The sequence below is a fragment of the Kitasatospora sp. NPDC051702 genome (assembly GCF_040681575.1).
Classification (GTDB): Bacteria; Actinomycetota; Actinomycetes; order Streptomycetales; family Streptomycetaceae; genus Kitasatospora.
In genome coordinates this window covers 1-55,834 of record NZ_JBFAZB010000019.1, presented here as the reverse complement: position 1 = coordinate 55,834, position 55,834 = coordinate 1, and the positions used below count along the sequence as shown (strand labels likewise).

General features: G+C 74.0%; 51 protein-coding genes (1 of these 51 cut by a window edge). 30 read left to right on the top strand and 21 right to left on the bottom strand.

Annotation, left to right across the window (positions count from 1 at the left end):
* Together AB0N04_RS18055 and AB0N04_RS18050 are read right to left on the bottom strand one after the other, a co-directional pair.
* Positions 1 to 314 carry the 5' portion of an NAD(P)-binding domain-containing protein gene (locus tag AB0N04_RS18055; RefSeq protein ID WP_360209880.1) on the bottom strand. It extends 1,066 nt beyond the left edge of the window, so the window shows 314 of its 1,380 coding nt (coding positions 1-314); the start codon lies at positions 312 to 314; the stop codon falls past the left edge of the window.
* A 52-nt stretch (positions 315 to 366) separates the two neighbouring features.
* Positions 367 to 570 (bottom strand): hypothetical protein, encoded by a 204-nt coding sequence (locus AB0N04_RS18050; RefSeq protein ID WP_266273901.1) that lies wholly within the window; start codon positions 568 to 570, stop codon positions 367 to 369.
* Between the two features lie 126 nt (positions 571 to 696).
* On the opposite strand from AB0N04_RS18050, the gene AB0N04_RS18045 reads away from it, so the two are divergent.
* The 4 genes from AB0N04_RS18045 to arsA all read left to right on the top strand — a co-directional run bounded on the left by AB0N04_RS18045 (position 697) and on the right by arsA (position 3,935).
* On the top strand, positions 697 to 1,059 hold the full coding sequence (locus AB0N04_RS18045) for a metalloregulator ArsR/SmtB family transcription factor (RefSeq protein WP_360209878.1): 363 nt from the start codon (positions 697 to 699) through the stop codon (positions 1,057 to 1,059).
* Positions 1,060 to 1,120: 61 nt separating this feature from the next.
* Positions 1,121 to 1,462, top strand: coding sequence for a metalloregulator ArsR/SmtB family transcription factor (locus AB0N04_RS18040; protein ID WP_360209876.1), 342 nt, complete (start codon positions 1,121 to 1,123; stop codon positions 1,460 to 1,462).
* 16 nt (positions 1,463 to 1,478) lie between these two features.
* Positions 1,479 to 1,952, top strand: coding sequence for an N-acetyltransferase family protein (locus tag AB0N04_RS18035; protein WP_360209985.1), 474 nt, complete (start codon positions 1,479 to 1,481; stop codon positions 1,950 to 1,952).
* 117 nt (positions 1,953 to 2,069) lie between these two features.
* Complete coding sequence (gene arsA, locus AB0N04_RS18030; protein ID WP_360209874.1) at positions 2,070 to 3,935, top strand: arsenical pump-driving ATPase; 1,866 nt, start codon at positions 2,070 to 2,072, stop codon at positions 3,933 to 3,935.
* Positions 3,936 to 4,049: 114 nt separating this feature from the next.
* On the opposite strand, the gene AB0N04_RS18025 is transcribed toward arsA, so the two are convergent.
* The 3 genes from AB0N04_RS18025 to AB0N04_RS18015 are packed head-to-tail and all read right to left on the bottom strand — an operon-like array spanning position 4,050 to position 6,222.
* Positions 4,050 to 5,102 (bottom strand): ArsO family NAD(P)H-dependent flavin-containing monooxygenase, encoded by a 1,053-nt coding sequence (locus tag AB0N04_RS18025; RefSeq protein WP_360209872.1) that lies wholly within the window; start codon positions 5,100 to 5,102, stop codon positions 4,050 to 4,052.
* The gene (locus tag AB0N04_RS18020) at positions 5,099 to 5,857 is read right to left on the bottom strand and encodes an MIP/aquaporin family protein (RefSeq protein ID WP_360209870.1); all 759 of its coding nucleotides are present in this window, start codon (positions 5,855 to 5,857) and stop codon (positions 5,099 to 5,101) included. Before AB0N04_RS18020 ends, AB0N04_RS18025 begins: the two co-directional genes overlap by 4 nt.
* Before the next feature lie 53 nt (positions 5,858 to 5,910).
* Complete coding sequence (locus tag AB0N04_RS18015; RefSeq protein ID WP_360209868.1) at positions 5,911 to 6,222, bottom strand: metalloregulator ArsR/SmtB family transcription factor; 312 nt, start codon at positions 6,220 to 6,222, stop codon at positions 5,911 to 5,913.
* A 147-nt stretch (positions 6,223 to 6,369) separates the two neighbouring features.
* Between AB0N04_RS18015 and AB0N04_RS18010 the strand changes: the two genes are divergently transcribed.
* The 5 genes from AB0N04_RS18010 (at position 6,370) to AB0N04_RS17990 (ending at position 9,394) form a co-directional block, all read left to right on the top strand.
* Positions 6,370 to 7,011, top strand: coding sequence for a three-helix bundle dimerization domain-containing protein (locus AB0N04_RS18010; protein WP_360209866.1), 642 nt, complete (start codon positions 6,370 to 6,372; stop codon positions 7,009 to 7,011).
* A 48-nt stretch (positions 7,012 to 7,059) separates the two neighbouring features.
* Positions 7,060 to 7,485, top strand: a complete 426-nt coding sequence (locus tag AB0N04_RS18005; RefSeq protein ID WP_360209864.1) for an arsenate reductase ArsC — start codon at positions 7,060 to 7,062, stop codon at positions 7,483 to 7,485.
* 8 nt (positions 7,486 to 7,493) lie between these two features.
* Complete coding sequence (gene trxB, locus AB0N04_RS18000; protein ID WP_360209862.1) at positions 7,494 to 8,501, top strand: thioredoxin-disulfide reductase; 1,008 nt, start codon at positions 7,494 to 7,496, stop codon at positions 8,499 to 8,501.
* 77 nt (positions 8,502 to 8,578) lie between these two features.
* Positions 8,579 to 8,905 carry a thioredoxin gene (trxA, locus tag AB0N04_RS17995; protein ID WP_360209860.1) on the top strand — a complete coding sequence of 109 codons (327 nt, stop codon included), beginning with the start codon at positions 8,579 to 8,581 and terminating at the stop codon, positions 8,903 to 8,905.
* 198 nt (positions 8,906 to 9,103) lie between these two features.
* Positions 9,104 to 9,394, top strand: coding sequence for a metalloregulator ArsR/SmtB family transcription factor (locus AB0N04_RS17990; protein ID WP_360209983.1), 291 nt, complete (start codon positions 9,104 to 9,106; stop codon positions 9,392 to 9,394).
* Positions 9,395 to 10,022: 628 nt separating this feature from the next.
* Here the strand turns inward: AB0N04_RS17990 and AB0N04_RS17985 are convergent.
* Positions 10,023 to 10,910, bottom strand: coding sequence for an NAD(P)-binding domain-containing protein (locus AB0N04_RS17985; RefSeq protein ID WP_360209858.1), 888 nt, complete (start codon positions 10,908 to 10,910; stop codon positions 10,023 to 10,025).
* A 52-nt stretch (positions 10,911 to 10,962) separates the two neighbouring features.
* Between AB0N04_RS17985 and AB0N04_RS17980 the strand changes: the two genes are divergently transcribed.
* Positions 10,963 to 11,331 carry a helix-turn-helix domain-containing protein gene (locus AB0N04_RS17980; protein ID WP_360209856.1) on the top strand — a complete coding sequence of 123 codons (369 nt, stop codon included), beginning with the start codon at positions 10,963 to 10,965 and terminating at the stop codon, positions 11,329 to 11,331.
* A gap of 780 nt (positions 11,332 to 12,111) precedes the next feature.
* Here the strand turns inward: AB0N04_RS17980 and AB0N04_RS17975 are convergent.
* Positions 12,112 to 13,353, bottom strand: coding sequence for an Ig-like domain-containing protein (locus AB0N04_RS17975; protein ID WP_360209854.1), 1,242 nt, complete (start codon positions 13,351 to 13,353; stop codon positions 12,112 to 12,114).
* A gap of 328 nt (positions 13,354 to 13,681) precedes the next feature.
* Between AB0N04_RS17975 and AB0N04_RS17970 the strand changes: the two genes are divergently transcribed.
* Positions 13,682 to 14,956 carry a helix-turn-helix transcriptional regulator gene (locus AB0N04_RS17970; RefSeq protein ID WP_360209852.1) on the top strand — a complete coding sequence of 425 codons (1,275 nt, stop codon included), beginning with the start codon at positions 13,682 to 13,684 and terminating at the stop codon, positions 14,954 to 14,956.
* A 24-nt stretch (positions 14,957 to 14,980) separates the two neighbouring features.
* On the opposite strand, the gene AB0N04_RS17965 is transcribed toward AB0N04_RS17970, so the two are convergent.
* Complete coding sequence (locus AB0N04_RS17965) at positions 14,981 to 15,472, bottom strand: DUF1269 domain-containing protein (RefSeq protein WP_360209850.1); 492 nt, start codon at positions 15,470 to 15,472, stop codon at positions 14,981 to 14,983.
* Positions 15,473 to 15,705: 233 nt separating this feature from the next.
* Here AB0N04_RS17965 and AB0N04_RS17960 point away from each other — a divergent pair, with 233 nt between their 5' ends.
* The 3 genes from AB0N04_RS17960 (at position 15,706) to sulP (ending at position 21,473) form a co-directional block, all read left to right on the top strand.
* A complete protein-coding gene (locus AB0N04_RS17960; protein ID WP_360209848.1) occupies positions 15,706 to 16,653 on the top strand; it encodes a polyphosphate kinase 2 family protein in 948 nt (315 codons plus the stop codon).
* Between the two features lie 51 nt (positions 16,654 to 16,704).
* Positions 16,705 to 19,467 (top strand): cation-transporting P-type ATPase, encoded by a 2,763-nt coding sequence (locus tag AB0N04_RS17955; protein ID WP_360209846.1) that lies wholly within the window; start codon positions 16,705 to 16,707, stop codon positions 19,465 to 19,467.
* A 122-nt stretch (positions 19,468 to 19,589) separates the two neighbouring features.
* A complete protein-coding gene (gene sulP / locus AB0N04_RS17950; RefSeq protein WP_360209844.1) occupies positions 19,590 to 21,473 on the top strand; it encodes a sulfate permease in 1,884 nt (627 codons plus the stop codon).
* 7 nt (positions 21,474 to 21,480) lie between these two features.
* Here the strand turns inward: sulP and AB0N04_RS17945 are convergent, their stop codons facing one another.
* Complete coding sequence (locus AB0N04_RS17945) at positions 21,481 to 22,389, bottom strand: MBL fold metallo-hydrolase (protein WP_360209842.1); 909 nt, start codon at positions 22,387 to 22,389, stop codon at positions 21,481 to 21,483.
* 70 nt (positions 22,390 to 22,459) lie between these two features.
* Positions 22,460 to 23,773 carry an MFS transporter gene (locus tag AB0N04_RS17940; protein WP_360209840.1) on the bottom strand — a complete coding sequence of 438 codons (1,314 nt, stop codon included), beginning with the start codon at positions 23,771 to 23,773 and terminating at the stop codon, positions 22,460 to 22,462.
* Between the two features lie 206 nt (positions 23,774 to 23,979).
* On the opposite strand from AB0N04_RS17940, the gene AB0N04_RS17935 reads away from it, so the two are divergent.
* Positions 23,980 to 24,546 carry a TetR/AcrR family transcriptional regulator gene (locus AB0N04_RS17935; protein ID WP_360209838.1) on the top strand — a complete coding sequence of 189 codons (567 nt, stop codon included), beginning with the start codon at positions 23,980 to 23,982 and terminating at the stop codon, positions 24,544 to 24,546.
* Here the strand turns inward: AB0N04_RS17935 and AB0N04_RS17930 are convergent.
* From AB0N04_RS17930 to AB0N04_RS17920, 3 genes are all read right to left on the bottom strand, one after another.
* Positions 24,543 to 25,295, bottom strand: a complete 753-nt coding sequence (locus AB0N04_RS17930; protein ID WP_360209836.1) for a hypothetical protein — start codon at positions 25,293 to 25,295, stop codon at positions 24,543 to 24,545. The two genes, AB0N04_RS17935 and AB0N04_RS17930, sit on opposite strands and share 4 nt — an antisense overlap.
* Positions 25,292 to 26,581 carry a 2-isopropylmalate synthase gene (locus AB0N04_RS17925; RefSeq protein ID WP_360209834.1) on the bottom strand — a complete coding sequence of 430 codons (1,290 nt, stop codon included), beginning with the start codon at positions 26,579 to 26,581 and terminating at the stop codon, positions 25,292 to 25,294. Before AB0N04_RS17925 ends, AB0N04_RS17930 begins: the two co-directional genes overlap by 4 nt.
* Positions 26,582 to 26,794: 213 nt before the next feature.
* On the bottom strand, positions 26,795 to 27,985 hold the full coding sequence (locus tag AB0N04_RS17920; protein WP_360209832.1) for an agmatine deiminase family protein: 1,191 nt from the start codon (positions 27,983 to 27,985) through the stop codon (positions 26,795 to 26,797).
* 239 nt (positions 27,986 to 28,224) lie between these two features.
* On the opposite strand from AB0N04_RS17920, the gene tatA reads away from it, so the two are divergent.
* Complete coding sequence (tatA, locus tag AB0N04_RS17915; RefSeq protein ID WP_360209830.1) at positions 28,225 to 28,533, top strand: Sec-independent protein translocase subunit TatA; 309 nt, start codon at positions 28,225 to 28,227, stop codon at positions 28,531 to 28,533.
* A 195-nt stretch (positions 28,534 to 28,728) separates the two neighbouring features.
* Here the strand turns inward: tatA and AB0N04_RS17910 are convergent, their stop codons facing one another.
* Positions 28,729 to 30,492, bottom strand: a complete 1,764-nt coding sequence (locus AB0N04_RS17910; RefSeq protein WP_360209828.1) for a protein kinase — start codon at positions 30,490 to 30,492, stop codon at positions 28,729 to 28,731.
* Positions 30,493 to 30,662: 170 nt separating this feature from the next.
* A complete protein-coding gene (locus tag AB0N04_RS17905) occupies positions 30,663 to 31,235 on the bottom strand; it encodes a TetR/AcrR family transcriptional regulator (RefSeq protein ID WP_360209826.1) in 573 nt (190 codons plus the stop codon).
* A gap of 261 nt (positions 31,236 to 31,496) precedes the next feature.
* On the opposite strand from AB0N04_RS17905, the gene AB0N04_RS17900 reads away from it, so the two are divergent.
* The 8 genes from AB0N04_RS17900 to AB0N04_RS17865 all read left to right on the top strand — a co-directional run bounded on the left by AB0N04_RS17900 (position 31,497) and on the right by AB0N04_RS17865 (position 40,567).
* Positions 31,497 to 32,714: an agmatine deiminase family protein gene (locus AB0N04_RS17900; RefSeq protein ID WP_360209824.1), complete on the top strand. Its 1,218-nt coding sequence runs from the start codon at positions 31,497 to 31,499 to the stop codon at positions 32,712 to 32,714.
* A 154-nt stretch (positions 32,715 to 32,868) separates the two neighbouring features.
* Entirely contained in the window at positions 32,869 to 33,873 is a 1,005-nt protein-coding gene (locus AB0N04_RS17895; RefSeq protein WP_360209822.1) for an agmatine deiminase family protein, read from the top strand.
* Between the two features lie 34 nt (positions 33,874 to 33,907).
* Positions 33,908 to 35,575 carry an ABC transporter substrate-binding protein gene (locus AB0N04_RS17890; protein WP_360209820.1) on the top strand — a complete coding sequence of 556 codons (1,668 nt, stop codon included), beginning with the start codon at positions 33,908 to 33,910 and terminating at the stop codon, positions 35,573 to 35,575.
* On the top strand, positions 35,572 to 36,531 hold the full coding sequence (locus AB0N04_RS17885) for an ABC transporter permease (protein WP_360209818.1): 960 nt from the start codon (positions 35,572 to 35,574) through the stop codon (positions 36,529 to 36,531). The genes AB0N04_RS17890 and AB0N04_RS17885 overlap by 4 nt, the downstream gene beginning before the upstream one ends.
* Positions 36,528 to 37,382, top strand: coding sequence for an ABC transporter permease (locus AB0N04_RS17880; protein WP_360209816.1), 855 nt, complete (start codon positions 36,528 to 36,530; stop codon positions 37,380 to 37,382). Before AB0N04_RS17885 ends, AB0N04_RS17880 begins: the two co-directional genes overlap by 4 nt.
* Positions 37,379 to 38,356 carry an ABC transporter ATP-binding protein gene (locus tag AB0N04_RS17875; RefSeq protein WP_360209814.1) on the top strand — a complete coding sequence of 326 codons (978 nt, stop codon included), beginning with the start codon at positions 37,379 to 37,381 and terminating at the stop codon, positions 38,354 to 38,356. The genes AB0N04_RS17880 and AB0N04_RS17875 overlap by 4 nt, the downstream gene beginning before the upstream one ends.
* Positions 38,349 to 39,185, top strand: a complete 837-nt coding sequence (locus AB0N04_RS17870; protein ID WP_360209812.1) for an ABC transporter ATP-binding protein — start codon at positions 38,349 to 38,351, stop codon at positions 39,183 to 39,185. Before AB0N04_RS17875 ends, AB0N04_RS17870 begins: the two co-directional genes overlap by 8 nt.
* 200 nt (positions 39,186 to 39,385) lie before the next feature.
* Entirely contained in the window at positions 39,386 to 40,567 is a 1,182-nt protein-coding gene (locus AB0N04_RS17865; protein WP_360209810.1) for an agmatine deiminase family protein, read from the top strand.
* A gap of 38 nt (positions 40,568 to 40,605) precedes the next feature.
* On the opposite strand, the gene AB0N04_RS17860 is transcribed toward AB0N04_RS17865, so the two are convergent.
* Positions 40,606 to 41,244, bottom strand: a complete 639-nt coding sequence (locus tag AB0N04_RS17860) for a TetR/AcrR family transcriptional regulator (protein ID WP_360209808.1) — start codon at positions 41,242 to 41,244, stop codon at positions 40,606 to 40,608.
* Between the two features lie 241 nt (positions 41,245 to 41,485).
* Between AB0N04_RS17860 and AB0N04_RS17855 the strand changes: the two genes are divergently transcribed.
* The gene (locus AB0N04_RS17855; protein WP_360209806.1) at positions 41,486 to 42,667 is read left to right on the top strand and encodes an agmatine deiminase family protein; all 1,182 of its coding nucleotides are present in this window, start codon (positions 41,486 to 41,488) and stop codon (positions 42,665 to 42,667) included.
* A gap of 86 nt (positions 42,668 to 42,753) precedes the next feature.
* On the opposite strand, the gene AB0N04_RS17850 is transcribed toward AB0N04_RS17855, so the two are convergent.
* From AB0N04_RS17850 to AB0N04_RS17840, 3 genes are all read right to left on the bottom strand, one after another.
* The gene (locus AB0N04_RS17850) at positions 42,754 to 43,908 is read right to left on the bottom strand and encodes an agmatine deiminase family protein (protein ID WP_360209804.1); all 1,155 of its coding nucleotides are present in this window, start codon (positions 43,906 to 43,908) and stop codon (positions 42,754 to 42,756) included.
* A 126-nt stretch (positions 43,909 to 44,034) separates the two neighbouring features.
* On the bottom strand, positions 44,035 to 45,072 hold the full coding sequence (locus AB0N04_RS17845) for an agmatine deiminase family protein (protein ID WP_360209802.1): 1,038 nt from the start codon (positions 45,070 to 45,072) through the stop codon (positions 44,035 to 44,037).
* A gap of 252 nt (positions 45,073 to 45,324) precedes the next feature.
* Positions 45,325 to 45,903, bottom strand: coding sequence for a TetR/AcrR family transcriptional regulator (locus AB0N04_RS17840; RefSeq protein WP_360209800.1), 579 nt, complete (start codon positions 45,901 to 45,903; stop codon positions 45,325 to 45,327).
* A 341-nt stretch (positions 45,904 to 46,244) separates the two neighbouring features.
* Here AB0N04_RS17840 and cseB point away from each other — a divergent pair, with 341 nt between their 5' ends.
* The 4 genes from cseB (at position 46,245) to AB0N04_RS17820 (ending at position 51,900) form a co-directional block, all read left to right on the top strand.
* Positions 46,245 to 46,937, top strand: a complete 693-nt coding sequence (gene cseB / locus AB0N04_RS17835; RefSeq protein WP_360209798.1) for a two-component system response regulator CseB — start codon at positions 46,245 to 46,247, stop codon at positions 46,935 to 46,937.
* A 3-nt stretch (positions 46,938 to 46,940) separates the two neighbouring features.
* Positions 46,941 to 48,260, top strand: coding sequence for a HAMP domain-containing sensor histidine kinase (locus AB0N04_RS17830; RefSeq protein ID WP_360209796.1), 1,320 nt, complete (start codon positions 46,941 to 46,943; stop codon positions 48,258 to 48,260).
* Positions 48,261 to 48,476: 216 nt separating this feature from the next.
* On the top strand, positions 48,477 to 49,229 hold the full coding sequence (locus tag AB0N04_RS17825) for an ABC transporter ATP-binding protein (RefSeq protein ID WP_360209981.1): 753 nt from the start codon (positions 48,477 to 48,479) through the stop codon (positions 49,227 to 49,229).
* A 67-nt stretch (positions 49,230 to 49,296) separates the two neighbouring features.
* On the top strand, positions 49,297 to 51,900 hold the full coding sequence (locus AB0N04_RS17820; protein ID WP_360209794.1) for an FtsX-like permease family protein: 2,604 nt from the start codon (positions 49,297 to 49,299) through the stop codon (positions 51,898 to 51,900).
* A gap of 262 nt (positions 51,901 to 52,162) precedes the next feature.
* Here the strand turns inward: AB0N04_RS17820 and AB0N04_RS17815 are convergent, their stop codons facing one another.
* Entirely contained in the window at positions 52,163 to 52,366 is a 204-nt protein-coding gene (locus AB0N04_RS17815; protein WP_360209792.1) for a hypothetical protein, read from the bottom strand.
* A gap of 106 nt (positions 52,367 to 52,472) precedes the next feature.
* On the opposite strand from AB0N04_RS17815, the gene AB0N04_RS17810 reads away from it, so the two are divergent.
* The gene (locus AB0N04_RS17810) at positions 52,473 to 53,015 is read left to right on the top strand and encodes a helix-turn-helix domain-containing protein (protein WP_360209790.1); all 543 of its coding nucleotides are present in this window, start codon (positions 52,473 to 52,475) and stop codon (positions 53,013 to 53,015) included.
* Positions 53,016 to 53,044: 29 nt separating this feature from the next.
* Here the strand turns inward: AB0N04_RS17810 and helR are convergent, their stop codons facing one another.
* Complete coding sequence (gene helR, locus AB0N04_RS17805) at positions 53,045 to 55,210, bottom strand: RNA polymerase recycling motor ATPase HelR (RefSeq protein ID WP_360209788.1); 2,166 nt, start codon at positions 55,208 to 55,210, stop codon at positions 53,045 to 53,047.
* Positions 55,211 to 55,834: the final 624 nt, after the last annotated feature.

The window sequence follows — 55,834 nt, the reverse complement described above, 5'->3', positions numbered from 1 at the left end:
TCGCCGAGGACGTCGGCGAGGGGCTGCAGGTAGAGCTCGGCCCAGTCGCCGCCGGACGGGTAGGCCGCGCCGTCGGGCCGGACCCAGCCGGTGGGGGCGAGCAGCTTCTCGGCGGCCGGGTCGACGACCTCGGCCCAGGGCGAGAACAGCCGGACGTGGGCCCACTCGCGCACCGCGGTGCCGGCAGTGGGGCCGGCCTCCAGAACCAGGGGATCGATGTCCTGCTCGATCAGGTGGGCGGCGGCGGCCAGTCCGATCGGGCCGGCGCCGACCACGACGACGGGCAGCCGGCCGGCAGGGGTGTTCTCGCTCATCTCAGGGTCTCCGGAACGGTGATGGGGCAGGTGGGAGGTGGGTCGAGGGTGGTCAGCAGCAGCCGGCACCAGCGGCGACGGCCTCGTGCTTGGCGGCCGGGTCGCAGCAGGTGTCGGCGGCGGTGGCGTCCTCGACGGTCCCGCAACAGGGAGCCGTTGCGGCGGGCGCCTCAACGGCGCGCTCGGTGGCGGTCGGGCCGCAGCAACCGGCGGACTGAGTGGCGGAGTCCGGGGCGGGGGTGGCGTTGTCACTCATGGTGATCTCCTCGGCGAGGACACGTGCTGGTCGGCGGACCGGGAAGACCATCCCGCTTCGCTGATTCGACGTTTGTCGATGTGCTTCGAGCTTGCCGCTCGCATCGACGGATGTCAACATAGACATATGTCGAATCTGGAATTGGTGGAGCTGCCGGTCATCGAGCCGGAGGCCGTGCCGTGCTGCCCGCCGGTGACGTCGGCAGCACTGTCGGAGGCGGACTCGGTGAAGATGGCGGCGATGTTCAAGGCGCTCGCCGACCCGGTCCGGCTGCGGCTGTTCTCCCGGGTCGCCTCGCACGAGGGCGGCGAGGCGTGCGTCTGCGACATCCAGGACGTCGGCGTCTCCCAGCCCACCGTCTCCCACCACCTCAAGAAGCTGCGCGAGGCCGGCCTGCTCACCAGCGAGCGGCGCGGCACCTGGGTCTACTACCGGGTCGCGCCCGAGGTCCTCGGCGCCATGGCCGGCTTGCTGTCGGCGGCCCGCTGAAGCCCCTTGGAGTGCGCCAGGGCTTCCGGTCCCGCCTTTCATCGACTATCGTCGATTATCGATGAATGAGACCTATTCCACCAGCCCCGGGGTCGAGGCGGAGGCCGCCGAGCGGTATGCGGCGTGGTTCAAGGCATTGGCCGACCCGACCCGCATCCGGCTGCTGAACCTGCTGGCCGCTGAAGGCCGACCGATGAGCGTCGGCGAGATCGTCGAGCTGGCGAGCGTCGGCCAGTCGACCGTCTCGCACCACCTGAAGATCCTCGCCGCGGTGCGATTCGTCCTGCCCGAACGGCAGGGCACCTCCACCCGGTACGAGGTCAACCGGGCCTGCCTGACGGTCTTCCCGGCCGCCGTGCGGGCGATCCTCGGCGAGGACGAGGAGCGGGCCGGTGGCTGCTGAACCCGTGATCGCCCCTATGACGCCCGAGCACGCCGCGCAGGTCCTGGCGATCTACCGGGCGGGGATCGACGAGGGCAACGCCACCTTCGAGACCACCGCGCCGACGTGGGAGTCGTTCGACGCCGCTAGGCTGCCAGGACATCGGTACGTCGCCCTCGACGAGGCCGGCCGGGTTCTGGGCTGGGTGGCGGCGAGCCGGGTGTCCGACCGGTGCGCGTACGCGGGCGTCGTGGAGCACTCCGTCTACGTCCATCCCGACGCCCGGGGCCGGGGCGTCGCCAGCCGGTTGCTCGGAGCGCTGATCGTCTCGACCGAGACGACAGGGATCTGGACGATCCAGTCCGGTGTCTTCCCGGAGAACACCGCCAGCCTCGCCGTCCACGCCAAGGCGGGCTTTCGGATCATCGGCACCCGTGAGCGCATCGGCCGCCACCGTGGGGTCTGGCGGGACACCGTCCTGATCGAGCGGCGGAGCTCTGCCGTCGTGTGACGACCCGCCGACCGCCGAGACACTGGTGACAGGAGTCCGCGCGACCTATCCAAGCCGGGCCGGACCTCGGCGCAGGTCCGGGCGGCGGGCCGGGCCGCGCGGGTGCAGGCTGGACGCATGGACGGACTCCGTGACCGGCAGATGCCGGGCGCCGTCCCTGCCGCTCGGGCGCATCGGCTGCCGGCCCTGGACTGGGGTTCGTGGCGGACGCCGTTCGTGTTGTTCACCGGCAAGGGCGGAGTGGGTAAGACGACGGTGGCCGGTGCGGTGGCCGTCGCACTGGCGGACGCCGGACGGCGGGTGCTCGTGGTCGGAACCGACCCGGCATCGAACCTCGCGGAGCTCTTCGGCACGACCGTGGGAGCTCAGCGCCGGACTGTTGAGGGAGTTCCTGGCCTGGAGGTGCTCGACCTCGATCCGGACGCGGCGGCCGACGCGTACCGCGAGCGTGTGATCGCCCCCTACCGGGGGACGGTCCCGGAGGAGGAGCTGCGGGGCATCGAGGAGCAGTTGGCGGGCGAGTGCACTGTCGAGGTCGCCGCTTTCGACCGCTTCACCCAGCTGATCGTCCATCCCGAGCAGGTGGGCGCCTACGACCACGTCGTCTTCGACACCGCGCCGACCGGTCACACGCTGCGGCTGCTGAGCCTGCCCGCGGCGTGGTCCCGCTACCTCGACAGCGGTGCTGAGGGCGCCAGCTGCCTGGGCCCGCAGTCGGGGTTGGAGAGCCAGCGCGCTCAGTACGCCGAGGCCGTGCAGCAGTTGGGCGATCCCGCGCGGACGACAGTGGTGCTGGTGAGCCGACCGGACGCGTCCGCGCTGCGCGAGGCGGGCCGGGCCGGGACCGAGCTGGCCGAGCAGGGCATCCGCAACCAGCGCCTGGTCGTCAACGGCCTGTTCACCGACCCGCTCGCCGGTGACGCGGTCGCCGAGGCGTTCGCGGCGCGCCAGGCGGAGGCCCTGGACGCCATGCCGCCGTCGCTGCGTGGGATGCCCGCCGCGGCGGTGCCGCTCGTCGCACTGGAGCTGACCGGCATCGGCGCACTGCGGGAACTGGCCGCGAACAGGCCCCGCGCCGTGCCCGGGGCCGACACCCCGCCGGGGGACGCCGAGCCGCAACGAGGCCAGGGCGAGGAGGAGCCCGCGCTGCCCGGCCTGGACGCACTCGTCGACGAGCTCGCGGCCGGCCCGCCCGGAGCAGTCCTCGTGATGGGCAAGGGCGGAGTGGGCAAGACGACCATCGCCGCCGCAATCGCCGAGGGCCTCGCCGACCGGGGCCACGAGGTGCACCTGTCCACGACCGACCCCGCCGGCCGCTTCACCGACGTCCTGGAAGGCGACGCCCCCGACCACCTCACGGTCGACCGCATCGACCCCCGCGCCGAACTCGCCCGCTACACCGCCGGACGCCTGCACGCGGCCGCCCACCTCGACGCGCAGCGCCGCGCACTGCTGGCAGAGGACCTGCGATCGCCGTGCACCCAGGAGCTGGCGGTCTTCCGCGCGTTCGCCGGGCTGCTCACCGAGGCCCGCCGGCGGTTCGTGGTCGTCGACACCGCCCCCAGCGGCCACACCCTGCGACTGCTCGACCTCACGGGCTCCTACCACCGACAGGCCATGGCCGACGCCGACCGCATCGCCGGGCGGATCACCACACCCTTGATGCGCCTCCAGGACCCGGCCTCCACCAGGGTGCTCATCGTGACGCTTCCCGAACCGACCCCGGTCTCGGAGGCCGCCGCGCTCCAGGACGACCTGCGCCGGGCCGGCATCGAGCCGTACGGCTGGGTGGTCAACGCCGCCCTGACCGGCAGCGGTACCCGTGATCCGCTGCTGCGGGCCCGAGCTGCCCTCGAACGCCCCCATCTGCGCCGCGTCCGCGACGAGTTGGCAGCCCGGACCTGGCTGGTGCCCTGGCGCAGTTTGGACGTTCGTCGAGGACAGTCGGATGCCGCCGCCGTGGTGGCCCGACCTGCACCATGACCGGCCCCGCTACCCGTTGTGGGGCGTCCGAGTCCGCCGGGCGGGGACGTGTTCGAAGGCAGGTCTGCACCGGGGTGACAGGTTGCGTCTCTCCGTCGCAGTACCGGGCAGCGGTCAGTGCAGGAGATCGGCGATCTCGGTGACGGCCTGCCGGGCGGTGCGGCCCACGCCGATGAGGGTCGCGGAGGCGGGTCCGGTCCAGTCGCCGTAGCCGATCAGGTGGATGCGCGGGTCGGCGGTCGCCCGGGTGCCGATGGTGTCGATCCGGCCGCGTTCGCCGGTCCGCAGGCCGAGCGGGGCGAGGTGGGTGAGGGCGGGGCGGAAGCCGGTGCACCAGATGACCGCGTCGGCCGGCCACACGGTTCCGTCGGCGAAGCGCGGCCCTTCGGCGGTGAGGGCGTCGAACATGCGGTGATCATCGAGGAGTCCGGCTGCACGGGCCTGGCGGACGGGCGGGACGGCGACGATGTCGCCGAGGTCGCTGATGCGCGGGCCGCCGTCCTGGACGCGGCGGGTCGCGATCTCGAACAGGGCGCGGCCGTCGATCTCGTCGGGCAGGAGCCGGGCGGGGCGGCGGGTCACCCACCGGACGGCGTCGGCACGGCCGGTGAGGTCAGCGGCGATCTGTGCGCCGGAGTTGCCGCCGCCCACGACGACGACCCGCTGGCCGGTGAAGTCCTCGGCGCGGTGGTAGTCACGGGTGTGCAGCTGCCGGCCGGCGAACAGCTCTCGGCCGGAAACAGCGGGAATGAAAGGCCGTGACCAGGAGCCGGTGGCGCTGATCAGCGCCCGGGCGCGCCAGTCGCCCTCCTCGGTGCGGGCCAGTAGGCCGCCGTCACCGGCGTTCTCGACCGCCCGCAGCTGAACCGGTCGGTGGACGGGAAGCTCGTACCGCTTCTCGTACTCAGCCAAGTACGCGGCGACGTGCTCCGCGTCCGGATAGGTCTGCCCGGCCTGACCCGGCATCGGACGCCCGGGCAGCGACGAGTACGCGGCAGGAGAGAACAGCCGCAGGCTCTCCCAGTAGTGCTGCCATGCGCCACCCGGCGCGTCGGTTGCATCGAGGATCGCGAAGTCGAGTCCGGCGCGCCGCAGGTAGTAGCCGGCGGCGAGGCCAGCCTGGCCGGCCCCGACGACGAGGACCTGGACGCGCCGGACCGGGCTCACTTGGCGGTGGCCTTGGTGCGGTGGGTGAAGATCAGCACGACGAGGGCCAGGCCGGCTATACCGCCAACGAGCTGCATCCCGATGAACCCGGGCAGGGAACTCGGGGCGATGCCGGCGAAGGTGTCGGTAAACGCCCGGCCGATGGAGACCGCGGGATTGGCGAACGAGGTCGAGGACGTGAACCAGTACGCGGAGCCGATGTAGGAAGCGACCGCGACCGGTGCGAAACGCAGGTGGTCGGTCTTCGCCAGGCCGAAGATCAGCAGCACCAGTCCGGCGGTGGCCACGACCTCGCCCAGCAGCAGGTGCCCGGCCGAGCGGTCGTGGGTGGACCACTTCACCAGCTGTTCGCCGAACATCGCGTCCGCGAGGATCGCGCCGCCGATCGCCCCAGCGATCTGCGCCGGGACGTACGCGGCGACCTCCCGGCCCCCGAGACCCTGGGGATCCTTGCGGCCGGACCACCACTCGGCCAGCGTCACGACCGGGTTGAAATGCGCACCGGAGACGGGACCGAGCAGCAGGATGAGGACGCCGAGGCCGAAGACGGTGGCCAGGGAGTTGGCCAGCAGTTGCAGGCCGACATCCTTGGTGAGCTCGGTGGCCTGGATACCGGAACCGACCACGACGGCGACCAGGGCGGCGGTGCCGACCAACTCGGCCGCGACGCGGTTCAGCAGCGGAACGGCCGACGGCTCGGCAGCGAGAGGCTCGGCCTCGGTGACTTCGGGTCTCGCCTCGTCTATGGCGCTCAACAGGTACTCCTCGTGCAGGGCGGAGTGGGGCCGCCGGGATGGGGCTGGACGGTTCAGCAGGACCGCTTGCGGTTGACCGCGGCGGCTTCGCGGGCGGTGGCGGCCAGCCCGGCGAACTCCCCGGCGACGGCCTCCAGGGCCTCGGCGCGGAGCTTGTAGTACGTGAAGCGCCCGCAGGGCTCGGTGTCGACCAGCCCGGCCTCGCGCAGGATCTTCAGGTGGTTCGACAGGTTGGTCTGCCGGGCACCGGTCTCCTCGACCAGATGCGTCGTGCACAGCGCCTCCTCGGCGAGGAGCGCGATGATCTGCATCCGGAGGGGGTCGGCCAGAGCCTTCAAGACGTCACTGTCGACTGATGTCACCATGGGCTGATACGTTACCCGCGTCGGGGCCCCGAAGCGAGCCCCTTCCTCCCGGCCACCACCGGGGACACCTGCGCGTCTTCGCCTCATGACCCTCCCCCAGCCTTCGGCCGGGCGGTGCCCCCATCCCCTGAAGGGCTGGAACCCCTGATGACCGAATCCCCGCCGTCGGCGCCGGACCCGAGACTCTCGGCGGGCGCCGCCCGCCTGGCCCTGCGCTACGACGGCACCTTTGCCCCGGAGGCCGTCCGGCGGCTGCTGGACGATTCCTACCGTCTCCTCGCCGAAGGCGCCGCCGTCCGCACGCATCTGATCGTCCTCGCCGAGCGCCTCGCCGACGAGCGTCTGGACGCCCTCGCCCATGCCCAGGGCCGCTCCACCGCCCCCGTTCCCCGGGTGCTGTTCGTCTGCACCGGCAACGCTGGTCGCTCCCAGCTCGCCGCCGCCATCCTCACCCACCTCGCCCAGGGCAGGGTCCACGTAACGTCGGCCGGCACCGACCCGGCGAACGTCCTGGACCTGCACATCGCCGAGGTCCTGCGAGAGGTCGGCGTCGAACTTCCGGGCGACCTCTTCACGAAGCCGCTGACCGAGGAGGTCGTGGCCGCCGCCGACGTGGTGGTCACCATGGGCTGCGGCGACGTCTGCACCCTCCCGGCGGGCCGTCGCTACCTGGACTGGGCCGTCCCCGACCCGGACGGCGCCCCGATCGAGCGCGTGCGCGCCATCCGCGACCAGATCGGCTCCCGCGTCGAGGCCCTCCTCGCCGAACTCACCGACCAGCCGAAGTAATCCCACCCGTCCCACAGCGGGCACCGCACAACCGAAGGACACCTCACCATGACCACCGCGCCGATCGCCTCCGTGCTGTTCGTCTGCATCCACAACGCCGGCCGCTCGCAGATGGCCGCCGGCTTCCTGCGCCACCTCGCCGGAGACCGCGTCGAGGTCCGCTCCGCCGGCTCGATCCCCGGTGACCAGATCAACCCCTCCGCCGTCGCCGCGATGGCCGAGCTGGGCATCGACATCTCCGACCAGAAGCCGAAGGTCCTGACCACCGAGGCCGTCCAGGCGTCCGACTACGTGATCACCATGGGCTGCGGCGACGCCTGCCCGTACTTCCCCGGCAAGAAGTACCTGGACTGGAAGCTGGACGACCCGGCCGGTCAGGGCGTCGAGGCCGTCCGCCCGATCCGCGACGAGATCAAGGGCCTCATCGAGGGCCTCATCGCCGAGATCGACGCCAAGCAGCAGACGGAGAGCTGATCATCTTCATGACCGCGAATGCAGAGACCGGGGCCGAGGTGCGCGAGGTCGTCATCATCGGCTCCGGCCCCGCCGGATACACCGCCGCCCTCTACACCGCCCGCGCCCAGCTCAAGCCGCTGCTGTTCGGCAGCTCGATCTTCGTCGGCGGCTCGCTCACCACCACGACCGAGGTCGAGAACTTCCCCGGCTTCCCGAATGGCATCGACGGCCCCGACCTGATGACCAACATGCGGGCCCAGGCCGAGAAGTTCGGCGCCGAGATGATCGACGACGACATAGTCGAGGTTGACCTCACCGGCGACATCAAGCTCCTCACGGACTCCGAGGGCACCGTCCACCGCGCCAAGACGGTGATCGTCGCCACCGGCTCCGGCTACCGCAAGCTCGGCATCGACCGCGAGGACGAGCTCTCCGGCCGGGGAGTGTCCTGGTGCGCGACCTGCGACGGGTTCTTCTTCCGCGGCAAGGACGTCATCGTGGTCGGCGGCGGCGACACCGCGCTCGAGGAGGCCACCTTCCTCACTCGCTTCGCGAACTCGGTGACCGTCGTCCACCGCCGCGACAGCCTCCGCGCGTCGAAGGCGATGCAGAACCGGGCGTTCGTCGATCCGAAGATCACCTTCGCGTGGAACAGTGAGGTCGCCGCGATCCACGGCGACAAGCTGGTGTCCGGCGTCACCCTTCGCGACACCGTCACTGGTGAAGAGCGCGAACTCGAAGCCTCCGGCCTGTTCATCGCCATCGGCCACGACCCGCGCACCGAACTCTTCGCCGGCCAGCTCGACTTGGACGACGAGGGCTACCTCAAGGTCGACTCCCCGTCGACCCGCACCAACCTGCCCGGCGTGTTCGGTGCTGGTGACGTCGTCGACCACACCTACCGCCAGGCCATCACCGCCGCCGGCTCCGGGTGCTCGGCCGCACTCGACGCCGAACGCTACCTCGCCGCTCTCGCCGATGTCCGCAGCGACGACCTCGACGGGGACACCGCGGAGCCCATACCGGTCGGCTGACCGACCCGGCTGAAACCATCCCCTCCCCGCGGCCCGGGTGGACCACCACCCGGGCCCTCTCGGAAACTGGAGTCACCGTGGCCGGCGCCACCATCACCGTCACCGACGAGACCTTCGCCGCCGACGTCCTACAGAGCGACAAGCCCGTCCTGGTCGACTTCTGGGCCGACTGGTGCGGACCCTGCCGACAGATCGCGCCCGTCCTCGAGCAGATCGCCGCCGAGCACAGCGACAAGATCACCATCGCCAAGCTCGACGCCGACGCCAACCCCGAGACCACCATCAAGTACAGCGTCCTGTCGCTGCCCACCCTGCACCTCTTCCAGAACGGCCAGGTCGTGAAGACCATCACCGGCGCCAGGCCCAAGGCCGCCTTCCTCGCCGAACTGGCCGAGTACCTGTAAGCCGACACTGCTTCACCCGCGAGCGGTCGCCTGGCGGCCCCTCGGACGGCGCGGTGAACGACGCAAGAACTCTGCCCGGCGTCCCTCGCTCGCAGGAGACGCCGCGCAGTCGGCCTCGTAAGGTGTGCCGGTGAGCACCGCCACCCCAGCCCGAACGCCGACCCCACGGCCGGCGACTGCACAGACTGCACCCCGAGCCTGGCGGGCTCCCTCATCGACCGTACCGAGGCCGAACGGCTCGCCCGCCTGCTCAAGGCCGTCGCCGACCCCACCCGCCTCCAGATCCTCCGGCTCATCCAGAGTGCGCCCAAGGGCGAGGTGTGCGTCTGCGACCTCACCGAGTGCCTGGGCCTTCGCCAGCCGACCGTCAGTCACCACCTCAAGACCATGACCGACGCCGGCCTGCTCAACCGCGAAGGCCGAGGCACCTGGGCCTGGTACACCGTCGACCAGTCGGGACTCGAAGCGATCCACAGCATCCTCCGCTGAGTGCGACCACCCGCCCCACCAGAGCGCCACTGCGGTGGGGCGGATCCCGGAGTCCCGCCAGGGACCATGAGAGCACATGGCTTCTTGTGGGCTCCCTCCAGCGGAGCCGTCGCACGATGCCGAAGGCGAGAAGAACTGGGCCGGTCCAGAAAATCGCGACCCGCCCTGGGAATCAGTAATTGTCGGATCGTCGGAGAATGCGAATTGAATATGCCCGACCTCCTCGATCGGAGGGCGAGGAGGTGTCTGGAGTTTGCATTTCGCGGGAAGGTGAAGCCCGCCCGATTTCCTCTTCCTTTGCTGGTGTCACCGGTCTATGCTGGAGCCATGGATGACGTGAAGTCGCAGGCGAGTCGGGGTCGGAAGGCTCCGCTGGCTGGGGACCAGCTGGGGACCACACGTCCTGCGCGCGCCTGCACGACGTCCCCGTAGTGCGCTTTCCTGAACATGTATGACGTGCGTGAGCAGGCATTTCAGGGAGAATGACGTACCGAAACTAAACTGGGGGTCAAGGGGTCGCAGGTTCAAATCCTGTCGTCCCGACAGTATGTCGGAAGGCCGTTGGCTGGGAGGAATCCCAGGTCAACGGCCTTTTTGTTGATGGTCCGGCAGGGGGTCGGTGCCGGGTTCAGTGGCGGCTGAGGACCTCGGCGAGGCGGCTTACTCCGTCCTCGCCGTGGCCGAGGGCGATGGTTCGGCGGAGCAGGCCTTCGGCTGCGCGCATCACGCCGGACTCGATGCCGTGCGACTCGGCGGTGTGCACGACGTGGGCCATGGTGGAGACTCCGGAGGTGAGCGGGTTGATCGCGCCCGAGTAGCTGCCGCTGTCGAAGTCCTCGGCGAACTCGGCGAAGAGCGGGGGCAGGATCGCGCCGATCCCCTGGGCGAACGGCGCCAGCTCGCGGCCGCTGATCCCCTCCGCCTTGGCCAGCGCGAGCGCGTGCACGTACCCGGCCATCGCCGTCCAGAAGACGTCAAGCAGCGCGATGTCGAAGCCGGCCGCCCGGCCGATCTCCTCGCCGAGGTGGGTGCGGGTGCCGCCGAGTGCCGCCAGTACCGGCGCGTGCCGCTCGTAGAGGTCGGCCGGCCCGCTGAGGATGATGACCGCCTCCGGAGTGCCGATGCTCGGGGCCGGCGTCATGATGGCGCCGTCCAGGTACTCGACGCCGTGCTCCGCGGCCCAGGCGGCCGTGGACCGGGCCCGGTCCGGCGCGTCGGCGGTCAGGTTGACGAGGGCCCGGCCCTTGAGTGCGGCCTCGACCTCGTCGCGGTGCAGCACGGCGTCCGAGGCGTCGTGGTTCACCACGCAGATGACGGTCAGCTCGCTCGCGGCCACGGCCTCCTCCGCCGTGGCCGCGCTCACCGCGCCCCGGGCGACCAGCGCGGTGTCCCGGCCCGGGGTGCGGTTCCAGACCGTGGTTCGGGCACCGGCGTCCACGAAGGCACCGGCCAGGGCGCGTCCCATCGGCCCGAGGCCGAGCACGGTGACGGTGGGCCGGGTGTGGTTGGTAGGCATGATTCGTCTCCTGTAGACATGGTGGTGGACAACGACCACCCGGGGGTGAGGGATGACGCGCAGTCAGGCCGCGGACCCGAACGTGTGCGGAGTGACCGCCGTGATCGCCGTGATCGACGGCAAGTGGAAGACGTCCCTGCTCTGGCTGCTGGAGGCCGGCCCGTGGCGCCCCGCCGAACTCCGCCGACGGCTGCCGGGTCTCAGCGAGAAGGTCCTGACCCAGGCGCTGCGCGAGATGGAGTCCGACGGCCTGGTGCACCGCGAGGTGTGCGACGTCCTTCCGCTGAAGACGGTCTATTCCCTGACCGACTTCGGCCGCCGCCTCTCCGTCGCCCTCGGTCCAGTCTCCGACCTGGGGCACGAGCGCCTCGACCGCATGGCGGCGGGGCGCGCCGGGCAGGTCGGGTCAGCGATCTCCTGACTCGCTGTCATCTCCCTTCTCGCTTCTGGGCACCAGTCTCGCCGCACCGCGCGTCGGTGCCCAGTACGCACAAAAAGGTGGCTACTCGGTACGGGCCCGCCGACAGGAGAGGCGGGCCCACATCTCTCCCGATCCGGGGGCGTCGCGGCCTTCGCGGCCTTCGCCCGGACTGTGGTGCGCTGCTGTGGCCGGGGCGTCCCGACTGAGCCGCGGGTCCTGACGAACGCGGCCGGCGCCGTCACTCCGACGACCCCGGGTTCCTCCGTGTCGTTCGCCGGGGAGGAGCGCAGGGCGCACCTGGGTGGGCTCGAGCGCCTCCGGCTGCCCTGGGGTGCCGGCAGCGCGTCGACGTTTCCACGGCGCGGTCGATCCCGCCCTTCGTGTCCGCGCGCAGCGGCAGGTGGCGGGTCGTCGGGGCGATTCGCGGCCACCGGCCCGCGCGGTGTACGTCGAGCGGCTTCGACTCCAGGCGGTGGTACCAGCCCCGCTGCCGACTCCGCATTGCTGGGTGGGATGCCGCGGCAAGTCGGCCAGCCGCTCGCCTCCGGCGATCTGGGCCTCGGCGACCCGATCGTCTCGGACACATCGGAGCGCGACGGGAGGCCGGCCGAGGCGGGGCGAAGCAGCGCACCCGGGGGGTGGGGGCGAGGACGTCGACGTCCGAGCCGACGGGCGGCGCGGTGCGGGCCGGCGGCTGAGTGCCGGTCCGGGCCGTGGGTGGGGCCTTCCGGTGGCCCGCCGCCGGGTGGGGCGGCGCGGCGGCGGGGCGGGTGTCGGGGGTTACCAGGTGGTCCAGGGGAGGTTCCAGCCGCCCAGGCCGTTGTCGGGGGCGACGGGCTTCTCCTTGGTGTTCACGATCTTGACGACGTCGCCGATCAGGGAGTCGTTGAAGAGCGCCCCCGCGGGGGAGGTGTCGCTGCCGCCCTCGGTGTCCTTGAGGGCGATGCAGCCGTGGCTGGTGTTGGCCTTGCCGAACGGGTCGCCCTTGTACCAGTAGTTGCCGTGGAGGTAGGTGCCGCTCCTGGTCAGGCGCATCGCGTGCGGGACGGCGGGGATGTCGTACTCGCTGCCGAGGCCGACGGTCTGGGAGTTCATGTGGGTGACCTTCTCCTTCGACATGATCACCATGGTGCCGCCCCAGGACGGGTGCTTGTCGTCGCCGAGGGTGGCGGGCACGGTGGTGGTCCTGCCGTCCCGGACGATCGTCAGCTGGTGCGTGCTGGCGTCGGCGGTGGAGACCTGGGAGCGGCCGATGGTGAACGGCTCGTCCTTGTCCACGTCGCCGTAGACGCCGGGGGAGACCTCGACGCTCTTCAGCCGGTAGTGGATGGTGACCTTGGTGCCGGGCTTCCAGTAGTCGGCCGGGCGGAAGTCCAGCCGGTCGTCGCCGAACCAGTGGCCCTTCACCTCGGTGCCGTTGTCGGTCTCGAAGGTGATGCCGTTGGCGACGGCCTCCTTGTTGACGATCTTCGAGCTGAAGTCGACCTTGACGATCATGCCGACGCCGTAGGTGAAGCCGTCGGCGATGTTGTCGTTGGTGGAGACCTTCTTACCGGGCGTCAGCGTGGTGAAGGCGGTGGTGGTGGCGGCCACCAGGCCGTCGGCGTCCTTGGCCTGGGCGTTCACAGTGTAGGCCGTGCCGGGTGCGAGTGCGGCGGCGGGCTTCCAACCGGTGCCGTCCGGGGCGATCGCGCCCTGGACGGGCTTGCCGTCCTTGTCGGTCACGTCGACGGTGGTGAGCTTGCCGTTCGAGACGGACACCTGGAGCGCGTTCGGGGCGGCGCCCTGGGTGCCGTCCTTCGGCTCGACCGCCAGCACCGCGGCCGACGTCTTCGGCGCGGCTGCGGCCGCGGAGGCGGACGCGGCCGTGGGAGCCGGGTCGGCCGCCGTGCCGCTCTTGCCCTGGTCGTCCCCGCAGGCCGCGGTCATCAGCAGGACCCCGCCCATCGTCAGCGCCACCGCGCCGCGGTGGAGACGGTCGGTGGTGCGTATGGCGGCCCGGGCCGCCCGAACAGTGCTCACAGTTGCTCCCTCTCGGTGTTCGTCGCCAGCTTGTCCGCCGCTCCGTCCCGGCCACAACGGCCGACGGTCGATCAGGGACGCTGGGACGCCCACACCTGCTGTGACCTGGGAAGACGTAAACTTCCGGGGACGCGTCAGCGGGACGGCGGAACCGCGGGACGGCGTCCCGCGTGCTGTCAGCGGAAGCTCACGCCGAGAACTCCCGGCCGTCGGGGGCGGGGCGGGGCAGCCGTGGGACGGCGCCGAGCCCGCCGGCCGACGGCGGCCGGGTGCGGGGCACGGTCACCGCGGGCGTCACCAGCGAACAGGGCCGAAGGGAAGCGGGACGTTGAGGGAGACGGAGGAGGTCGCGCAGCTGCTGCAGGAGCTGAAGAGCCGGTCGGGGCTCAGCTACGGCGGGCTGGCGAAGCGGCTGCACCTGAGCACGTCGGCCCTGCACCGCTACTGCAACGGCGATGTCATGCCGACGGAGTTCGCGCCGCTGGACCACCTCTCGCGGGTGTGCGGGGCCACGCCGCAGGAGCGCGTCGAGCTGTACCGGCTGTGGCTCGTCGTCCGTGCGACGCGGGGGACCAGGACGACCTCCGCCCCGGGGGCGTTCCCGGGCCGGGAGGAGTCCCCGGAGACCCTGGCGGCCCGGGAGCCGGCAGAGTCCCCGGCACCGGCGGAGGCTTCGGAGCCGGAGCCGGAGCCGGAGCCGGAGCCGGCAGCGGCCCCGGAGCCCGCGGCCCCCGCGGTGCCGCCGGCCCGGCGGCGCGCCCGCCGGCGGGGCGTCCTCGCTGTGGTGACGGTCATCGCGGTGCTGCTCGCCGTGGGGGCCGTCGCCATCGGTCTGCGGAGCCGTCCGGACGGCAGCACCGACCCCGCTCGCGCCGCCGACGTGAGGCCGCTCGCGGGGCCCCCGTCGGTGGCAGCGTCCACCGCGCCGCCGTTGTCCGTCGCCAGGGCGGGGGCCGGGGCGGGGCCGTCAGGCGCGACCGGGGGGACGGACCCGAGCACCAGCGCCCCGATCACCGTCGCCGTCCACCCGTCCGGCTGGAACACCGGGTGCGACCAGTACGTGGTCGACCGCCCGCCGTCCGAGGTCCCGCGGCCGCCCGCGGTTGCCGACGTGCCGGGCTGGGTCTCCCGGGTCGGCGCGGTGCCGGGCCGCTCCCAGTCGGTCAAGCTCACCATCCAGGGCACGAGCCTGGACACCGTACTGCTGACGGGCCTCAACGTCCGGGTCACCCGTGTCGCTGCGCCCCTCGCCTGGAACGCCTACTCCATGGGCGAGGGCTGTCCCAGTGGAGTGGGCGCCAACTCCTACGCCGTCGATCTGGACGCGGCGCGCCCCGTGCCGGTCGTGGCCAAGGGCAGCGGCGGCCTGCCGGTCAGGGTGACGGAGAGCGACCCGGTGGTCATCGAGGTCACCGCCGAGACCACCGTCCACGACGTCAGCTGGTACCTGGAGCTGGAGTGGGCCAGTGCCAACCGGAAGGGGATGGTGCCCGTGGACCTCGGCCAGGGCACCCCGTTCCGCACCAGCCCGGTGAAGGGCCGGCCGCTGTACGTCCACCCGGCCGACGGGCACGCCTGGGAGCCGGCACCGCCCCCGCGGTGAGGGCGGGGGCGGGGGGTGCGGGGGCTATTCGCCCTCGGTGAAGGCCTCGCGGAGGCGGGCCTCCTGCTCGGCGGAGAGGTTGGTCTGCAGGAGGACGGCGTGCTGGCCGGCGAAGGCGGAGTGGACGCGGTCGAGGACGGCGTCGGAGGTGAGGGCGAAGAGGGCGGAGCTGCCGGGGGTCACCTCGTCGCGGAGCTTCTTGATGAAGTCCTCGTCGATGCCGAGGTGGGCGAGGTGGCCGCCGAGGGCTCCGCCGGCGGCGCCGACGGCCGCGCCGAGGAGGGGGACGAAGAAGATCATTCCCAGGAGGAAGCCCCAGAAGGCGCCGCCCACGGCGCCCATGCCGGTCATGTCGCTCAGGTGGCGGGTGCGGGGCTTGCGGGCTCCGACGGGCCAGCTGACCACGGCTCCGTCCTGGACCTTGATGAGCTCCTGGCGCTGCAGGTCCTTCAGGGTGTTGAGGGCTTCGTCGGCTCCGGTGGCGGTGGGGAACCGCCAGACCGTCAGGGTCGCCATGGTGGTCTCCGATCGGTGGGGGAGAGGGAGGGGGAGGGGAGGACAGGCCCATCGTCGGGGCCGGGCCCGGGGGCCGCCACGCGCGGGGCCCGGACGGGGGACGGCCGCGCCCCGGACGGGCGGCTCCGGATTGACGGGCGGGCCGGGGGAGCACAGCGTGGCAGGTGCTGGCGTGCTGGCGTGCTGGCGTGCTGGCGTGCCGGCGCGGTGGAGCGGAGAGGACGGTGCCGGTGATGTCGGACGGTCGGACGGCCAAACGCATCGCGAAGTTCGTCGAGCCGCTGCGGGTGGAGCCCGGGTCGCGGGTGGACCTCGCGGAGGACTTCGACCCCCGGTTCAAGGCGGGCCTGAAGAAGCGCGACGGCGCGGAGCTGCTGCGCACCGGGGTGTCGCTGCTGTCGGAGTACCAGGCGCGGCTGGCGGCCCAGGACACCTACGGGGTGCTGTTCTGCCTGCAGGCGATCGACGCCGGCGGGAAGGACGGGACGATCCGGCACGTGATGAGCGGGGTGAACCCGCAGGGCGTCCGGGTGAGCAGCTTCAAGGTGCCGTCCGCGGAGGAGCTCGACCACGACTACCTGTGGCGGTACGCGCGGCGGCTGCCCTCGCGCGGGGAGATCGGGATCTTCAACCGGTCGCACTACGAGGAGGTCCTCGTGGTGCGGGTCCATCCGGAGAACCTCGACCGGCAGAAGCTCCCGGAGGAGGCGAAGGGCCGGAAGGTCTGGCACCGCCGCTACCGGGAGATCAACGACTGGGAGCGCTACCTGACCGACAACGGGATCAGGGTGGTGAAGGTCTTCCTGAACCTGTCCGAGGAGGAGCAGCGCACCCGCTTCCTGAAGCGGATCGACCTCCCGGAGAAGAACTGGAAGTTCTCCGCGGCCGACATCCGCGAGCGCGAGCGGTGGGACGACTACCAGGAGGCGTTCTCCGACATGCTGTCGGCCACGAGCACGCCGTGGGCGCCGTGGTACGTCGTGCCGGCGGACCGCAAGTGGTTCGCGCGGATCTGTGCGGCGGCCGTGCTCGCCCACACCCTGATCGGGATCGATCCGCAGTACCCCACGGTCGACGCGCAGGCCAGGAAGGAGCTCCTGGCGGCCAGGCGGCAGCTGGAGCGGGAGGCTCCCCGGGGTGCCGCGCGCGATCCGTACACGGCGGAGCACCGGAAGGGCTGACACCGCCGGGCGCGTCCGCCCGCGCGGGCGCCCGGACCCTGAGGAGTGGAGATGGCGGAGCAGGCCGACCCGTCCGGAGCGCCAACGGGGGCGTCCCCGACGCCCTGGTACGCGCGCCCGCCGGCGGAGGTCGCCGCCGCGCTGGGGGTGGACCCGGCGACCGGGCTCACCGCGGCGCGGGCGGCCGAACTGCTCGCCGCGCACGGGCCGAACGCCCTGCCGGAGGAGAAGGCGCGGCCGGGCTGGCTGCGCTTCCTCGACCAGTACCGCAGCTACATGCAGATCATCCTGGTGGCGGCGGCGGTGGTGTCGATGGCGATCGGGGAGTGGGCCACCGCGATCCTGCTGGTCGTGCTGACCCTGTTCAACGCGGTGGTCGGGCTGCGGCAGGAGGGCAAGGCCGAGAGCGCGATGAACGCGCTGAAGTCGATGATGCGGGCGACCGCGCGGGTGCGGCGGGACGGGACGGAGGCGGAGGTCCCGGCCGAACGGCTGGTCGTGGGCGACGTGATGCTCGTCTCGGCGGGCGACGAGGTCCCGGCGGACGGGCGGATCGTCGAGGCCAGCGCGCTGCAGATCGACGAGTCGGCGCTGACCGGCGAGAGCGTCCCCGCGGTGAAGGACGCCGGCACGCTGGCGGCGGGCCCGCTCGGCCCGGGCGACCGGACCAACACGGCGTTCATGAACACCCCGGTCACGCACGGCAGCGGACTGCTCGTCATCACCGGGACCGGCGTGGACACCGAGCTGGGCAAGATCTCCGGGATGCTGTCGGCCACCGAGAAGGAGCAGTCGCCGCTGACCCGGGAGCTCAACACCCTGACGCTCTGGATCGCGGCGGCGGCCGGCCTGACCATGATCGTGATGTTCGCCCTCGGCCGCAGCCGCGACCAGGCCTGGGACGCGCTCTTCGTCAGCGCGGTCTCGCTGGCCATCGCGGCCATCCCGGAGGCGCTGCCCACCGTCAGCCAGGTGATCCTCTCCGTGGGCAGCCTCAACCTGGCCAAGCGGCACGCGATCGTGAAGGAGCTGCCGTCCGTCGAGACGCTCGGCTTCACGTCGGCGATCAACTCCGACAAGACCGGCACCCTGACGATGAACCAGATGACGGTCGTCGAGGTGCTCAGCCCCACCGACCGCTACACCGTCTCCGGGACGGGCTACCGCCTCGACGGGAGGGTCCACCACGCCGCCGGGTCCGCGGCGGGCATCGAGGACGCCATCCTGCCCTACCTGGTCGCCAACGACGCCAAGCTGGTGGGCGGCGAGGTCGTCGGGGACCCGACCGAGGGCGCCCTGCTCGTCCTCGCGCACAAGGCCGGGCTGGACATCGAGGCCAGCCGGGAGCGCTTCCCCCGGCTCGCCACCCTGCCGTTCGACCCCGGCTACAAGCTGATGGCCACCTTCAACGAGGCGGAGGACGCGGACGGCCGCCCGGTGGTGCGGTGCTTCGTCAAGGGCGCTGCGCCCGCGGTGACGGCCCGGGCCGGCACCGCCCTCGCGGACGGCCGGGTCGTGCCCTGGGACGGCGACCTCGGCGCCCGCGCCCTGGCGCAGACCGAGCGGATGGGCGGCGAGGGGCTGCGGGTGATGGCCGGGGCCGTCCGGGACCTGGACCCGGCGGACTTCGACCCGGACGGCGACCTGCTGGCGCTCGTCGTCGACCTGCGGATGACCAGTCTGGTGGGCATGGTCGACCCGCCGCGCGAGGAGTCGCGGGCCGCGGTCGCCGATGCGCAGGCCGCCCACATCCGGGTCCGGATGGTGACGGGTGACGACGTCACCACCGGGGCGGCCATCGCCCGCCAGCTCGGCATCGAGGGCGAGGCCGTGCTCGGCGCCGACTTCGCCGCGCTGCCGGAGCACGAGCGGCTGGCGCGGATCGACGACATCGGGGTGGTCGGCCGGGTCGCGCCGGAGCACAAGGTGCTGCTCGCGGCCACGCTCAAGAAGAAGGGCGACGTGGTCGCGATGACGGGCGACGGCGTCAACGACGCGCCCGCCATCAAGGCCGCCGACATCGGCATCGCCATGGGCAGCGGCACCGACGTGGCGAAGAACGCGAGCCGCATGGTCCTCGCCGACGACAACTTCGCCACCATCGTCTACGCGGTGGGGGAGGGGCGGAAGCTCTACGACAACCTCACCAAGTACATCCGGTTCGTCCTGGTGCTGCTGGTGACGTTCGTGCTGACCTTCCTCGGCGCGGCGGTCCTGAACATCGCGGCGGGCGAGCCGTTCACCCCGGCGCAGGTGCTGTGGGTGCACTTCGTGGTCAACGCCCCGTTCGGCTTCGCGCTGGGCTTCGACCGGGAGAGCCCCGGACTGATGCGGCGCACCCCGCGCCCGCGCGGCGAGTCGGTGCTGACCGGGCCCGTCGTGGTCACCGTCGGTCTCGCCGGGCTGGCCGTCACCGTCGCCCTGCTGCTGCTGATCAAGCTGGGCGAGGCGCACTACGGCAGCGTCGCGGTCGGCAACTCGATCGCGTTCACCGCCTTCGCGCTCTGCCTGATCGTCGCGGCCTACGAGTGCCGCAGTGAGCGCGGTTCGGTGCTGACGGTCGCCACCTTCGACAGCCGGCAGATGAACCTGGCGGCCCTGGCGGAGTTCGTGCTGGCGGTGCTGGTCACCCAGATGGACGCGTTCCGCCGGATCCTCGGGACCACCGACATCGACGTCCGGCAGTTCGGGTGGGCGCTGCTGGCCGCGGTCGCGCTCCTGCTGCTGTGGGAGCTGGGCAAGCTGCCGGCCCGCCTACGGGCTCCCGCCGGGGCCGGGGCCGGGCCCGGGGCGGGGGCCGAGCCCGGTCCGTGAGCGGGGGTGGCCGGTGGGCGGGCGGTGGTGGCGGGTCCGTGAGCGGTGGTGGCGGGTCCGCGGGCGGCGGCGGTCCGGGACCGCAGGGTGGTGTTCGGGGGCCTGGTGACGGAAGGAGAGCGATGGCTGCGGGCGGTCCCGGCGGAGGGTGGCGCCGGGTGGTGCCGGCCCTGCCGGGGCTCGCGGTGCTCCGCCGCTACCGGCGGGACTGGCTGCGGGGCGACCTGCTGGCCGGCGTCACGGTGGTCGCCTACCTGGTGCCGCAGGTCATGGCGTACGCGAGCGTCGCGGGCCTGCCGCCCGTCACCGGGCTGTGGGCCATCCTGCCGGCGATCGTGCTGTACGCACTGGTCGGGTCGTCCCGGCTGTTGTCGGTCGGGCCCGAGTCGACCACGGCGCTGATGACCGCCACCGTGGTCGGGCCGCTGGCCGGCGGGGACCCGGCCCGCTACGCCGTCCTGGCGGCGGGTCTCGCCGTGGTGGTCGGCGTGCTGTGCGTGCTGGCGTGGCTGGCCAGGCTCGGCTTCGTCGCCGACCTGCTCTCGCGACCGGTGCTGATCGGCTACCTCACGGGCGTGGCGCTGATCATGATCGTGGACCAGCTGTCCAAGCTGACCGGCGTCGACGTGCGCGGCGAGGGGTTCTTCCCGCAGCTGGCGTCGTTCCTGGGCGACCTCACCGAGGCCAACCTGCCGACCGTCGCCTTCAGCGCCGCCACCCTGCTCTTCCTCCTCCTGGTGGCCCGCCTCCGCCCCGGGCTGCCCGGCCCGCTGCTGGCGGTCGTGCTCGGCACGGCCGTCTCCGCGGCGTTCTCGCTCGAGGAGCACGGCCTCGCGGTGATCGGCGGCATCCCGGCGGGGCTGCCCGCCCCCCGGCTGCCGGACCTGGGCGACCTGTCCCGGCTCGCCCTGCCCGCGCTGGGCATCCTGCTGGTCGGCTACACCGACTTCATCCTGACCGCGCGCGCCTTCGACGGGCCCGACGGGGAGCGGCGGCTGGACGCCAACCAGGAACTGCTGGGCCTCGGCGCGGCCAACCTCGGCGCCGGCTTCTTCCAGGGCTTCCCGGTGAGCAGCAGCGCCAGCCGCACCGCGCTGGCCCAGTCGGCGGGAGCGCGGAGCCAGCTGTACGCGCTGACGGCCGGTGTCGGGGTGGTCGCCGTCCTGCTGTTCCTCGGCCCGCTGCTGCACGACACCCCGGACGCCGTGCTGGGCGCCCTGGTGGTCTTCGCCGCGCTCCGGATGATCGACGTCGCGGGGTTCCGGAGGCTGGCCTCCTTCCGGCGCCGCGAACTGCTGCTGGCCGTCGGCTGCACGGCGGGCGTGCTGACCCTGGACATCCTCTACGGCGTGCTGGTGGCGGTGGGGCTGTCGGTGGTCGAGCTGCTCAGCAGGGTCGCCCGGCCGCACGACGCCGTGCTCGGCCTGGTGCCGGGCGTGGCCGGGATGCACGACGTCGACGACTACCCCGCGGCGCGGACCCTCCCCGGGCTGGTGGTGTACCGCTACGACTCCCCGCTGTTCTTCGCCAACGCGGAGGACTTCCGGCGCCGCGCGCTGGCGGCCCTGGCCGAACAGCCGGGGCCGGTGCGGTGGTTCGTGCTCAACACCGAGGCGAACGTCGAGGTGGACATCACCGGACTGGACTCGGTGGACGCCCTGCGGGGCGAACTGGCCTCCCGCGGGGTGGTGTTCGCCCTGGCCCGGGTGAAGCAGGACCTGCGGGACGAGCTCGACGCGTACGGGCTGAGCGCGTCCGTCGGCGCCGACCGGATCTTCCCCACGCTGCCGACGGCGGTGGCCGCCTACCGCTCCTGGGCGCGGGGTGCCGGGACGGACGGTGCTCCGGACGGTGACGGGCCGGCCGATGGGCCGGGCGACGGGGCGGACGATGCGTGGGGTGACGGGCCGGCCGATGGGCCGGGCGACGGGGCGGACGATGCGTGGGGTGACGGGCCGGCCGATGGGCGGGGCGAGGGGGCGCCGGGTGGGCCGGCGCCCTCGTGACCGGAGGTCAGGCCGTGCGGGCGGGGACCGCGTCGAGGCGGTAGCCGTCGGCGTGGGGGACGACGTGGCCGGCGGTCGGCGGGGCGAAGTGGGTGCCGAGGACGAGGGCGCCGGTGCCGGCGAGGGAGGCCAGGAGGGCGCGGCGGGTGGCCTCGGACTGCCGGGGGTCGATGTCGACGCAGGCGCCGACGGCGGGGTGGGCGAACTGGACGGGGTGGTGGACGCAGTCCCCGGTGATCAGCGCCGTCGCGCCGCGGCTGGTCAGTTCGACCGCGACGTGGCCCGGGGTGTGGCCCGGCGTGGGGAGCAGGCGCAGGCCGGGGAGGACCTCGGTGCCGCCCTCGGCGACGTCGACCGGGTCGAGCAGTCCGGCCCGCTCGACCGGGAGCACGGAGTCCTCGAACATCTGCCGGCGGGCCTCCTCCATGGGGTGGGCGGCCCAGAACTCGCGTTCGGTGCGGCTGGTGACGTAGCGGGCGTTGGGGAAGGTGGGGACCCACTGGCCGTCGACCAGGCGGGTGTTCCAGCCGACGTGGTCGGCGTGCAGGTGGGTGAGGATCACCAGGTCGACGGTGTCGGGGGCGAAGCCGGCGGCGGTGAGGCGCTCGAGGAAGTCGGTCCGCAGGTCGTGCCAGGCCGGGTTGGCGCGCTCCTTGCCGTTGCCGATGCCGGTGTCGACGAGGACGCGCAGCCCGTCGACGACGAAGGCGAAGGTGTGGCTGTCGATGTGCAGGGTGCCGTCGGCGCCGGCGAAGTGGGGGTGCAGCCAGTCCTGGGCGGTCACCAGCTCGGGGGTGGCGTCGGGCAGCAGCCACTGTCCGGTGGCGGGCGGCAGGGGGATCTCGTCGACGCGGTGGACGGTGAGGTCGCCGACGGTCCAGGTGGGGGCGGTGGTGGTGGCGGGCGTGGTCGGCATGGTTCGTCGGTCCTTCGGTTGCTCGGGCGGTTCGGTCGGTCGGGGTTCGGTTCGGCTGGTTCGGGTCGCTTCAGCGGAGGCGGTCGGGGGCCGGTGCGGCGGCGGGGTGGGCCGGGGCGGCCCGGCGCCGGGACACGGCGAGTGCGGCAAGGGCGGCGAGGGCGAGCAGGGCGGCGGCGATGCCGTAGGCGTGCGCGGTGGCCCCGAGCCCGTACGACCGGGTGGCGGCGCCCGCGGCGATGGCGGGCAGGCTCATGGCGAGGTAGCTGAGGACGTAGTAGGCGGCCAGGGTCGCGGCGCGGTCCGGCACGTCGAGGGATCCGAGGAGGAGGCGCAGCGCCCCCTGGGAGACGGCGCCGAAGGCCGCGCCGGCGAGGGCCGCGCCGGCGTGGACGGCGGGGAGCCCGGCGCCGTGCATCCCGAGCAGGGTCAGGGCGGTGGCGGGCGGGACGGCCAGGCAGCCGCCGACCGTGGCGGTGAGGGGCGAACTGCGGCGCAGCGCCCACACGGTGAGCGCGGCGGTGGCACTGACGGTGAAGAAGACCAGGCCGCGGGCCGACTGCGGGGCGTCGGGGGCGACCAGCCGGACGAGCGCCGGGCCGAGCGAGGAGTAGAAGCCTCCCAGGGCCCACACCGCGACGACTCCGGTGCCGACGGCCAGCAGCGTGCGGCGGGCGGTGGGCGGGAGGGCGAGCCGTGGGCTCAGGGAGCGCAGGGCGCCCGGGCGGCGGCGCGCCGTCTCGGTGGTGAAGGCGACCGCGACGGCCTGGGCGGTGAAGACGGCCGCGAGCAGGGCGTAGACGGTGACGGTGGGGGCGGGCGCGAACCGGACGAGCAGGGTGGCGGCGAGGACGCCGGCGGCCATGCCGGCGACCGGGGCGATGCTGTTGGTCAGCGCGGAGCGGCCCGGGTGCCGGGGGTGTTCCAGGTCGAGGAGGGCCGCCCCCGCGGCGCCGGTGGCCGTGCCGGTGGCCAGCCCCTGGAGGACCCGGGCGGCGAGCAGGGTGCCCGCGCCGTCCGCGGAGGCCAGCAGCAGCATGGCGGCGGCCTCGACGACCAGGGCGGCTGCCAGGACGGGGCGCCGTCCGAGGTGGTCGGAGAGCGCTCCGGTGGTGAGCAGTGCTGCCAGCAGGGCCAGTGCGTAGGCGCTGAAGACCGCGGTGACGGCGAGCGGGGAGAGGCCCCACTGCTCCTGGTAGAGGGGGTAGAGCGGGGTCGGGGCGCTGGAGGCGGCCAGCAGGGTGGCCAGTGCCGAGGCGTCGAGGGCGAAGGACGCCGCACGCCGGCCGGGGCGGGTGTGGTCGGGGCGGGCACGGTCGGGGCGGCGGGGGCAGCCGGCCCGGAGGGAGGGGAGTGCGGGGGCGTGGGGCGTCGCGCTGGGCATGGGGCTCCTTCCCGCTAAAGCGACTCGTTTGCGTTAAGGACACCGTAGGGGTGGGTGGGCGGCTAACGCAATCCCTTAGCTTTTGTGGTCGCAGTGCGCGTCGAGGCCGCGGCGAGGGTGGTCCGGCCGCGTCGAGGGCGGTCCGGTTCGGCCAGGAGTGGCCCGAGTGCCCGCTAAACGCAAGGAATGTGCTTTAAGCTGGTGGCATGAGTCCTCGGCAGATGGTGCGCCCGGGCGGGCGCAGCGCCCGGGTCCAGGCGGCGGTGCACGAGGCCGTGCGCGACCTCCTCGCGGAGGTGGACCGGGACGCCCTGACCGTGCCGCTGGTCGCCCAGCGCGCCGGAGTCACCCCGTCGACGATCTACCGCCGCTGGGGCGACCTGCAGGAGCTGCTGTCGGACGTCGCGGTGGAACGGCTGCGGCCCGACACGGCGCCGGACGACCACGGCGACCTGCGCACCGACCTCACCGCCTGGGCCGAGCAGTTCCTCGACGAGATGTCGTCCCCCTCCGGCCGCGCCTACATCCGCGACGCCCTGCTCGGCGACCCGGACGGCAGCAACGCCGGTCAGTGCTCGGCCTACGCGGCCGAGCACATCGGCGTCGTCCTCGCCCGGGCGGGCGCCCGCGGTGAGGACGTCCCCGACGTGGAGACCGCCATGGACCGCGTCGTCGCCCCGATGATGTACCGCATCCTGTTCCGGCCGACCGGGCTCGACGCGGCGTACGCGCGGCGGCTGGTGGCCGAACTCCTCGGCGGGGCCAGGTCCTAGGGGCAGCCGGACGGGCGCAGCCCCGGGTAGCGGACGCGGACGTGGTCGAGGTAGTCGGCCGGGGTCGGGTGGTGGCGGTCCTGGGCGCCGTGGCGGTGCAGGTCGACGCGGCCGTCCGGGTGGAGCCGGAGGGTGGTGGTGGCCGCCCGGGGTGGCTGCCCGGAGCCGTGCCCGGAGGCGGGGCCGGAGCCGTCGCCGGGGTCGGTGAGCGAGGCGGCGCCGAGGACGGGGACGGCGGGCGGGAACATCGCGACGGCGTCGGCGGCCGTCGCCGCGGGCGGGCGCCCGGTGCGGTTGGCGCTGCTCACGTACAGCACCGGGTGGCCGGCGAGCAGCGGCAGCAGCGGGGCCCAGCGCGCACCGAAGAGCATGGTCCAGCCGTCGCGGGTGGCCGGGGAGAGCCAGCCGGGCGGGCGGGCGCCGGGGCGCAGCGGGGCCAGCAGGGTCACTCGCTCCTCGGTGAGCAGCCGGTGCGCCGCGGCGGCGAGGCCGGCGCCGAGGTCGAGGGCGGCGCCCAACGCGGCGAGCGTGTCGGGGTGGTGGGCCCAGAGGGCGACGGCCTGGCCGGCCGGGCGGTCCTTGGCCTCGTTGACGGCCTCCGGGTCGGTGCCGGCGACGACGTAGGTCAGCGGGGCCGGGTTCGGCAGCACGACGGCCGTGCCGCGTCGCAGGGCCGCGTCCGCGGCGTCGGCGTCGACGCTGCCCCGGTCCGCGGGCCCCGGGTCCGTGGCCGTCCGGCCGGCGGTCATGCGGAGGCCCCGGCCGGGGAGGTGCGGGCGTCGTCGGGGGCCTCGGAGGCGTGGACGGTGCCGGTGGCGCGCAGGCCGTCGAGGTAGGCGGCGAACGCCGTGTCCTCGACGACCGCCCGGCCGGTGCGGTAGGCCTGCCGCTTCGTCCACGCCGTCGCGGCCGCGGCCTGGTCCGGGTCGAGCTCGTGGCCGAGCCGGGCGGCGACCGCCCGGACGACCCGGGTGCTGGCCAGGTGGGTGAGCACCACCCGCGGGGCGATCCCGAGCAGCCGCTCGGGGTCGAACGGCTGGAACAGCTCGGGGTGGACGAAGGGCGTACCGGTGGAGATCGTGCCGACCCCGCTGCCCACCACGGGGGTGGTCACCGTCAGCGGGACGCCGGTCTCGTCGGCGACCAGCCGGGCGATCCGCGGCAGTGCGGTGAGGTCGGGGGCGGTCCACCAGGCGGGAGCCCCGGTGGCCAGCAGGTCGGCGGCCCGCGCCGGATCGTGGCCCAGCAGGAACAGCAGCTGCTCGGTGGCGGCCATGCCGCTGCGCTCGGCGAGGCCGAGCCAGGAGGAGGACACCACCCGGACACCGGACCGGAGTGCCTCCAGGGTGTTGGCGAGGCCGAGGCCGAGGTCGTTGTGCAGGTGGGAGGCCAGGACCACCTCCGGGCCGGCCGCGGCCTGCACGCGGGTGAACAACGCGGCTGCCTCGAAGGGGAGTTGGACGCCCACGGTGTCCGCCAGCACGATGGTGCCGGCCCCGGCGGCGGTCAGTGCGGCGGCGTGGGCGGCCATCAGGCCGTGGTCGGCGCGGGAGGCGTCCGCCAGGCAGACGTCGACGCCGACCCGCTCGTCCAGGGCGCGGGCGTCCCCGACCAGGGCCGCCGCCGACTCCAGGGCCGTGCGGGCCGGTCGGTGGGTCATGGTGCGGGCCATCGCCTCGGAGGCGGGCACCACCACCATGATCCGGGCACGGGCGGTGCCCCGGACCGAGGCGACCGCCTGCCGCACGTCGGCCGCCCGGCCGCGGCACACCGCGGCGACGCTGACCGCGCCCTCGGCCTCGACGGCCACCCGCCGCACCGCCTCGAACTCCTCGGCGCACACCGCGGGGAAGCCGGCCGCGAACACCACGTGCCGCGGGCCGTCGGCGCCGAAGATCCGCCCCTGCTCGCGGGCCAGCCGCACCCGGAACGCCGGCGACATCAGGGTCTTGGCCTGCGCGCCGTCCCGTGCCGACTCCTCCCAGAGCACCACCCGCCCCGCCCGTGCGGACTCCCGGACGACGTCCTGTTCCATCGCGACCCCCCATCGCGCCGGCCGGTAGGGCGGCCGACGCGTCGGCCCTCCACCCGTGGAGGGCGACCGGCTCCGGACTCTAGGCGGCACCCGGGTGTGCGCGGCGGAGAGTCGGCGGATTCGGCCCCGGGAGCGACGGAAACCGCCGTTCCCCTTGCCGGGCGGGGTGTTGCGGTGGCATGGGCCGGCGCCCCACCCCGCAGCGGTGCCCGGTCAGCCGGCGGGCTGGTCGTGGGTGGAGCAGTGGATGCCGCCGCCGCCCGAGGCGATGGCGTCGATCTGGAGCGGCACGATCTCGCGGCCGGGGAAGTGGTCGCGGAAGACCTCCTGGGCGTGGTCGTCGGCCCGGGGGTCGCCGAAGAGGGGCAGGTAGACGCCCTTGTTGCCGATGTAGAAGTTCATGTACGAGGAGACGAAGGCGTCGCCGCGGCCGGTGATCTTGTCCGGGTCGGGCTGGCCGATCTCGATGACCTTCAGCTTCTTGCCGGTGGCGTCGGTCGCCTCGGCCAGGACGGACCTGGCCTGGTCGGCGGAGCGGGACCAGACGTCGGCGGGGGTGCCGGGGAAGGCCCGGTCGAGGAAGACGACGCCGGGTGCGGCGAAGCGGGCCAGGCAGTCGACGTGGGCGTCGGTGATGTCCTTGCCCTTGACGCCGGCGAGCCAGATCACCTTGGTGACGCCCAGCGCCTGCTTGAGCTCGGCCTCGACCTGGTCGCGGCTCATGCCCGGGTTGCGGTTGTCGTTGACGACGGAGCTCTCCGTGACCATCAGGGTGCCCAGGCCGTCGGTCTCGAAGGAGCCGCCCTCGGCGACCAGCCTGGTCTCGACGCGCTCGATCCCGTAGGCGTCGAGCACCGCCCGGGCGAGGCGGCCGTCGTTGGTGTGCTCCTGCTTGCCGCCCCAGCCGCTGAAGTTGAAGTCGACGCCCTTGACCTTGCCGCCCTCCTCCACGAAGACCGGCACGGTGTCCCGGGCCCACAGGTCGTCGACCGGGGTGGCGTGCAGTTCGACGCCGGTTCCGCAGGCGTTGCGGGCCGAGGCCTCCTGACCGGGGCGGACGAGCAGGATCAGCGGTTCGCGTTCGGCGACGGCCCGGGCCACCTCGGCGATGTCCTTGCGGACGGACGCCAGCTGGTCGCCCCAGACGTTCCCGGAGGCGGGCCAGGCCATGAACGTCCGTTCGTGCTTCTCCCACTCGCCGCCGAGCCGGCGCCCGCGCGCCGGGGCGGGTGCCGGGGGTTCGGCCGACGGGGTGTCGGCGGGCCGGTCGGCGGTGCCGGAGGACGGTGCGGCCGGATCGGCCGGCTCGTCGAGGGCTGCGCAGGCGGTCGCGCCGAGGGCGAGCACGCCGGCTCCGGCGAGGGAGCGCAGCACCGTGCGGCGGGCGAGCGGGGAGAGGGACACGCTGTCCTCCGGTGGGGCTGGGGGGTGGTTCGGGTGCGGTGCGGTGCGCGGGCCGGGGTGGTGGCCCGGGCGACGCCCGGCGGTGCCGGACACGGGTGGTCGGCGGCACCGGACTGAACTGTCGCATTGACTGAAAAATCAGTCAAGCTTACGGTGGGCGTCACCCCAACCACCCCGAGACGACCGGCCGCCGAGCGGGCGGCCCGGTCGCGGACGACGAAAGGCCGGGTGAGGCAGCCGTGCTTCGCAATGCTCTGGAGCCCTGGCACCTCCTGGTGCTGGTGGCGGTCGTGGCGCTGCTCTTCGGCTCCCGCAAGCTGCCCGACATGGCCCGCGGACTGGGCAAGTCGATGCGCATCCTGAAGGCCGAGACGGCGGCGATGCGGGAGGAGGAGAAGCCCGCCGCCGATGCGGCGTCAGCCGGCGCTGCCCCGGCCGCTGCCGCCCCGGTCGCCGGTGCGGCGGCCGGTGGCACCGCAGCCGGTGCCGCCCCGGCCGGCGGCACGGTGGCCGGCGGTCCGGGCGAGCCGGTGCGGCGGCAGCCCTGACCGGTGCCCCCGCCGGGGGCCGACCGCGCGCGGTGGCGGCGCCCCGGGGAGAGCCGTCGTCCGCCACCCCCGGGTGGCGGGCGGCGGCTCTCGGCCGTCGCGGGCCCGGCCACCGCGGTTCGGCCACGGCGGTTCGGCCGACCGCGGGTCACGGCCGACCGCGGGTTCGGCCACCGCGCCTCGCCCGTGGCGGGCTCAGCCGTTGCGGCGGTAGCGGTCCAGGGAGACCCGGACCGGCCCGTCCGCGCCCGCGGTGGACAGCACCCGGACGATGGCGAGGTCCCGGCCGTCGGCCGAGCGGAGGCAGAAGGCCCCGCGCGGCCCGACCGCGCTGAACGGCAGCCGTGCGGACGGATGGCTGCCGAGCCCCTTGAGGCAGTCGGCCGCGGTGAGTCCGGCGTCCCGGCCGATGAAGGAGTCGGCGTTCTCCGGGTAGAGGAACTCGCTCTCGTTGCGGCTGACGTACCAGGTGGCGCTGTCGGCCGGGACCACGGTGCCGGTGGAGAGGTCGAACTCGTAGCCGGAGTCCGTCGAGGCGAGTTCGACCGCGCGGTAGACGGGGGCGAAGTCCGTGGTGGGCACCGCCGAGGGGGAGGCGGTCGGCGGGGCGGAGGCCGTGCGGGAGGGCGTCGCGGGCGCGCTGGGCGCGGTGGGTGAGGTCGTCGCCGCGCCCGGCGCCCGGCCGCCCGGGGTGGCGGTGTCGGCCACCGGGTTCTCGGCGGGCGCCGCCTCCACCGGGTCCGGGTCGTCGAGCAGGAACACCGTGGCCGCGGCGCCGACGAGCAGGGCGACGGCGGCGGTCAGGGCCGTCCGGCCGAGGGCCCGGCTCCGGTCGTCCTTCCCGTGGGAGCCCCGGTGCGGCGCGGGCGCCGCGGCACCGGCGGCGGGGGAGAGCGCTGCGGGGGCGGCGGCGAGCACGGTGGGCGTCGGGACCGGGGTGGCGCCGCCGTCCGGGGCGGTGGGGGCGAGCTGCGTCGCGGCCGTGGCCCACTCGGGGCGGGCCACCACGGCGGTGCGGGCCTCGGCGGGCACCTGCGGCAGGTCGGCGTGCCGGGTGAGCTGGCCGGCCAGCGGGTGCGGCAGCCAGTCCTCGCCGAACCTCAGGTGCCCGCCCACGGCCGGGTGGCCCTGGGCGGCGGCGATCACCTCGGCGGTGCTGGGGCGGTCCTCGGGCTGCTTGGCGAGGCAGCGCCGGAGGAGTTCGTGCAGGTCGGCGGGGACCCGGCTGAGGTCGGGGTCCTCGTGGACGGCCCGGTAGAGCGTCGCCGGGTCCGGTCCGTCGCCGAAGGGCGGGGTGCCGCCGGCGACGTGGACGGCCAGGGCGCCGAGGGCGTAGACGTCGGTGGCGGGGGTGGCGGGCCGGCCGGTGGCCTGCTCGGGGGCCATGTAGGCGGGCGAGCCGATGCGCAGTCCGGTGCCGGTGAGGGCGGCGGCGTCGGCCGCGCGGGCGATCCCGAAGTCGATCACCCGGGGGCCGTCGGAGGCGATCAGCACGTTGCCGGGCTTGAGGTCGCGGTGCACCACGCCGGTGGCGTGGATGGCCTGCAGGGCCTCGGCGATGCCGGCCATCAGCAGCAGGACGGTCCGTTCCGGGAGGGGGCCGAAGCGCTGGACGACCTGCTGGAGCGAGGGGCCGGGCACGTAGGTGGTGGCCAGCCAGGGCGTGGCGGCCTCCACGCCGGCGTCGACGACCTGCGCGGTGAACAGCCCGTGGATGAGCCGGGCGCTGGCCACCTCCTGGGCGAACCGGGCCCGGAACTCCGGGTCCTCGGCCAGCTCGGGGCGCACCACCTTGAGCGCCACCGGCCGCCCGCCCGGGGTGTAGGAGAGGTAGACCCGGCCCATGCCGCCGGCGCCGAGCCGGGCGTACAGCCGGTAGCCGCCGACCTCGCGCGGGTCGTCGGCGGTCAGCTCCTGGAAGGCCGGCGGCAGGGCGAAGGGGGGTCGGTCAGCGGACATGCGGGCTGCCTCTCTCGGCGGACAGGGACGGGACGCCGGGCCGGGACGGGGCCCGGGGGCGGCCACACCGCGGTTCGGCACAGACGGCACGGCGAAGTTTAGAGGTAGCGTCAGTCCGGCCCGTCGCAGCCCCTCCGAAACGGTTCCGGCAGTGATCCACGAGACGCGCCCTAGCAGCGCGCCAGCTCCGCGTCGATGGCGTCGCGCAGGAGCAGCCGGGCGTGGTCGAGGGGCAGCGAGCCGCTGAGCCAGCGCACGCTGAGGCCCTCGATGAGGGCCGTGAGCCGTTCCGCGGCGGCCGCGTGGGCGGGGGCGGTGCCGGTGGGGTTGGCGCGGGCGAGGAGTTCGGCGATGTCGTGGACCCAGGTGTGGGTGGTCCTCGCCAGGTCGTCCCGCAGCTCCGTCTCGAAGACGGCGGTGGCCCGCAGTTCGCCCCAGGCGGTGCTGTTCTCCCTGACCTCGGCGGTGTCCTGGAGTTCCAGGAGCAGGACCCGTTCCAGGTCGGCGCGCGGGGTCGAGCCCTGCTCGGAGGGGTCCGGCTCAGCGGTGTAGTGGTCGGCGCGGTCGCTGATGAACTCCAGCGTCTCGCGCAGGATGCCCGCCCGGTCGGTGAAGTGGTAGTAGATCAGCGAGGTGGACACCCCGGCCTCGGTCGCCAGCTCGCCCATGCGCAGCCCGCGTACGCCACGGCGGGCGATCACCCGGGTGGCGGCTTTGAGTATCCCTGTCCGACGGTCCGACATGGGCGCACACTCTACCCGGCTCGGGGTCGGTTTGCCGAGGTCTCCTGATGGTAATTTCAGGATCGATCGCCGACGACGTGTGCGAAGAGTCGCCAGGTGGTGGCGGCGGGGAGGCCCTCCGGGGCGGTGTCGCGGGGTGATCGATTCCGGGGTGATGGGAGTGGATACCGGGTTTCTGTGGCCCAAAGGGTTGACTGAATTTTCAGTGCGGTGAAGGATGCGGGGCAACCCCCACCTCCCACCACCTCCAGGGAGCGCTCCTTGCACACCCCCACACCCTCCCGCCGCAGCCTGCTCCGCATCGGCGCGACCGCGCTGCCGCTGCTCGCCCTCGGCACGGTCGCCCCGGCCGTGGCCCGGGCCGCCACCGCCTCGCCGGCCGACCCGGCGGGCCCGGCCGCCGCCCCCGGCGCCGCGCCCGCGGCCGTGCCCGGGACGCTCAGGCTGCGGATGCCGGCCGAGAGCGACCGCCACGACCGCACGTTCATGGCCTGGCCGGCCCTGTCGTCGATCTGGGGCCGCCAGCTCTCCGCGGTGCGCGACGACATCGCCCGGGTCGCCTACGAGATCTCCCGCTACGAGCCGGTCGTCGTGGTCGCCCGCCCCGGCCAGGCCGCCGACGCGCGGTACCGGTGCGGCGGCGGGGCGTACTACCGCATCACCGTCGTCGAGATCCCCAACGACGACCTGTGGATCCGCGACTTCGGCCCGACCTTCCTCGTCGCCCCGGGCGCGATCGCCGGGCTGGACACCAACTTCAACGGCTGGGGCAAAGCCGGCACCCCGTACTACCAGCCCTTCGCCGAGGACGCCGCCGTGGCGGCGAGCCTGCTCGGCCAGTACGGCGTCGACCGCGTCCAGGCCCCCTTCGTCGGCGAGGGCGGTGCCCTGGAGACCGACGGCCAGGGCACCCTGCTGGCCACCGTCAGCTCGCTGGTGAACCCCAACCGCAACCCCGGCATGTCCCAGGCCCAGGTCGAACAGGCCCTGAAGAGCTCGCTCGGGATGGACAAGGTCATCTGGCTCGCCGGTCTGGCCGGCCAGGACATCACCGACGACCACATCGACTGCCTGGCCCGCTTCACCTCGCCCGGCCGGGTCGTCCTCGACAAGCCCGGCCCGGGCACCTCCCGGGTCTGGATCGACGTCTACGAGCAGGCCCGCCAGGCGCTGCGCGGCGCCACCGACGCCCAGGGCCGCGCCCTGACCGTCGTCGAGCTCCCCGGGCCGGACCGCGCCCTGATCCGCGGGCGCGGCAAGGACTTCCTGTCCAGCTACACCAACTTCTACGTCGCCAACGGGGCCGTGTTCGTCCCGCAGTTCGGCGACACCGCCGCCGACGCCACGGCCTACGCCGTGCTGCAGGCCGAGTTCCCCGACCGCGACGTCGTCCAGGTCAACATCGACACCATCGCGTCCGGCGGCGGCGGCATCCACTGCGCCACCCAGTCCCAGCCCGCGGTACCGCCGGCCCGCTGACCACCCCGGCGGCCCGCCCCACCCCCCCACGGAGGCGGGCCGCCGGGGCCCGGGCCGCGCGGGCCGCCCCCGTCCGGGCGCCCGCCCGGCCGCACCACCCGCCCGGCCGCACGACCGACCGCACCAGTGCCCGACCGACCAGAAGAGGTTCCCCATGACGTTCCGAATGCCCGCCGAGTGGACCGAGCACGAGGGCTGCCTGATGGCCTGGCCCGTCCGGCAGGACCTCTGGGGCGACACCCTCGACGAGGTGAAGCAGGAGTACGCGGCCGTCGCCCGCGCCATCGCCGAGTTCGAGCCGGTCACCATGGCGGCGCCGCCCGGCCACGGCGACGAAGCGCGCTCGCTGTGCGGCGGGGGCGTCACGGTGGTGGAACTGCCGATGGACGACTCGTGGTTCCGCGACTCCGCGCCGATCTTCGTCCTGGACCCGGAGGGCCGCCGGGCCGGCGTGGACTTCCGCTTCAACGCCTGGGGCCGCAAGCACCACCCGTGGGACGCCGACGACCGGATCAGCGCCCTGCTGCTGGACCACCTCGGCGTCCCGGCGATCCGCTCGGAGATGATCCTCGAGGGCGGTGCGATCACCGTCGACGGCGAGGGCACGCTGATCACCACCGAGCAGTGCCTGCTCCACCCCAACCGCAACCCGGACATGAGCCGGGAGGAGATCGAGGCCGAGCTGAAGGCCCGCCTCGGCGTCACCAAGGTGGTCTGGCTGCCGTACGGCGGCCTGCTGGACACCGAGACCGACGGCCACGTCGACGGGGTGTGCGCCTTCGTCGCCCCCGGCAAGGTGATCGTGCAGCTCCCGGCCGACCCGGCGCACCCGGACCACGCGCGGATGCGGGCCAACCGCGCCGTGCTGGAGCACTCCACCGACGCCCAGGGCCGGCCCTTCGAGATCGTCGACGTGCCGCAGGCCGCCTTCGTCGAGGTCGACGGCCAGCGCGTCGAGGTCGGCTACCTGAACTTCTACCTGGCCAACGGCGGTGTGGTCGTGCCGGTCGCCGGCCACCCCGAGGACGACGGCGCCCTGGCGGTGCTCGCGGCCGCGTACCCCGACCGCAAGGTCGTCGGCGTGCGCGCCCGGGTGATCGCCTACGGCGGCGGGGGCGTCCACTGCATCACCCAGCAGATCCCGGCCGCCCGGGCCTGACACCCGCCCCCGCACGGAACGGAACACCACCCTCATGACACCCGTACCCGCGAGCCCGGCCGGCGCGCCCGTGAGACGCCCGGCCGCCCGCCGGCGCCGCACCGTCGCCACGGTCGCCCTGTCCTCCCTCGCCCTGGTCGCGGCCTGCTCGGGCCCGCCGCGCGGCGGCTCAGACCAGTCCGCCGTCCAGCTCTCCACCGCGGCCCCGGAGGCGAAGGGCGAACTCGAGTCCTTCACCTGGGCCACCTACGCCGAGCCGCCCACGCTCGACTACCTCCAGGCCTTCGACTACCCGCAGAACACCATCCTCTCCAACGTCTGCGAGAGCCTGATGCGCTGGACGCCCCAGCTCACCACGGCCCCCGGCCTGGCGGAGAAGGCGTCCAACCCCGACCCCACCACCTGGGTCTACGACCTGCGCGCCGGGGTGCACTTCCACGACGGCACGGTGATGACCGCCGACGACGTCGTGTACAGCCTCGGCCGGCAGATCAACCCGGACAACGCGGCGGCCTGGGCCTCGGTGTTCCAGAACGTGGACTCCCTCACCAAGACCGGGCCGCTGCAGGTCACCGTCAAGCTCAAGCAGCCCGACTCCCAGTTCCCGCAGTACATGGCGACGGCCGCCGGCGTGGTCGCGTCCAAGGCCGGGATCGAGGCCGCGGGCAAGGACTACGGCACCGCGGGCGGCCTGGACTGCACCGGCCCGTTCAAGCTCGGCACCTGGAACAAGGGCCAGTCGATCGAGCTGCAGCGCTTCGACGACTACTGGGGCACCAAGGCCAAGTCCAAGAAGGCCGTGTTCAGCTTCCTCACCGACCCGTCGGCCCGCACCAACGCGATGCTCACCGGCGACGTCGACGGCGGCTACCTGATCCCCACCGAGAGCTACGACCGGCTCAAGAAGAGCGGCGCGGGGACGCTCTACTTCGGCGAGGGCCTGAGCACCGTCAACCTCAACGTCACCAGCATGGCCGGCCCGCTCGGCGACGTCCGGGTGCGCCGGGCGCTCTCCCTCGCCCTCGACCGCTCCGGCTTCGTCCGGACCGGCCTGGCCGGCGCGGGCACCGTCACCGGCTCCCTCACCACCCGGGCGGCCTGGGCCGGCGCCCCGGAGGACGTGCGCCGGAGCGCCTTCGAGAACCTCACGCCCACCGCGCAGGACATCGACAAGGCCAAGGCGCTCGTCCAGGAGGCCGGCGCCAAGGGCAGGACGCTGACCGTCGCGACCAGCAGCATCGGCCAGGACGTCTCGCTGCTCGCCACCGCCGTCCAGGCCGCGGGCGCGAAGATCGGCCTCGACGTCCAGCTGAAGACGATCGCGCCGAACGCCTTCACCTCGCTGTTCACCGACCCCAAGGCGCGCGAGGGCCTGGACATGTTCCCGGAGACGTACTACGAGTCCGTCACCGACCCGCTCGACCTGCTCACCAACTTCAAGACCGGCGCCTACCAGAACTACTCCGGGTTCAGCGACAAGGCCTACGACGACCTCGTCGACCAGGCCTCCGCGGAGTACGACCCGGCCAAGCGCGCCGCCATCGAGGCCAAGCTCCAGCAGACGGCCTCCGAGCAGCTGCTGTGGATCCCGGTCGCCGAGTGGCCGACCACCGTCTTCATGAACAAGCGGATCACCGGCGCCCCGACCACCATCTCGTACATGTACTACCCGTGGGCGGCCGACGTGGGGGCCGCACGGTGAACTTCCTGAGATTCGCCGTCCGGCGGCTGGTCGAGATGGCCGTCACCCTGCTCGGCGCCTCGTTCGTGGTCTTCGGAGCGATGTACCTGGCGCCGGGCAGTCCGGCGAGTTTCCTCCTGTCGGGTCGGTCGGCCTCGCCGGCCGCCCTGCAGGCGCTCAACGCCCAGTACCACCTCGACGACCCCTTCCTGGTCCGCTACCTGCGCTGGCTCGGGCAGATCGTGCAGGGCGACTTCGGACGCTCCATCACCTACCGCACCGACGTCTCCGCGCTGCTCGCCGACCGGCTGCCCGCGACCCTGCTGCTGGTGGCCATGGCGCTGGTGGTGGTCCTGCTCATCGGCCTGGCGCTCGGTTGGATCGGCGCCGTCCGCGGCGGCCGGACCGACGCCACGATCCTGGTCACCACCACCCTCGCGGTGGGCACGCCGTCCTTCGTCGCGGCCGTCCTGCTGCAGGGCCTGTTCGCGGTGAAGCTGGGCTGGTTCCCGACCAGCGGTGCGGGTGACGGCCTCGGCGACATGCTCTGGCACCTCACGCTGCCCGCCGTCGCCCTGGCCCTCTACCTGATCGGCATGCTCGCCCGGGTCACCCGCTCGGCGATGCTGGACGCGCTGGAGGGCGAGCACGTCACCGTCGCCCGCAGCCGCGGCGTGCCGGAGCGCGAGGTGATCCGCCGGCACGTGTTCCGCAACTCGCTGGGCACCGTGCTCACCACCGGCGGCCTGATCGTCTCCACCCTGCTGGTCTGCACCATCCTGGTGGAGTCCGCGTTCAGCATCGGCGGCATCGGCCAGCTCCTCGAACTGTCCACCAGCACCAAGGACTTCCCGACCGTCCAGGCCATCTCCCTGATCATCGTCGTCCTGTTCATGGTCGTGAACCTGGTCGTCGACCTGCTCCACCCGCTGGTCGATCCCCGGGTCACCCTCGGTTCGAGGAGGTCCGACGCATGAGTGTCGTGCTCACCCGCCGGCCCGGCCTCGCCCGCGTCAAGGCCGCCCGCGCCCCGCTCTACCTGTTCTGCCTCGGCTTCGTCGTGCTGGTGGTGGCGGCGGCCCTGCTCGCGTCCTGGCTGTCGCCGTACGACCCGAACGAGGTCGACCTGTCCGGTGCCCTCGCCGGGCCCTCCGCCGACCACCTGCTCGGCGTCGACGCCGCCGGCCGCGACACCCTCTCGCGGCTGCTGCTCGGCGCCCGGACCTCACTGCTCGGCCCGCTCGGCGTGGTCGTGTTCTCGACCGTCGCCGGAATCGTGGTCGGCCTGGCCGCCGGCTGGCGGGGCGGCTGGCTCGACTCGGTGCTGTCCCGCAGCACCGAGCTGGTCTTCGCCTTCCCCGGCATGCTGCTCGCCATCCTGATCGTCTCGGTCTACGGGGAGGGCCTGCTCGCGCCGGTCACCGCCCTCGCGATCGCCTACCTGCCCTACGTCTCCCGCCTCACCCGCTCGCTGGTGCTGGCCGAGCGGACGCGCCCCTACGTCGCCGCGTACCAGGTCCAGGGGCACTCCGCCCTGCAGATCTGCCTGCGGCACGTCCTGCCGAACATCGCGCCGACCGTCCTCGCCCAGTCCACCATCAACTTCGGATACGCCCTCATGGATCTGGCCGGCCTCTCCTTCCTCGGACTCGGCGTCCCCGCACTCACCCCCGACTGGGGCCGCATGGTCTTCGACGGCCAGACCGCCATCCAGCACGGCTACCCGCTCTCCGCGGTCCTGCCCTGCGCCGTCATCGTGCTGACCGTCGTCGCCTTCAACGTCGTCGGCGAGCGCTGGGCCGACCAGGTCGCCCGGAGGACCGCGTGAACGCACTCGACATCCAGGGGCTGCGGCTGCGGCTGCCCGGCACCGCCCGCCCCGTCCTCGACGGCGTCGACCTCACCGTCGCCCCCGGCGAGACCGTCGCGCTCGTCGGGGAGTCCGGCTCCGGCAAGACCCTCACCTCGCGCGGCGCCCTCGGCCTGCTGCCGCCCGGGGCGGACCCGGAGGGCCGGATCCTCGTCGACGGCGAGGACGTCCTCACCATGGACGCCGACCGGCTGCGCACCCTGCGCACCGGCAAGGCCGCCATGGTCTTCCAGGACCCGCGCGCGGCGGTCAACCCGCTGCGGCGCATCGGGGACTTCCTCACCGAGAGCGTCACCCTCACCGGGGTGCTGAGCAGGGCGGACGCCGACCGGCGCGCCGTCGAGCTGCTCGACGCCGTCGGCCTCGGGCCGGACCTGCTGCGCCGCTACCCCGGCCAGCTGTCCGGCGGCATGCTGCAGCGCGTCATGATCGCCGCCGCGCTGATGGGCGACCCGGTCCTGCTGCTCGCCGACGAGCCCACCACCGCGCTCGACGTCACCAGCCAGGCCGAGGTCATCGCGCTCCTGGACGGGCTGCGCGAACGCTTCGGCACCGGCCTGCTGTTCGTCACCCACGACCTCGGCCTCGCCGCCGCGATCAGCGACCGGGTCTACGTGATGTACGCCGGCCGGATCGTCGAGACCGGCCCGGCCGAGCGCCTGTTCGACCATCCCCGCCACCCCTACACGGCCGCCCTGCTGGCCTCCACCCCCCGGCTGGACAACCCCTCCGGCAGGCTCGCCGCGATCGACGGTCAACCACCGGACCTGCGGCAGGAGTTGACCGGCTGCCCGTTCGCCGCCCGCTGCCCGCTCGCCACCGACCTGTGCCGCGAGCAGGCCCCGCCGGCGCGGCCCGTCCCGGGGGAGCCCGGGCACCTGGCCGCCTGCCACCACAGCGACCTCCTCGAAGGGAGCGCCAGCCGTGCCTGAGCCCGGAACCACCCCGCACGACCCGGACCGGACGCCCCCGCCCGCGCTGGAGGTCACCGGGCTGCGCCGCACCTTCGGCACCGTACGGGCCGTCGACGACGTGTCCTTCACCCTCGCGGCCGGCGGATCGCTCGGCATCGTCGGCGAGTCCGGCTCCGGCAAGACCACCACCGCCCGCATCGTCGTCGGCCTCGAACAGGCCGACGAGGGGCGGGTCGCGGTCCGCGGCCGGGCCCGGACCGGCCCGGTCCGGGGCCGGGCGGCGCGGCTGGCCCGCGCCCGCGAGGTCCAGATGGTCTTCCAGGACCCGTACCTCTCCCTGGACCCGCGCACCAGCGTCGAGGCCGTGCTGCGGGAGACCCTGCGCCTGCACTTCCCCGGCACCGACCACGGGGCCCGGATCACCGAGCTCCTCGACCAGGTCGGCCTCGGCACCCGCGCGGCGGACGCGCTGCCGCGCCAGCTCTCCGGCGGGCAGCGCCAACGCGTCGCCATCGCCCGGGCGCTGGCCGTCCAGCCGGCCGTCATGGTCCTGGACGAGGCGGTCGCCGCGCTCGACGTCTCCGTCCAGGCCCAGGTCCTCAACCTGCTCGCCGACATCCGCGAGCAGACCGGCATCGGCTACCTGTTCATCACCCACGACCTCGGGGTCGTCCGCTGCGTCACGGACGAGGTGATCGTGATGCGGCACGGGCGGATCGTCGAGGCCGGGCGCACCGCGGAGGTCCTCGACGACCCGCAGCACGGTTACACCCGGCTGCTGCTGGAGTCCGTGCCCCGGCCCGGCTGGGATCCCGACCGGATCGCCGCCGCGCGCCGGGCGCTGTAGGCCGCCGCGGTCCGGCAGGTGGTGGGGCCTGCCGGACCGCGGTACCAGGGGTGCGGGCCGGTGCGGGCCGCCCGGAGCCGGGCCGGCACCCGTCCGGCCGGGTTCACCCCGATGGCCGATGCCTGTCGGGCCGGGACCGGGCCGCCCGTTCCGTAGCGTGCGGGTCCGGACCCCAGGCACCTACCGGAACGAGGCCCCCCATGGCTCACCCCCGGCCGTCCCGCCGCACGCTGCTGCGCTCCGGGGCCGCGCTCGCCGCGCTGGCCCTGACCGACGGCTGCTCCTCCGGCGGCGGCGACGAACCGTCCGCCCCGAGCGGCACCGCCACGGCCCCGGCCCCGACGGACACCCCGTCCGCCGCGGCCCGGGCGATGCCCGCCGAATCGGCCCCGCACTCCCGGACCTTCATGGCCTGGCCGGCCCTGGAGGAGGTGTGGGGCGACCAGCTCCCCGGCGTCCGCGAGGACATCGCCGGGCTGGCCCGGACCATCGCGGGCTTCGAGCCCGTCGTGCTGCTGGCCCGGCCCGACCAGGCGGACCAGGCGCGGCAGGCCTGCGGCTCCAGCGTCGAGGTGCTCGAGCTGATGGTCGACGACCTCTGGGCCCGGGACACCGGCCCGACCTTCGTCACCGGCCCGCAGGGGCTCGCCGGGGTCGACTTCAACTTCAACGGCTGGGGGAACAAGCAGACCCACGCCGACGACAGCCAGGTCGCCCGCAACCTGCTGGAGCACTACGGCGTCACCCGCGTCCAGGCGCCCGTAACCGGCGAGGGCGGCGGCATCGAGGTGGACGGCGACGGCACGCTGATGGCCACCGAGAGCTCCTGGGTCAACGACAACCGCAACCCCGGCAAGTCCCGCGACCAGATCGAGGCGGCCTTCAAGGACCTGCTCGGGGTCCGGAAGGTGCTGTGGTTCAAGGGGGTCGCCGGCCAGGACATCACCGACTGCCACGTCGACGCGCTCGCCCGCTTCGCCGAACCCGGCACCGTCGTCCTCCACCGCCCGGCCGCGAACACCCCGCCGGACATCTGGAGCATGGCCTCCGACCAGGCGCTCCAGGTCCTGAAGTCCGCCACCGACGCCGGCGGGCGCACGCTCAGGGTGGTCGAGATCCCGGAGCCCGACTTCGACCTGATCCAGGGGTCGGGCAAGAACTTCCTCGCCACCTACATCAACTACTACGTCTGCAACGGGGGCGTCATCGTGCCGCGCTTCGGGGACCAGGCGGCCGACGACCGGGCGGCGGGCATCATCGGCGACCTCCACCCGGGGCGGAAGGTCACCCCCGTCACCATCGACCACATCGCCGGTGGCGGGGGCGGCATCCACTGCGCCACCCAGCAGCAGCCCGCCGTCCCCGGGGCGAGCCCGTCCTAGGGTTTTGTCTGTCGGGGCCTGTCCGACGAGGGGCCCGGTCAGACGGTGGCGGACAGCGAGGCCATCAGGGTGCGCAGCACCTGCGCGGCGTCCACGGTGCCGTCGAGCGAGCCGATGGCGGCGATCCCGTCCACGGCCGCGGCGAAGGCCTCGCCGAGCGGGACGGGGTCGGCGGCGGAGCCGCGCTCGTCGACCAGCACCCCGAAGAGGCGGACGAAGCAGGACCGCCACCGCGCGTACTCGGCCTCCAGGCTGACCCTGACCCGTTCGTCGTTCAGGGCGAGCCAGTGCAGGGCGGCGTGCAGCCGCGCGAGGTCCGGGCTCTCCGGCCGCGTCAGCAGGGTCAGCACCCGCTCCGCCCGCTCGGCGTAGCCGCCCGGGCCGTCCACCGCCCGTTCGAGGGGGGCGATCCACTCGGGCCGGATGTCCGCGACCACCGCGACGATCAGGTCGGTGCGGTCCGCGAAGTGGTAGTGGCACATCCCGTGCGAGACCTCGCACAGCGCGGCCACGTTGCGGGTGGTGAAGCGGCCGGCGCCGGCGCCGGCGAGGAGGGTCCGGGCCGCCGCGATCAGCCGGGCCCGGGTCTGCTCGCCCTTGGCGGAGGAGCGCGTCCGGCCGCCGCCGGCCGGTGTCGCGGAGGGAGCCGGGGCCGTGCCTGTCGCCTGCGTCGCCATGGCGGCAACTGTAGCCAGGACCGGGGCGCGGCGGCAGGGAGACGGCCGTGGTCGTGGGGCCGCCGGGGCGGTCCGGACGGTCCGCGGGCGTTCCCCTGGCGGCTTCCGGGCGGCCCGGGGCGGGCGCGGTCGGGGGAAGTCGGGGGCGGATGCCTGCGCAAACTATTGACCGAGCGCTTGGTCAGTTCTACCTTTCCGGTCAACTGCGGTGCATGCAGCCGGCATTGACATGGAGGCAGAGATGAACGACCAGCTCAGATCCGAGCAGGCGGCCACGGCGGGCGTCGGCCGACGCGGATTCCTCGCGGCCGCGGGACTGGCCGCGGCCGGGGCCGCGCTGACCGTCGCCACCGGCGGCCCGGCCTCGGCCGGGCAGCGGCGCGGCACGGCGACCGACGGGCGGACGCTCACCGCCACCGGCCTCGTCGTGCCGATCGACACCGCCCGGCACGCCCGCACCTGGATGGCCTGGCCGGACAGCAGCACCATCTGGCGCAGCAAGCTCGCCGGCGTGCAGTCGAACATCGCGCTCATCGCGAAGACCATCGCGAAGTACGAGCCGGTCACCATGCTCGCCAACCCCGCCAGCGTCTCCAAGGCGCGCTCGATGTGCGGCACGGCCGTCACGGTCATCGGCGACATCCCGGTCGACGACTGCTGGATGCGCGACACCGGCCCGGTCTTCCGCACCGACGGCGCGGGCGGGTTCGACGCGGTCGGCTTCAACTTCAACGGCTGGGGCAACCGGCAGACGCACGCCAACGACGCACTGGTCGCCCGCCGCGTCGCCGCCTACCTCGGCGTCCCGTTCACCGCCGCCGGGCTCGTCACCGAGGGCGGCGCCGTCGAGACCGACGCGGCCGGCACCCTGATGGCGACCAGGAGCAGCATCCTCAACGGCAACCGCAACCCCGGCATGTCGCAGGCCCAGGTCGAGGCGGCCCTGTGCACCGCCTACGGGGCCACCAAGGTGATCTGGTTCCCCGGCATCGCCGGCCAGGACATCACCGACGACCACGTGGACGCCACCTCCCGGTTCGTCGGCGGCGGCACGGCCGTGGTGCAGGCGCCGCTGGCCGGTGACACCGACGTCTGGTCCAACGACGAGCGCCAGCAGTACCAGATCCTGTCCGCCGCCACCGGCGGGCAGGGCACCCCGGTCTCCGTCAGCCGGATCCAGGGCCCCGACTACAACCTGATCCGCTCGACCAACCCGTCCTTCGTCGGCTCCTACGCCAACTACTACCTCTGCAACGGCGCGGTGATCTCCGCCCAGTTCGGCGACACCAAGGCCGACGCGGCCGCCCGGACCACGCTCGCCCGGCTCTTCCCCGGCCGGACGGTCGAACAGCTCAACATCGACAACCTCGGCGCCGGGGGCGGCGGCATCCACTGCGTCACCCAGCAGCAGCCCGTCCCGTAGCGGGTGCCGTGCGGCGGGGGAGGGCGCCGGCCCGCCCCTCCGCACCGGGCCCGGCCGGTGCGGGCGGCCGGGCGGTCCGTGGCGGGTCAGCCGAGGGAGGGGATGTCGTGGGTCGCGCAGTGGATGCCGCCACCGCCGGCGGCTATCGCGTCGATCTTCACGGGGACGATCTCGCGGGTGGGGAAGTACTGCTTGAGGATCTGCTGGGCGCGGTCGTCGGCCCGGGCGTCGCCGAACTTCGGCAGGTAGACGCCCTTGTCGCCGATGTAGAAGTTCATGTACGAGGAGACGAAGGCGTCGCCGCGGCCGGTGATCTTGTCCGGGTCGGGCTGCTGGAGCTCGACGACCTCCAGCTTCCGGCCGCGCGCGTCGGTGGCGGTCTTGAACACCGAGCGCGCCTGGTCGGCGGAGCGGGACCAGACGTCGGCCGGGGTCCCGGGGAAGGCCTGGTCGAGCAGGACGACGCCGGGTGCGGCGAAGCGGGTCAGGCAGTCGACGTGGGCGTCGGTGATGTCCTTGCCCTTGACGCCGGCGAGCCAGATCACCTTGGTGACGCCGAGGACCCGCTTGAGTTCGGCCTCGACCTGGTCGCGGCTCATGCCGGGGTTGCGGTTGTCGTTGACGACGGAGCTCTCGGTGACCATCAGGGTGCCCAGGCCGTCGGTCTCGAAGGAGCCGCCCTCGGCGACCAGCTTGGTCTCGACGCGCTCCACGCCGTACTTCGCCAGCACCGCCCGGGCGACCTTGGCGTCGTTGCCGCGCTGCTGCTTGCCGCCCCAGCCGTTGAAGTTGAAGTCGACGCCCTTGACCTTGCCGCCCTCCTCGACGAACACCGGCAGGGTGTCCCGGGCCCACAGGTCGTCCACCGCGATCGGCACCACCTCGACGGCCGAGCCGCACGTCTTCTGCGCGGCGTCCTTCTGCTCGGGGCGGGCCATCATGACCACGGGCTCGCGGGCCGAGATGGCCTGGGCCAGCCCGGCGACGTCCCGTCGCACGTCCGGGAGCTGGTCGCCCCAGACCGTCTCGGAGGCCGGCCAGGACATCACCGTGCGCAGGTGCTTGTCCCACTCGGCGCCGAAGCGGCGGGGGCCGGAGCCGGTGCCGCCGGACTGCGTCGGCAGCGCGGTCGCCTCCGGGTCGAGGCCGTCGAGGTCGTTGCAGGCGGTGAGGCCGAAGGCGAGGACACCGGCGCCGGCGAGGGAGCGCACCAGGGTGCGGCGGGACAGGTCGGTGGGCATGCGGGATCTCCAGACGGGGTCGTGAGGGTTTCGGGAGAGGTGCCACGGGCGGGGCGCCCGGCGGTGCGGTTCCGTGCGGTTCCGAGCCGCGCGGTTCCGCGTGGTGTGGTGCGGGCCGGACGGGCCCTACGGCAGCGGCTCGTGCATGGTCGAGCAGTGGATGCCGCCGCCGCCGGCCATCAGGCGGTCCACGTCGAGCTGGACGACGTGACGGCCGGGGAAGGCAGCGGCGAGCGCCTCCTTCGCGGCCGCGTCCTTGTACGCGTCGCCGAACTGGGCGGTGACGACCCCGCCGTTGACGACGTGGAAGTTGAGGTAGGAGTCGACGAACTTGGAACTGCGGGAGCGCACGGTGTCCGGGCCGTGCACGGGGATGACCTGCAGCCGGCGGCCGCGGGCGTCGGTGGCGGCGGACAGGAGCGCGAACTGCTCGCGGGCGTCCCGCGCCCAGGCGTCGTTGCGGTCCGCCGGCGGCAGCTGGACCATCACGACGCCGGGCCGGATGAACCGCGAGGTGACGTCGACGTGGTCGTCGGTGATGTCCTGGCCCTTGATCCCGGGCAGCCAGATCATCTCGTCCGCGCCGTAGGCGTCCAGGACGGCGTCCTCGATCTCGTCCCGGCTCATGCCGCGGTTGCGGTTCTTGTTGACCAGGCTGCTCTCGGTGGCCATGACGGTGCCGTCGCCGTCGGTCTCGATCGCCCCGCCCTCGCCGACGAAGTCCGCGTAGGAGTGGCGCAGGCCGCGGCGGGCGGCCAGGCGCTCGGCGACCAGGGCGTCGTCGTCGTGGATCTGCTTGTTCCCCCAGCCGTTGAAGTTGAGGACCACCGCGTCCAGCCCGCCGCGGCCGTCCCGGCGGAACACCGGGGCGATGTCGCGCATCCACAGGTCGTCGGTGGGGATGGCGGTCGTCACCTCGACCGACGGCCCGCACCAGGAGCGGGCCTTGTCCGCGGTGTAGTCGTCGGGGGCGCACATGACCACCGGCTCGAACTGGGCGATCGTCCGGGCGATCAGGGCGATGTCCTCCTGGATCCGGCCCAGGCGCAGCCCCCACACGCCCCGGCGGGAGGGCCAGGACATCCAGGTCCGCGCGTGCGGGACGTCGTCCGCGGGCACCCAGGAGTAGGTTCCGGCGGAGCGGTCATCGCGGTGGTGGGTCATGAGGGTCTCCAGATCGTGCGACGGTGCCGGGAGGGGGCGGGCCACCAGGTCCACTGTTCGCGCCGCGACGCACCGGCGCACCAGGTGGCACGGTCCGGTGGCTGCACCCGCCCGCGGTCCCACACTCGCATTGACTGAAAAGTCAGTCAAACTTATCGGCGCACCTTGACCCGATCAGCGGTGAAGGGGCACGGAGCGTGACGAATCGGACGGGGGCGGCCGGCCCGGAGCGGGCCCGCCCGCCCCACCCGGTCAGGAGCCGAGACCCGCCAGCTCGGTCTCGACGGCCTCGGACATCAGCGTGCGGGCGTGCGCCAGCGGCAGGCTGCCGCTGAGCCAGCGCATGCTCAAGCCCTCCAGCAGCGCGGTCAGCCGCTCGGCCGCACCGGCCAGTGCGACCGCCGAGGACATCGGCCGCACCTCGCCGATCAGCTCGGCGATCTCCTGCACCCAGACCCGGGTGGCCCGCGCCAGATCCTCGCGCAGCGTCTCGTCGAACACCGCACTGGCCCTCAGTTCGCCCCAGGCGGTGCTGTTCTCCCGCACCTCGGCGCTGTCCTGGAGCTCCAGCAGCAGCGTCTGGTCCAGCTCCTCGCGCGGCGTCAGCGGGGGCGCGTCCGCGGGCCGGTCGGTGGTGTACCGCTCCGCCCGGTCGTTGATGAACTCCAGGGTCTGCCGGAGGATCCCCGTGCGGTCCTTGAAGTGGTAGTAGATCAGCGCGGTGGAAACCCCCGCCTCGGCGGCGAGCTCCTCGACCCGCAGGCCGCGCACCCCGCGTCGCGCGATCACCCGCGCCGCTGCTTCCAAGATCGACGTTTTACGACTGGCCACGGCCGCCACCTTACCGGGACGCCCCCGCCGGCCTCCGGGCACCGCCTGACCCGTCCGTCAGCGACCGGCCGGACGCGCGGGCGCGTTTGTATCCGTCGGGTATCGGCGGGGGCTCGGCCGGCCGTCGGTCCGCCGCCGCCCCGGGGGGCTCGGCCGTCGCGGCGGAGGCCGCGAGAGGTGGCCCGACCTGGGAGTTCGCGGCGGCGGGGTGGGCCGGGCCGCCCCTTCGGCCCCGGCGGCGGGGGGCCGGGAGCTGTCGTAGGGTTTCCGGACGGGCGCCCGGTGACGCCGCCGGACCCGTCCCGCACCCCACTCCACCACGCCCCGAGGAGCCGCCCGCCGTGTCCCCGCCCCCCGTCCGCGTGCTGCTGGTGGAGGACGACGAGCTGATGCGGAGGTCGTTCACCGTCGCGCTGGAACGCTACGGGTACCGGATGCGGGCCGCGGCCGACGGGCTGACCGGCCTGGAGCTCTTCCGGGAGGAGGAGTTCGACCTGCTCGTCCTCGACGTGATGCTGCCCGGGCTGGACGGGATCGGGCTCTGCCGCCGGATCCGGGAGACCAGCCTGGTGCCCGTGCTGATGATGTCCGCGCGCGGGGACGGACTCGACGTCGTCGCCGGCCTGGAGGCGGGCGCGGACGACTACGTGGTCAAGCCCGTGGACACCTACGTCCTGGTGGCCCGGATCCGCTCGCTGCTCCGGCGGGCGACGTACGCGCCGCTCCCGGGGCCCGGTCCCGACACCGGGGACGTGCTGGTCTTCGGCGACCTCACCGTCGACACCGCCGGCATGGTCGTCACCGTCGCGGGCAGCCCCGTCGCGCTGACCCCGACCGAGCTCAAACTGCTGCTGGAGTTCGCCGCCCACCCCGGCGTCGTGCTGGAACGGCACACCCTGCTGCGCGAGGTCTGGGAGTACGGCTGGGACGGCGACAGCCGCGTGGTGGACCTCTGCGTGCAGCGGCTGCGCCGGAAGCTGGGCCGGGACCGGATCGAGACGGTCCGCGGGTTCGGCTACAAGCTCCGGCGCTGAGCGGTGCGCCCGTTCTCCCGGCTGCGGCCGGCCCGCACCTCGCTGCGCTGGAAGATCGCCGCCCTGGCCGCGGCCACGGCCTGCCTGGTCGTCGCGGCCGTGGGCGTGCTGGTGCACCTGTGGACGGCGCACGACGTCCGCGACCGGGCCGGGGCACAGGCCTTCAACGCCGTGTACTCGGCCGTCGACGTCTACCGGCGCACCGGCACCCTCGCGGACGGCGCCGAACTCGACCCCGACGCACTGCCCGCCGCCCTGCGCCACCCCGCCGACGACGCCCGGCACACCGCCTACGACGGGCGCGTCGAGGGCAACCTGGGGCCGAGCGTCTGGGCTGCCCAGCGGACCGCCGGGCCCGGCAGCCCGGTGCTGGCCGTCCGGGTCAACCTGAGCCCGGAGCTGCACGACCTGCGCCGGCTCGACGTGACGATGGCCCTCGCCTCGCTGCTCGCCCTCGCGGCGGCCGCGCCACTGGCGGTCTACGGGGCCGGCCTGGTCGCCCGCCGGCTGCAGCGGGTCTCCGAGACGGCCGGCCGGATCTCCGCCGGGGACCTCGACGCCAGGACCGGGCCCACCGCGGGCCGGGACGAGGTGGCCGAGATCGCCGCCACCGTCGACCGGATGGCCGACGACCTCGGCCGGCGGCTGCGCACCGAACGACGGTTCACCGCCGACGTGGCGCACGAGCTGCGCACCCCGGTCGGCGGTCTGCTGGCCGCCGTCGACCTGCTGCCGCCCGGCGAGACCGAGGACCTGCTCCGGGCCCGGGTCCGCGACCTGCGCGCCCTGGTCGAGGACCTCCTGGAGATCTCCCGCCTGGACGCCGGCGCGGAGCGGCCCGTCCGGGCCCGGGTGCCGCTCGGGGCGGTCGTCACCGAGGCCGTGCAGCGCACCGGGCTCGGGGGCACCGAGGTCGTCGTCCCCGGCGCTTCGCCGCGCGCGGGGGCGGGGGCAGGGGCGGGGCGGATGGACGCAGAAACCGTGGCGGCCCCGGAGACCGCGGGCACCGTGGAGACCGACCCGCGCCGGCTGGAGCGGATCGTCGGCAACCTGGTGGTCAACGCCCACCGGCACGGGGCCGGCCCGGTGCGGGTCACCGTCGAGGGCCGGACGGTCGTCGTGCGCGACCACGGCCCCGGCTTCCCGCCCGACCTGTTGCGGCACGGCCCCCGCCGCTTCCACACCGGCTCCGCCGAGCGCGGCCCGGGCCACGGCCTGGGACTGACCATCGCCCTCGGGCAGGCCCGGCTGCTCGGGGCCGACCTGCGGCTGGACAACGCCCCGGACGGCGGCGCCGTCGCCACCCTGCGACTGCCCGGCTGACCCGGAAGCGCACCGCCGGCCGCGGTGACCGAGGCGCACCGCCGGGCCCGGTGACCCACCCGCGCGCAGCCGGGCGACGGAACCGATACGGAGTGGAGCGCGCGGTGATACACCGCGGCCGGGGCCCCCGATACACGCCCCGGACACCCTCGACGTGCACCCTTCCGCACCGACGAGGAGCCCGCCGTGACCGCCGACCCCCTTGCCCGCCACGCCCTGCTCACCACACCCGGGATCGCGGCCGCCACCACCGACCTGACCAGGGTCTACGGCGCCGGCGACACCCGGGTCACCGCCCTGGACCGGGTCAGCGTGGCCTTCCGGGAGGCCGAGTTCACCGCGATCATGGGACCCTCCGGCTGCGGCAAGTCGACCCTGATGCACTGCGCCGCCGGCCTGGACACCCCCAGCTCCGGTTCCGTGCGGATCGGCACCACCGAGCTGGGCACGCTGGGCGACCAGCAGGTGACCCGGCTGCGCCGGGACCGGATCGGCTTCGTCTTCCAGGCGTTCAACCTGCTGCCGACACTCACCGCGCTGGAGAACATCACGCTGCCGCTGACCATCGCCGGGCGCCGGCCGGACCGGCAGTGGCTGGACCGCGTGGTCGCCATGGTCGGGCTCGCCGGCCGCCTCCACCACCGGCCCGCGCAGCTGTCCGGCGGCCAGCAGCAGCGCGTCGCGGTCGCCCGGGCGCTGACCTCCCGGCCCGCGATCGTCTTCGCCGACGAGCCCACCGGCAACCTCGACTCGCACGCCGGCGCCGAGGTGCTCGGCTTCCTGCACGCCTCGGTGCGCGAGCTGGGACAGACGGTGGTCATGGTCACCCACGACCCGGTCGCCGCCGGCTACGCGGACCGCGTGGTGTTCCTCTCCGACGGCCGCCTGGTCGACGAGATGACGCGGCCCACCCCGGAGCGGGTCCTCGGGGTCATGAAGGGCTTCGACGCCCGCTCCCGCACCAGCTGACGCGTCGCCGGCCGACGCCCGCGCCCACCCGCCCCCGCCCGTCCTCCACTCCTCCCGAAAGCCGCCCATGCTGAGAACAGCCCTGCGCAACGTCCTGGCGCACAAGGCCCGTCTGGCCATGACCGTCCTCGCGGTCTGCCTCGGCGTCGCCTTCGTCTGCGGCACCCTCGTCTTCGCGGACTCGACCGCCGCCGCCCACCGCGCCGCCGCCTCCAGGAACTTCGCGGACACCGCCGTCACCGTCACCGCGCGGGCGGACCCCACCGCGGGACCGGCGGACCGGCGCGAGGACGTGCTCACCGACGCGCTCGCGCGGACCCTGGCCCAGCTGCCCGGCGTCGCCGCCGTCCGGCCCTCCGTCGACGGCGCCGCCGTGCTGAACGCCGCGGACGGCAGCCCGCTGAGGGTCCGGCCCGGGGCGAACCTGGCCGCGGCCTACGTCCCCGCCACGGGTGGGAAGGACGGCGGGACGGCCGGCCGGGACGCCCGCTACCCCCTGGTCGAGGGCCGCGCCCCCGCCGGCGGTGACGAGATCGCCGTGGACGTGGGCACCGCCGCCGCCGGCCGGTTGCACCTGGGCGACCGGGTCACGCTGGCCACCGACGGGCCGGCCATGACCAAGCGGCTCGTCGGCCTCGTCACCACCGCCGACACCCGGGTCACCGCCCGCGGCACCCTCGTCCTGTTCGACCGGGCGACCGCCCAGGAGCTGTTCGCCGCCCCGGGGCACTACACCGCGATCGACCTGTCCGCCGTGCCCGGCACCGCTCAGGCCGAACTCGCCCGGCGGGTCGCCGAGGTGCTCCCCGCGGAGCGGGCCGAGGCCGTCACCGGCGCGGCCCTGGCCGTTCAGCAGGCCGCCTACGTGGGCGTGCTGACCCGCGGGTACGAGAAGACGCCGATGGTCTTCGCCGGGGTCGCGCTGTTCATCGGTTCGTTCCTGGTCGTCAACACCTTCACCATGCTCGTCACCCGGCGCAGCCGCGAGATCGCGCTGCTGCGGGCGATCGGCGCCTCCCGCCGTCAGGTCGTCCGGACCGTCCTGGCGGAGGCACTGCTGGTCGGCCTCGCCGCCTCGGCGGCCGGGTTCGCGCTGGGCCTCGGCGTCGCCACCGTGCTGCCCGGGGTCCTGGGCGGTGGGGACACGCTGCCGCACGGCCCGCTGGTGATCGGGCCGCGCCCCGTCGCGGCGGCGCTCGGCGTGGGGGTGGGCGTGACGGTGCTCGCCGCGTGGCTGCCCTCGCGCAGGGCCGCGCGGGTCGCGCCGGTCGAGGCGCTGCGCACCGTCCAGCAGCCGCCCGCCGGCCGGGCCGGCCTCCGGGCCGGGGCGGGCCTGGCCCTGCTGCTCGCCGGGGCCGGCCTGCTGGTCGCGCTCGCGGCCACCGCCGAGGACGCCTCCGAGGCGAACCTGCGCAACGCCCTGCTGGGCAGCGGCCTGCTCGTCGTCGCACTGGTCGTGCTGGCGCCGCTGCTGGTGGCCCCGGCGGTGCGCGCCATCGGCCGGCCGGCCGATGCGCTCGGCCGGCGGCTGACCGGCGGCACCGGGATCACCGGTCACCTCGCCCGGCAGAACGTGCTGCGCGACCCGCGGCGCACCGCGGCGACCGCCGCCACCCTGCTGGTCAGCACCGCACTGGTCACCGGCCTCGCCGTCGTGGGCCACTCCACCGGGCAGGCCCTCGACCGTCGGGCCGCGGCCGGGCTCGGCGCCGACTACGTGATCGGCACCGGCAGCACCACGGCCGGCATCGACCCGGACGCCGTCCGGCGGGTGGCCGGGGCGGGCGGTGTGCGGACCGCGAGCGCCGTCACCGACTCCACCCTGTTCCTCGGCGGCGGCGTCCGGGAGGTCTCCGGGGTGGACCCGGCCACGGTCGGCGAGGTGATGCGGCTGCACTTCCTCGGCGGCTCCGCGCAGGACCTCGGGCCGGGCCGCATCGCCCTCTCCGAGACCGTCGCCCGGGAGAACGGTCTGCGCACCGGCAGCCGGGTCGAGGCCCGGATCGGCCCGGGCGGGGAACCCGCCCCCTACACCGTCGTGGGCGTCTACCAGGACAATCCCACCGCCCGCGACGCGCTCGGCGCCGAAGACGAGGTGCGGCGGCACGCCTTCCGGCCGGGCTCCGTCCAGCGGATCCTGGTGCGGACGGAGGGCGGCGAGGTCTCCGCGGCGGTGGAGGACCGGCTGCGGGCCGCGGTGGGCGGCAACCCGCTGCTGACGGTGCGGGACCGGGCCGCGGTCGTCCGGGCCGCCGCGGGCACCGTGGGCGACCTGCTGACCCTGGTGAACGGGCTGCTCGTGATCGGGGTGGTGATCGCCGTGCTCGGCGTCGCGAACACGCTGGCGGTGTCCGTGGCCGAGCGCACCCGGGAGATCGGTGCGCTGCGCGCCCTGGGCATGGACCGGGCGGGTGTCCGGCGGATGATCCGGCTGGAGGCGGTGACCGTCGCGGCGTTCGGCACCGGGCTGGGCCTGGCCGGCGGGCTGTTCTGCGCCTGGGCGGTCGGGGCGCTGGCCAACGGCGCGATGGCCGGGTACGCGTTGGAGCTGCCCTGGGGCCGACTGGCCCTGACCTGCCTGCTCGCCCTGCTGGTCGGTGCCCTCGCCGCCGCCGTTCCGGCCCACCGGGCGGCCGCGCTGAGCCCGCTGGAGGCCGTGGCCGAGGTGTGAGGCCGAGGTGCGGGGCCGAGGTGCGGGGCCGAGGCGCACGGCCGTGGTGTGAGGCCGTGGTGTGAGGCCGCACCCGGGCAGCCCGGCGGGACCACGGAGGTCCCGGCCGGCCGGGCTGCCCGGAACCGGGCGGCCGCGACTGGTCGGCGTCCCGGCCCGGGCGGCGGTGCAACGGTGGTTGCGGTGCGTCCCGGGTCGGGCGGCCTGGCAGTCGCAGATCTGGGTGTGGGTGTGGGTGTGGGTGTGGGTGTGGCGCGCCGGTTCAGGCGGAGTGCAGCGTGATCAGGCGGACGGCCGGGGCGGAGACCACCTGGACCGTGTCGACGCCCGGCAGGCGCAGCTTGGCGAAGCCGCCCTGGAAGGACACCAGTGCGTGCGGGACGGACGCGGTCGGCGTGCCGTCCGCCGTGAGCACGGCGTAGCCGGCGTTGAGTTCGACCGCTGCCTCGGCCCAGTCCTGGTCCATGACGCCCCCCGGTGTTCGGTCCCCCCGAAACGGTACCGATCGGTACCGACGGCAAGGACGGTACCGACCGGTGCCGTTTGGCGTCAAGGGTGGTTAGATCGGGGCCATGGCCGTAAACGCACGGGCGCGCCTGCTGAGCACCGCCGAGTCCCTCTTCTACGCCAACGGCATCCGCGCGGTCGGCGTGGAGCGGATCCTCTCCGAGTCCGGGGTGGGCCGGGCCTCCTTCTACCGGCACTTCTCCGGCAAGGAGGCCCTGGTGGTCGCCGTCCTGGAGGGGCGGGACGAGCGGTGGCGCGCCTGGCTCAGCGAGCGGGTCGCGGCCCACGGCGGCCACCCGCTCAACATCTTCGACGCGCTCGCCGAACGCTTCGCCGCGCAGGACTTCCGGGGCTGCGTCGCGATCAACACCATGACCGAGTTCGCGGACGCCTCCAGCCCGGCCCGCCGGATGGCCGCCCTGCACAAGACCCGGGTCATCGACCTGGTCGAGCAGCTGATGCGGGACGCGGACATCCCCGAACCCCTGGCCCGCGCCAAGCAGTTCGCGCTGCTGATGGACGGGGCCATCGTCACCGCCCTGCGCGAGGGGGCCCCGGACGCGGCCGAACGGGCCCGCGGCATCGCGCAGGCGCTGCTCGCCGCCTGACCGCGCCCCGGCCGCGCCCCCCCGTGCCGCTACCGCGGAGTGGTCAGGACGACGAGCTCCCTGGTCGCCCTGGTCATCGCGACGTAGCGGTCGACGGCCCCCTCGACGCCCCCGCCGAACGCCTCCGGGTCGACCAGGACCACCAGGTCGAACTCCAGGCCCTTGGACAGCTCCGGGGTCAGCGAGCGGACCCGCGGCGTCGCCCGGAAGGCCGGGTCCCCGATGACGCAGGCGGTGCCCTCCGCGTGCTCGGCGAGCCAGGCGTCGAGCACCGACTCCAGCTCCGCCGTCGACCCGTGGCGGACCGGGACGCCGTTGCTGCGGATGGACGTCGGCACGTTGGCGTCCGGCAGCGCGGCCCGGATGACCGGCTCGGCCTCCGCCATGATCTCCTCCGGCGTCCGGTAGTTCACGCTCAGCGAGGCCACCGTGACCCGCTCCAGCCCGGCCCGTTCGAGCCGTTCCCGCCAGGACTCGGTGAACCCGTGCCTGGCCTGGGCGCGGTCCCCGACGATGGTGAAGCTGCGGGAGGGGCAGCGCAGCAGCAGCATCTGCCATTGCGCGTCGGTGAGCTCCTGGGCCTCGTCCACGACGATGTGCGCGAACGGGCCGGCGAGCGGCTCCGGGTCGCCGGCGGGCACGGCGTCCTCGTCGACCAGGCTGTCCCGCAGGTCCTGCCCGCGCAGCATCGCCACCGCTCCCTCCCCGTCCTCGTCGGCCGCGAGGATGTGGTCGATGACCTGGGCCATGCGTTCGCGCTCGGCGGCGACGGCGGCCCGCCGCCGGCTCTGCCGGCGGGCGGCCTCCGGGTCGCCGAGACGCTGACGGGCCGCGTCCAGCAGGGGCAGGTCGGCGACCGTCCAGGCCTGGGCGTCCGGGCGCTGCAGCGCCCGGACCTCGTCGGCGGTGAGCCAGGGGGCGCACAGCCGCAGGTAGGCGGGGACCGTCCAGAGGTCGCCGACCAGGTCGGCCGCCTCCAGCAGCGGCCACGCCCGGTTGAGGGTGGTGACCAGGTCGCGGTCGCGCAGCAGCGACTTGTGGAACAGCTCCGGCGGGACGTCCTCCTCCTCGCCCCCCTCGGCGTGCTTGTCCAGCAGGATCGTCACCAGCTCCGCCCAGATCTGCTCGCGGGCCTCGTTGTGCGGGGTGCCCGGCTCCACGGAGTCGAACGCCTCGGCCCAGTCCCCGGCACTCAGCCACAGGTCGGACCAGTCGGTGCTGACCGTCATCCCCGCGGCGGGCGGCTCCTCGTAGACGGCGACGGCCTTCTCGACCGCCTTGACCAGCGCGGCGGACGCCTTCAGCCGGGCCACCTCCGGGTCGCTCTCCTCCACCGCCCGGGCGCCCTCGGCGACCAGGTCGCGCAGGGTGCAGGTCCGCACGCCCTCCTCGCCGAGGCTGGGGAGGACGTCGGCGACGTAGGAGAGATAGGGCTGGTGGGGGCCGACGAAGAGCACGCCGCCGCGGCGGTGGCCGAGGCGCGGGTCCGAGTACAGCAGATAGGCGGAACGGTGCAGGGCGACGACGGTCTTGCCGGTGCCCGGACCGCCGTCCACGACGAGGGCCCCGCGCGACCCCGCCCGGATCACGGCGTCCTGGTCGGCCTGGATGGTGGCGAGCACGTCCCGCATCCGGGGCGAGCGGGAGCTGCCGAGGCCGGCGATGAAGGCGGACTGGTCGTCCAGGGCGGCGTGGCCCTCCAGCCCGTCGGTCGTGAACACCTCGTCCCAGTAGTCGCTGATCCGGCCGCGGGTCCAGCGGTAGCGGCGCCGGCTCGCCAGGCCCGCAGGGTTGGCGTGGGTGGCGGCGAAGAACGGCTCGGCCGCGGGGGAGCGCCAGTCGATCAGCAGACGGCGCCCCGCACTGTCGGTGAGGCCCAGCCGGCCGATGTACACCGGCTCGGGGCCGTCCGCACCGACCACGCGGCCGAGGCACAGGTCCAGGCCGAAGCGGCGCAGGGCGCGCAGCCGGGCGGTCAGCCGGTGGACCTCCGCGTCCCGGTCCATCGCGGCCCGGCCGATGCCGCCGGGCGCCTTCCGTGCGGCGTCGAGCTGCTCGGACAGCTCGGCGACGGTCTGTTCCAGGCTCTCCGTGATGGCGGCGAAGTGTCGTTCGTCGGCGGCGATCAGCGCCGGGTCGGCCTTGGCGGTGAGGTGGTCGGGCAGGTCGAAGGCGCTGGCGGTCAGGGGGTGCATGGCATCGGCTCCGTTCCGGGGTTCCGAGGTCGATCCCGGGAGACCCGGCGGTGCCGCCGGCTCCGGTCTCGGCCTGCGATTGTGCGGCAGCACGGGGGCCTTGCGGCAAGACCCCCGGTGCGCTATAGGTTGAGAGTGGCAAGGGATGGGTTCACTCCCTCGCCGTCGCGCTGGTTCTCGCGCTCCCCGCCGCCGTATCCCGGGCGGGCTTCGGGATTTGCCTCCGGCCCGCTGCGGGCCTAGTGTTCTCTAGTCGCTCGACAGGGAGCACCGGACACGCATCGGCGCGGACGGTCCCGGGGCGGCCAATCCCCTGAAACACCACTTCCCGGCTCGGGTCGGGTCGCGTCCTGTCGCGGCTCGGTGCGTATTCGGCATGTGCGTTTATCGGATTGCGGCCGGATTCGCTTTTCGGAGCGGAGGTCGGCTAGAGTTTGAAACGTCGGACGGGGCGCAAAACCCCGGAAGACACTGGCGAATTGGATGACGAAGCCCCGGAAAACGGAGCGGAAAACATCTGATAAGCTGTAAACACGAAAGAACGAAGCGCCCGGAGGGCCTGCTGGAAGGCAGACCGAAGGAAGTGTCCGTTCCTTGAGAACTCAACAGCGTGCCAAAAGTCAA

Bases quoted from the DNA above. Each gene is read 5' to 3' on its own strand.
- AB0N04_RS18050 (WP_266273901.1), bottom strand. From the start codon at position 570: ATGAGTGACAACGCCACCCCCGCCCCGGACTCCGCCACTCAGTCCGCC.
- AB0N04_RS18045 (WP_360209878.1), top strand. From the start codon at position 697: ATGTCGAATCTGGAATTGGTGGAGCTGCCGGTCATCGAGCCGGAGGCC.
- AB0N04_RS18040 (WP_360209876.1), top strand. From the start codon at position 1,121: ATGAATGAGACCTATTCCACCAGCCCCGGGGTCGAGGCGGAGGCCGCC.
- AB0N04_RS18035 (WP_360209985.1), top strand. From the start codon at position 1,479: ATGACGCCCGAGCACGCCGCGCAGGTCCTGGCGATCTACCGGGCGGGG.
- arsA (WP_360209874.1), top strand. From the start codon at position 2,070: ATGGACGGACTCCGTGACCGGCAGATGCCGGGCGCCGTCCCTGCCGCT.
- AB0N04_RS18015 (WP_360209868.1), bottom strand. From the start codon at position 6,222: ATGGTGACATCAGTCGACAGTGACGTCTTGAAGGCTCTGGCCGACCCC.
- AB0N04_RS18010 (WP_360209866.1), top strand. From the start codon at position 6,370: ATGACCGAATCCCCGCCGTCGGCGCCGGACCCGAGACTCTCGGCGGGC.
- AB0N04_RS18005 (WP_360209864.1), top strand. From the start codon at position 7,060: ATGACCACCGCGCCGATCGCCTCCGTGCTGTTCGTCTGCATCCACAAC.
- trxB (WP_360209862.1), top strand. From the start codon at position 7,494: ATGACCGCGAATGCAGAGACCGGGGCCGAGGTGCGCGAGGTCGTCATC.
- AB0N04_RS17985 (WP_360209858.1), bottom strand. From the start codon at position 10,910: ATGCCTACCAACCACACCCGGCCCACCGTCACCGTGCTCGGCCTCGGG.
- AB0N04_RS17980 (WP_360209856.1), top strand. From the start codon at position 10,963: ATGACGCGCAGTCAGGCCGCGGACCCGAACGTGTGCGGAGTGACCGCC.
- AB0N04_RS17965 (WP_360209850.1), bottom strand. From the start codon at position 15,472: ATGGCGACCCTGACGGTCTGGCGGTTCCCCACCGCCACCGGAGCCGAC.
- AB0N04_RS17960 (WP_360209848.1), top strand. From the start codon at position 15,706: ATGTCGGACGGTCGGACGGCCAAACGCATCGCGAAGTTCGTCGAGCCG.
- AB0N04_RS17955 (WP_360209846.1), top strand. From the start codon at position 16,705: ATGGCGGAGCAGGCCGACCCGTCCGGAGCGCCAACGGGGGCGTCCCCG.
- sulP (WP_360209844.1), top strand. From the start codon at position 19,590: ATGGCTGCGGGCGGTCCCGGCGGAGGGTGGCGCCGGGTGGTGCCGGCC.
- AB0N04_RS17945 (WP_360209842.1), bottom strand. From the start codon at position 22,389: ATGCCGACCACGCCCGCCACCACCACCGCCCCCACCTGGACCGTCGGC.
- AB0N04_RS17940 (WP_360209840.1), bottom strand. From the start codon at position 23,773: ATGCCCAGCGCGACGCCCCACGCCCCCGCACTCCCCTCCCTCCGGGCC.
- AB0N04_RS17935 (WP_360209838.1), top strand. From the start codon at position 23,980: ATGAGTCCTCGGCAGATGGTGCGCCCGGGCGGGCGCAGCGCCCGGGTC.
- AB0N04_RS17930 (WP_360209836.1), bottom strand. From the start codon at position 25,295: ATGACCGCCGGCCGGACGGCCACGGACCCGGGGCCCGCGGACCGGGGC.
- AB0N04_RS17925 (WP_360209834.1), bottom strand. From the start codon at position 26,581: ATGGAACAGGACGTCGTCCGGGAGTCCGCACGGGCGGGGCGGGTGGTG.
- AB0N04_RS17910 (WP_360209828.1), bottom strand. From the start codon at position 30,492: ATGTCCGCTGACCGACCCCCCTTCGCCCTGCCGCCGGCCTTCCAGGAG.
- AB0N04_RS17905 (WP_360209826.1), bottom strand. From the start codon at position 31,235: ATGTCGGACCGTCGGACAGGGATACTCAAAGCCGCCACCCGGGTGATC.
- AB0N04_RS17895 (WP_360209822.1), top strand. From the start codon at position 32,869: ATGACGTTCCGAATGCCCGCCGAGTGGACCGAGCACGAGGGCTGCCTG.
- AB0N04_RS17890 (WP_360209820.1), top strand. From the start codon at position 33,908: ATGACACCCGTACCCGCGAGCCCGGCCGGCGCGCCCGTGAGACGCCCG.
- AB0N04_RS17880 (WP_360209816.1), top strand. From the start codon at position 36,528: ATGAGTGTCGTGCTCACCCGCCGGCCCGGCCTCGCCCGCGTCAAGGCC.
- AB0N04_RS17865 (WP_360209810.1), top strand. From the start codon at position 39,386: ATGGCTCACCCCCGGCCGTCCCGCCGCACGCTGCTGCGCTCCGGGGCC.
- AB0N04_RS17860 (WP_360209808.1), bottom strand. From the start codon at position 41,244: ATGGCGACGCAGGCGACAGGCACGGCCCCGGCTCCCTCCGCGACACCG.
- AB0N04_RS17855 (WP_360209806.1), top strand. From the start codon at position 41,486: ATGAACGACCAGCTCAGATCCGAGCAGGCGGCCACGGCGGGCGTCGGC.
- AB0N04_RS17850 (WP_360209804.1), bottom strand. From the start codon at position 43,908: ATGCCCACCGACCTGTCCCGCCGCACCCTGGTGCGCTCCCTCGCCGGC.
- AB0N04_RS17845 (WP_360209802.1), bottom strand. From the start codon at position 45,072: ATGACCCACCACCGCGATGACCGCTCCGCCGGAACCTACTCCTGGGTG.
- AB0N04_RS17820 (WP_360209794.1), top strand. From the start codon at position 49,297: ATGCTGAGAACAGCCCTGCGCAACGTCCTGGCGCACAAGGCCCGTCTG.
- AB0N04_RS17815 (WP_360209792.1), bottom strand. From the start codon at position 52,366: ATGGACCAGGACTGGGCCGAGGCAGCGGTCGAACTCAACGCCGGCTAC.
- AB0N04_RS17810 (WP_360209790.1), top strand. From the start codon at position 52,473: ATGGCCGTAAACGCACGGGCGCGCCTGCTGAGCACCGCCGAGTCCCTC.
- helR (WP_360209788.1), bottom strand. From the start codon at position 55,210: ATGCACCCCCTGACCGCCAGCGCCTTCGACCTGCCCGACCACCTCACC.